Below are 57,671 nucleotides of genomic sequence, written 5' to 3'. Positions count from 1 at the left end.
GGATGGTGTTGGCGCAAGTGGCCCTTGTGCCTGCGATATGCGGTGCATTGACGCGATTGATGCCCGAACACCTGCGCCCCTTTGCTGTTGCGGGTATGTTGATCGCTCTTGGGTTTCTTTTAGCGGCAGTGCGTGCGCACTCAGTTGCGGGGCCCGTCCTTGATTATCGGTATTACGGCGCAATTGAGGGGCGGATTGTCGCGATTGATCGCAGCCAGTCAGACGCGCTGCGCCTCACGTTGGATCGCGTCGTATTGGACCGCGTGCGCCCTCACAAAACACCGCACCGCGTGCGTGTGTCGCTGCATGGTGATCGCTCAGTAGATATTCCGGTTGAGCCGGGGCTGCGCGTTATGGTGACGGGGCATTTATCTCCGCCCTCAGGGCCAGTCGAGCCTGGTGGGTTTGATTTTCAACGCCATGCTTGGTTTGTCCGATTGGGCGCGGTTGGGTATGCGCGCACACCGTTGATGGGCGTATCTGAAAACGGCAGCGGCTTGGGTGTTTTTCGCCTGCGCATGGCTGCGTCCGCGCGTATTCAGGCGGTTCTCGGCGGAGATATCGGCGGGTTTGCCGCAGCTATCACTACAGGTGATCGATCTGCGATCAGCCAATCCGCGTTGAATGATTTACGGGCTAGCAACCTTGCGCATCTTTTGGCGATATCAGGGCTGCATATGGGGTTGATGTCAGGCGTAGTGTTTGCCGCGTTGCGTCTGGCGTTTGCGTTGGTGCCGCCTTTGGTATTGCGCGTTCCAGCACGTAGTATTGCGGCCGCTGGGGCATTGATAGCGGCTGCAGGGTATTTGGCGTTGTCGGGGGGTAATGTGGCGACCCAGCGGGCCTTTGTGATGGTTGCTGTTGCCCTATGTGCTTTGATGATTGGCCGCCGCGCGATCAGCCTGCGCGGGGTGGCGATTGCAGCAACCATCGTATTAGTGATGCGTCCCGAGGCGCTGATGGGGCCGGGGTTCCAGATGTCTTTTGCCGCAACAACGGCGTTGGTTGCAGTGTTTGGGTGGATGCGGGACAGGCAGTTGGCGATTGGCCCAAAGTGGCTGCAGCCTGCGATCGCCGTTTTTATTTCGTCTGCCGTGGCGGGCGCGGCTACAGCGCCCATTGCCGCCGCCCATTTTAATACAATCGCGCAATACGGGCTGTTGGCGAATCTTAGTTCGGTGCCGTTGATGGGGGTTTTAGTGATCCCAGCAGCAGTTGCGGCAGCGGTGCTTGCGCCATTCGGGTTAGAGTCCATTGGCCTATGGGTGATGAGCCTCGGCGTGAAGTGGATTTTGAAGGTTGCGACATTTGTCGCCAATCTACCTGATGCGCGGGCCTATGTGGTCGGGCCAAGTGGCTGGGTGTTGCCGATGCTCGCATTGGGGTTTCTTACGTTGATCTTATGGCGCGGCCACGCCCGTTGGTGCGGGATGTTGGCGATGGTCGCGTCCTTTGCCCTGTGGTCGCAAACCGAAAGGCCGGATATTTTAGTATCAGACAAAGGAACATTGGTTGGTGTTCTGACTCCAACGGGGCGTGCCCTAAGCAAGCAGCGCGGCGCGGGGTTTGTTGCACGCAACTGGCTGGAAAATGACGGTGATGGCCATGATCAATACACAGCTGCCGGCCGGTGGGAGCAGGGCGCAAACGTCATCCATGTTTCGGGCAAACGTGCCGCTGCAAAATTTCAGGGCTGCACTAAGGGCCAGATTGTGGTCAGTTCAGTGCCATTTTTACAAGATGGATTGGCCTGCGCTGTTCATGACCCTGACAGCTTGCGCTATACAGGTGCACTATCATTCACAATTGGGCCGGATGGCCCTGTGATCAAACAGACCGCCCGGGCAGTTGCGGGGGAGCGCCTATGGACACATTGGCCAGATGAAAAACCGCTGCGCGCTTCACAACAACACGCGCAGCGTAGCAATAAATAGAGCGGTTTCAGTAAGAGCGGATCAACCCAACCAAGCGCCCCTGAACCTTGACCTGATCAGCAGGCAAGACGCGGGTTTCATAGGCGGGGTTCGCCGCTTCAAGCGCAATTGCCGAACCCTTGCGCTTAAAGCGCTTCAACGTTGCTTCGTGATCTTCGACCAAGGCCACAACAATATCGCCGTCATCCGCCACGGATGTCTCACGGATCACAACAACATCACCGTCGTTGATGCCTGCCTCAATCATCGAGTCGCCTTTGACTTCGAGCGCATAATGCACGCCAGCACCCGCAATCATCGCATTGGGCACTGTTACGCCATGAGAGCGTTGATTGATCGCCTCAATAGGCACACCAGCAGCGATTTTACCCATGACAGGAAGCTCGGTAGCTTCAATTGTTACAACGGGTTTGGCTGAGGCGGGTTGGGGCGTATCTGGCATATCGCCATCAATCACACGCGGCTTAAATCCAGCACCTGTCATACTGTCGGGCAGCTTTACCACTTCGATGGCGCGGGCACGGTGGGCGAGGCGGCGGATAAACCCACGCTCTTCCAATGCAGTGATCAAGCGGTGGATGCCGGACTTAGACCGAAGATCCAACTCATCCTTCATCTCATCAAAGCTGGGTGGTACCCCGTCACGCTGTACGCGTTTGTGGATGAAGGCCAGTAGATCGAGCTGTTTTTTTGTCAGCACAGTACATTCCTTGTCCCTATTATCTCTCTTTGTTCTAGAGACGTTCTTGTTTTGTGTCAACCGATTCAGATGTCGATCACTTGAACGAGGGTGCCTGCAGTATGCGCTGGATCATTTGGAGGGCGTACCAAAAGCGCATCTGCGCTGGCTAAAACGCTCAACAACGAACTGTCTTGCCGGGTTTCTGCAATGACTTGGCCGTCATCAATACGGGCGCGCATATAATGTTCACGCGGGCCGTTGGCAGGAATGTCTTGAGCGAGAGGGACAAGGCGGCGTGGTGCTGCATTTTGACCAAGACCCAACATCGCCGAAACCATGGGGGTGACAAAAATCGTACCACAAACCATGGCCGAAACCGGATTTCCAGGCAGACCAATCATAGCTGCACTGCCCAAACGGCCCGCCATCAAAGGTTTGCCGGGGCGCATGGCCACTTTGTAAAATGACTGCTCCATCCCCATAGCAGCGGCAACTGGCGCAACCAGATCATGGTCACCGACGGATGCACCACCAATGGTAACAATCAGGTCGGCATCCTGTGCTAGTTCAAAACTGCGGCGCAACGAGGCCTCGGTGTCAGCGGCAATCGGCATAAGGCGAGTATCTGCGCCCAATGCCTCTAGCTGGGCGGCAAGGCCATAGGTGTTTGATGCAATGATTTGATCGGGGCCGGGGACTTCGCCGGGTTGGACCAGCTCGTCTCCGGTGGCAAGGATCGCCACAACAGGTTTACGGTGCACTGGAACGTTTGCAATGTTCATTGAGGCAAGCAGGGCAATATCAGCAGGGCGCAGGCGGCGGGGCGCTGTGATGGACTGGCCTTTGGTGAAATCACCGCCAGCGGGGCGGATGTTGTCTTTTTTTCCAACCGAATGGCCAAGGGTGATTAGATTGCCGCGCCGCGTGACATCTTCTTGAATGACAATAAAATCGGCACCTTCGGGCACGGGGGCACCCGTGAAAATACGAATAGCTTGGCCTGCGCGCAATGTTCCTGTGTAGCGGTGTCCAGCAGCGGATTCGCCGACAACCTTAAACATCGCATCCGGCTCTACCTCGGCGCGGCGCAGGGCATAGCCATCCATGGATGAGGCCGCAAAAGGCGGCTGGGTACGTTGTGCAACAACATCACGCGCCAGAATACGGCCCGCCGCACTACGCAGCGGGATTTCTTCAACATCCATGACCTGCGTCAGGGAAAACAGATGCGCTAGGGCCTCATCAACAGGAATCATGGGGCGACGTGACGGCCTGATTTGCCACCATCTTTGAGCGTGACGCGCAGGCCGCCGATTTCCATCGTCTTATCCACGGCTTTGCTCATGTCGTAAACGGTGAGGGCGGTCACGGAGGCGGCAGTCAATGCTTCCATTTCAACACCAGTTTGGCCAGTGGTTTTGACGGTGGCAGTAATGCGAATACCGGGAAGGGCCGCATCAGGAACCAGATCAACGGAAACGGAGGTGATCGGCAGTGGATGACATAGGGGAATAAGGTCGGATGTCTTTTTGGCGGCCATAATACCAGCAAGGCGGGCAACACCCAAAACGTCACCCTTTTTGGCGCGTCCTTCAGTAATGATTTCAAAGGTTTCGCGGTTCATCTGAATGTAGTTTTCAGCTGTGGCAATTCGTGATGTTACGGCTTTGTCAGAGACATCAACCATATGCGCATGGCCCTCGCCATCAAAATGCGTAAGCGCCATTATTGACCACCTGCGCGCAATGGATTTGCCAACAAATGGCGGGTAGCGTTTGCCACATCTTCTTGCCGCATCAGGCTTTCTCCAATCAAAAAGCTGCGGGCACCGTAACGGGCCATATCAGCAAGGTCCTCAGGGCTGTTCAGCCCACTTTCACAGACAATCATCCGCTCTCCGGGAACGTGTTTGGACAGGGTGCGTGTCACATCCAGCGAGGTCTCAAACGTGTTGAGATTGCGGTTGTTGATCCCGATCATCCGCGACTTGAGCAAAAGCGCGCGCTCTAGCTCTTCGGCGTTGTGGGTTTCAATGAGCGCATCCATGCCGAAATGGGTCGCGGCATCCTCTAGCTCGGCTGCTTGGGCGTCGGAAACGCTGGCCATGATGATCAGAATACAGTCAGCGCCCATGCTGCGGGCTTCGGCCACTTGATAGGTGTCATACATGAAATCTTTGCGCAAAACGGGCAATGCGCAAGCCGCGCGCGCGTCGATCAGGAATTGTTTGGCACCTTGAAAACTAGGCGTGTCCGTTAGGACCGATAGACAGGTCGCGCCGCCGTCTTCATAGGCTTTTGCCAGTTCTGCAGGTTCAAAGTGTTCGCGGATCAAACCTTTGGATGGGCTGGCTTTTTTGATCTCGGCAATCAGGCCATAGTTCTCTTTAGTGGCATCAAACAGTGCATCCGCAAAGGGGCGTACTGGCGGGGCCGCAGCGGCGTGCGCCTCAACTTCGGCGAGTGGGGTTGCGGCCTTGTCGGCTGCAATTTCCTCAAGCTTATAGGCCTTGATTTTGTCTAGAATTGTCTGTGTCATGGTGCCTCCGGATCGCCCCAGTTTATGGACGCATGCCCTTGGTTGCGCAACCACACATTGGTGCGGCTAAAAGGTTGCGACCCAAAGAAGCCGCGATGAACCGATAAGGGTGAGGGATGCGGGGTTTCCAGTTTGAAATTTACGTCTGGATCAACCTTTTGCGCCGCCTTTTGGGCGGGACCGCCCCACAGCAGGTAAGCGCGTGGTTGATCAGCCAACCGCATAAGGATTTGATCGGTCAGAACCTGCCATCCCAGCTTTGCGTGGCCCTTGGGGGTGCCTTGTGGCACGGTCAGGATGGTGTTGAGTAGCAGAACACCCTGATCTGCCCAATCATCCAATTGGGTGCGATTACGCGTGATTTCCAAATCGGTCTGTAGCTCTTTGAAGATATTGCCAAGGCTATCCAGCCGGCCACCGAAATCGGCAGTGATTGAAAACGCAAGGCCATGCGCCTTTTTCGGGGTGTGGTAGGGGTCTTGCCCCAAGATCACGACGCGTACGTCATCGGGTTGAACCCGTTCTAACGCGTTGAAAACTAGGTCCGCTGGCGGCAGGACAATTCGCTGCTCAGCGGCCAATGCAACCTCAATTTGGGGAAGGGTTTGCGTGAAAAACGGCAAGTCGCCCCACGCCCTCAATCGGCTTAGATCAAACTTCACGCTTCTTGCGTGATGCGTGCCACGGCAGTGATCTTTTCGCGCGCAGCGCCTGAATCGATGCTGGCGCGGGCCATTTCTACACCTGTCTTTAGATCGGTTGCGGCATCTGCGATCACCAAAGCGGCGGCAGAATTGAGCAGCACGGCATCGCGGTAAGCCGAGGGGGTACCATCAAGCAGCGCGTTAAACGCCACTGCGTTCTCTTCCGGCGTGCCACCAACGATGGCCTCAAACGGGTGTACGGGCAGGCCTGCGTCTTCGGGGTGGATTTCGATGTCGTCAATCTGGCCACCAACACGCAAGGCACTGACCCAGCTGACGCCAGTGATGGTCAATTCATCCGTGCCATCCGAACCATGCACCAACCATGCGGCCTCAGACCCGAGCAGCTTGAGAGTTTCGGCCATCGGGCGCGTAAGCTCACGCACGTAGGTGCCAGTAAGCTGGCGTTTGACGCCAGCAGGGTTGGTCAATGGACCAAGGATGTTAAAGATCGTGCGCGTGCCCAATTCGGCGCGCGTGGGCATTACATGCGCAATAGCCGGATGGTGCATGGGCGCCATCATAAAGCCGATACCAGCCTCGTTTAGGGCCTTTTCTACCACCTTGGGACCAACCATGGTTTTCAGGCCCATCTGCGTCAACGCATCTGCAGCACCGGATTTTGAGCTGAGATTGCGGTTGCCGTGTTTGGCCACAATTACACCGGCGCCCGCCACAACAAAGGCTGTCGCAGTGGATATGTTGAGCGTCCCTTTGCCGTCTCCGCCTGTACCAACGATGTCCATGGCGCCCGCAGGGGCTACCACGGGATGGCATTTTGCGCGCATCACTGCTGCTGCTGCTGCGTATTCATCAACAGTTTCGCCGCGCGTACGCAGCGCCATCAGTAATCCACCGATCTGGCTAGGCGTTGCTTCACCTTCAAACAGGATTTCAAATGCTTCTTCGGCCTGTGCGCGGGTCATTGGCCCGTTTGCGGCGGCATCAATCAGGGGTTTGAGACGTTCACTCATGCGGGCTCTTTCACCTCCTTGAGGAAATTCTCCAACAGGGCATGGCCGTGCTCTGAGCGAATGGATTCGGGGTGGAATTGCACGCCGTGGATTGGCAGCTCACGGTGCTGTAGGCCCATGATGGTGCCATCCTCAAGATCGGCAGTGATTTCCAGACAGTCGGGCAGGGTGGCCCGTTCAACAGTCAATGAATGATAGCGGGTGGCTGCAAACGGAGTGGGTAGGCCCGCGAACAGGCCTTTGCCCGTGTGGTGCATCTGACCTAGTTTGCCGTGAACGATCTCATCGGCGCGAATAACGCGCCCGCCAAAAGCTTCGCCAATGCTTTGGTGGCCCAAACATACGCCCAATAGCGGAATGCCTTCGCGCGCAGCGGCGTGGGTTAAGTCCAAGCAAATGCCCGCTTGGGCAGGGGCGCAGGGCCCCGGCGATAGGACAATGCCAGAAGGGCGCATGGCGAGTGCTTCATCCACGCTGAGCGTGTCATTACGTTTGACCTCCATTTGCGCGCCAAGAGCGCCCAGATAATGGACCAAATTGTAGGTGAAGCTATCATAGTTATCGATCAACAGGAGCATCTTGGGAAATCTTCGTATTAGGACTAGAGAAGGCAGGCGTAGGACGTGTATAGATTGTGTGAGTAGATGGTCAGTCTTGGGCGTAATCGTCAAGGGGCTGGACCACCGCAAGGGGCATAAACCGGAGTATAATATCCGGGATGATCTATGCGATGCGTAACAGGACAAGGGTGCAATAGTTATGGCACGGGGCATTTTGAGTGGTATTGGGTTGGGCGCGGTCTTTAGCGTTGGGGTGGCATGTGTTGTATCTGTGCTGGTCCCGATAGAGCCGCAGCGCGCACCGGAGCTTGGCACAGCCGAGACGGTAGCAGTGCCAGAACCGACGGTTTCCGAGCCTGCGCTTGCTATCACCAGCGAGAGCGGTAGCGCGATTGTGCAGCCTCAGATCAGTTTGCGCGCGCCCTCAGGCGAAGATTTGCCGAAAGAACCCGTGGCGGCCGCGTTGGCCCCAGAAGTGACTTCAGAGTTGAGTAATTCAGTGGCCGAGGCACCAGCATCACCCGCGCCAGTTACGGCTCCCGCTGTTGAAACGGCGACACTTGCACCAAAGCCATCACCGCTTGCTTTGGTGGAGAGCGATGCTTCGGATGTGGTTTTGGAGTTGCCCGCACCTTTGCCATTGCAACCTGAAACTGGAGACGTCGCTGATCTCACTCAACCAAGGCCACTGCCCGAGAGTGTGATCATAAAAGTAGAAGAAGACGCGCCAGTTCTGCCAAACCCACAAGCGCTTGCGCCGATGATACCCGACGACAGTGCGGATGGCGAGATCGCGCAGCAATCCGCAGAACCACTTGCGCCTGCTGGCGAGACTGACGAGACATTGACTGTTGTCACGCCGGAACCTGAAGCAGAGGCTGAAACCGAAAATAATGAGGAAACTGTTGTTGCGGTTGCCCCTAAACCACGCGTTGTGCAAACGCCTGGATCGCAGGTTGGGAGCCTTGGAACAACAACACGACCTACTGTCGGTACGCCAGCAAGTACGCTGATCAATCGCTCAGATGCTGCTGAAGTTGCGCCTGTTGAAACGGTGACACAAGCAACCGACGATTCGGGTGAAACGTCACCGTTGCGCCGTTACGCGCAGCCCTTTGAAAACCCCGAAGGTAAGCCGCTGATGGCGATTGTTCTGATGGACAATGGCGTTGATCTGGATGCGACTGAGATTGGCTTGCCAGCCTTGTCGAGCTTTCCCTATCCAATTAGTTTCGCTGTGGATGTCCGACTGGTTGATGCCGCTGACCGGATGGCGCGTTACCGTGCCAAAGGGTTTGACGTGCTAGCGACGCTGGACTTGCCGCAGGGCGCGCAGCCCTCTGACGCAGAAGTATCCATGAGCGTGACCTTGAACGGGCTCCCAGAAATAGTGGGCGTTCTGGAAGGGACTGGCGAGGGGCTTCAGAATTCGCGTGCCGTTGCTGATCAGGTCACGGGTATCCTCAAGGCCAGTGGTCATGGGCTGGTGACACAGAATAAGGGCCTAAACTCGATGCCTAAACTGGCCGTCAAGGAGGGCGTGCACGCCGCACCCGTATTCCGTGATTTTGACGGTGTAGGCCAGAAACCTCGCGTTATTCGCCGTTTTCTGGATCAAGCGGCGTTTAAAGCAGGCCAAGAAGGCGGTGTCATTATGTTGGGTCGGTTGCGGCCCGAAACGATCGAAGCACTTCTTGTTTGGGGATTGGCCGATCGTGCCGGCTCGGTTGCGCTTGCGCCCGTTTCTGCGGTTTTACTGAACCAACGCTAAAATACAGCGCCTTACCAAAGGCCAAGAGATGCCATAGAAATGTTGGAATATTGAGGGATGTTAGACCATCAATCTTAGGATGGCCCGATGTTCCTTTATGTATACAGCCCCAGTGATTTTGTTTCCGGTCTGCCTGATGAAAACGGCGCAACAGCGGCTGGTGGTCCTACTTGGACCCTGACACTTGTTGCCGGAGCACAGCCAACACTGATCGAAGTCACAGATGATGATCTGGTCTTTGACGAAGTTGATGGATCGCAAGTTCTAACCAATGCGGTCAATATTGATGGTGTTGGGCAAGCGGCTGGCACCTCTATCAATACGGCCTATGATCTGATCAACACAACGACGGGGCACAAGCTGACCTCGTTCCACTTTGGTGGAGATGGCTACCAGCAGGGTGCGGTTGATGGAATGGTCTCCACCGAACCGTTGCTTCCGGGTACGACCTATACGTTTAATAGCGCCCGCACATCACACCAACAAAGCAATGAATATGACGACTATGTTGCATGTTTTTGTACAGGAACGAAAATTGAAACCGCGCGTGGCGAAGTAAGTGTTGAGGAACTGCGCGCAGGGGACCTTGTTCACACGCTTGATCGTGGACCACAGCCTGTGATGGCAGTCTTGTCGCGCGAATTTGATGCCAATGCTCTGCAAGAGCGGCCCAACCTTCGGCCTGTTCGCATTCTGGCAGGCGCGTTGGGGCAGGGTGTGCCAACACGGGATCTGTGGGTTTCCCCTCAACACCGTTTTTTGGCGCGCTCACCTATTATTCAACGCATGTTTGGTGTGGATGAAACGCTACTTTGTGCAGCGCAGTTAACCATGCTGCCAAAGATTTGTGTCGATGAGAAAATTACCGATGTTACTTACTATCACATCGTGATGGAACAGCACGAAATCATCATCGCCGAAGGCACACCTACCGAGAGTTTCTTTTGTGGGCCACTGGCAGTCAAATCACTGGCACCAGCGGCGCGCCTCGAAATCGAGGAGATTTTCCCCGAGTTGCAGGTCAAAGGACATGCACCTCTGCCCGCGCGATCAATCCCAAACACGAAACGTCAGAAGCGGCTGATCCGCCGCCTTAGGCGGAATGACAAACCGATACTTGGTGATCCGTTGATTTCAGCCGCCTAGCTGTTTCCGCTTCCATCAAACCGTGCTGCGTCCTCGGCTGCGCGGCGGATAGCACCTGATTTATGAACTGTTTCCATGTATTCAGCTTCTGGGTCGCTGTCATAGACAACGCCGCCGCCCGCTTGGATATAAAGCATCTCGTCTTTGATCACTGCCGTGCGTAGGGCGATGCACATATCCATGTCGCCGCCAGCGCTGAAATATCCAACACCACCACCGTAGACACCACGTTTTTCGGGCTCTAGCTCGTCGATGATCTCCATCGCGCGGACCTTTGGCGCACCAGAAACGGTGCCTGCAGGCATGCCCGCAAAGAACGCATCAAGGGCATCACAATCTTCGCGCAGCTCACCCACAACGTTGGAAACGATGTGCATGACGTGGCTATAGCGTTCAACGATGAATTCTTCCGTAGGGCGCACTGTGCCAATCTTGGCAACGCGGCCCACATCGTTGCGGCCTAGATCAAACAGCATCAGGTGCTCGGCCAGTTCCTTGGGATCGTTCATCAGATCGGCCTCAAGCGCGCGATCTTCCTCAGGGGTTTGACCACGGGGCCGTGTGCCTGCGATGGGGCGAATGGTGATTTCCTGGCCAAACACCCGCACGAGAATTTCAGGGGAGGCACCCACAACGTGGAAGCCGCCAAAGTTGAAATAGAACATAAACGGTGAGGGGTTTGTGCGGCGCAATGAGCGGTAGAGCGCGAAGGGCGGTTGGCGGAATTCCTGTGCCCACCGCTGGGACGGGACTACCTGAAAGATATCGCCTGCCTTGATGTATTCTTTGGCTTTTAGAACGGCGTCTTTGTAGCCGTCTTTTGTGAAGTTGCTGACCGGTTCGGGGGCTTGACTGGCATTGCCCAGATCGCGGGATGTGCCTGCTGGTGTGCGCTCAAGGTCGCGCACCGCGTCCATCACCCGTTCGGCGGCCTGCGCATAGGCTGCGCGCGCGGATTGGCCGTCTTTGACCCATGCGGGCGAAACAACGGTGACTTCACCTTTTACGCCGTCGAGCACGGCAATGACCGAAGGGCGCAGCATAACCGCATCAGGCAGGCCCAACGGATCATGGTTGATGTCAGGCAGATGTTCAACCAGACGGATCATGTCATACCCGAGATAGCCAAACAAGCCTGCGGCAGATTGCGGCAGATCGTCTGGCAGGTCAATTTTGCTCTCGGCGATCAGGTTGCGCAGGGCGTCCAGCGGGTCACCCTGCATGTCTGTATATGCATCCGGATCATAGCGCGCGGCGCGGTTCACCTCAGAACTGGTGCCGCGACAGCGCCAAATCAAATCCGGCTTCATGCCAATAATCGAATAGCGCCCGCGCACTTCACCGCCAGTGACGGATTCAAGCACAAAGGTGTTCTCCGCAGCGCCGCCCAGCTTGAGCATGAGCGACACAGGAGTATCCAGATCAGCCGCAAGACGGGTGTAAACGACCTGATGGTCGCCCGCGTTATAGTGGCTGGCAAAGGTGTCAAAATCGGGTGTCAGTGCCATGTTATTGGAAATTCACGTTAACGGCGCTGATAGCGCGTGGATCAATGTTTTGGCCGGCACGCAAAAGCGTATCGTCTGAGAAGATATCAAACAGGCCGCGGGCGAGGGCATCGTTTTGCTGCTCACGCAGACGGGCAACCAGCTCTTGGGCTTGGGCGTTATCATCCGCCTCGTTAATCGCGTCTAATCGAACCAGAACAACGGATTCAGCGCCATCGATGATGCGGATGTCGCCGACTTCCATTTCAAAGACGTTGCTCATGAAACCGGCAGGGGTAGCGGCGATGAAACTGCTGCGTGTTTGCTCGGATTCGACACGTTCGGTTAAGCCCAATTCTGGCAGAGTGGTGCCTGTTTCGGCCTCTGTCTTTGCGGCTTCGGCGTCGGCACGCAACTGCGTTACGATTTGCTCAGCACGCCAGCGCGCAGCAACTTCTTCGGTTACGTCTTCGTATGATGCTGGGCGCTCTGGCAGTGCTTCATCTAGGCGTAGGGCGAAAATACCACCATCATCGAGCTGATCAATCTTCGGGAAGTCGCCTTGGGAAACGGATGCAGCAGCGCTGCGGAACCCTTCATAGGCGGCGATTGTATCGCTGCTTTCGGCGGTCCAATCGATTTGCCCCAACACCATGTCTGTTTGCTCGGCCAATTCCTCTAGGGTCGAGCCACCTGCAAGGCGGTCGTCAAAATCTTCGGCTTGGGCTTCGACGATCCGGATGGCACGGTCTGCAGCAAGGGCATCGCGCAGCTGAGGTTCTGCCTGTTCAAAGGTAATGTTTTGGGCAGGCAGAACCGCGTTGACGCGGAATAGGGCCGGGCCCAAATTACTGGGGGCAGGGCCGACAACATCACCAACTTCAGCAGAAAAAACGGGCGCGCCAGCGGCACCCAGAGATGCCTCATCCACGTCACCCAAATCAATGTCTGACAGGGCCAGACCACGCTCAAGGACCAATGCTTCGAATGTGGTACCGCCAACTTCCAGTGCTGCAGCGGCCTGATCGGCGCTGGCCTGATCGCCAAATACCAAACGCTCGGTCAGGCGGCGCTCAGACTGGTTATACTGATCTGCGCGGGCATCGTATTCTTTGCGTAGGTCTTCTTCGGGCAATTCGACCTGGTCGATAATATCGGTTGGGTTGAGCCATGCGAAAGTGATTTTTTTGCTGGCAGGCAACACAAAATCATCTGCGTTGGCTTCAAAATAGGTTTTCAACGTCGCTTCATCAGCGTCTTGGATCGGTGTTTCCAACGTGGCCTCGTCAAACAACACCCAAGTGAAGGCGCGCTCTTGGCTCACGTAGGCCACAAGGGTTTCTGCATAGACTGCAGGCATTTCAACACCACTAAGCACGGCACCTTGCAGCAATTGGCGTGAGGATTCCTCACGCAGGTTTGTTTCAAACTCGGCTTCGTTCAGACCCGCCGAACGTAGGGATTGTGCGTATCCATCGCGGTCAAAGGAGCCATCGATACCTTGAAAGGCAGGAATTTGCAGGATGCGATCGCGCAGCAATTCATCACCGATGGACAGGCCCATTTGCGTCGCTTCATGGTCCAGCGCGCGATCACGCATGATGCGTTGCAGGACTGCACGGTCCAAACCCAACGCCTGAGCCTGTTGAAAGCTCATGGCAGAACCAGTTTGGCGGCTGATCGCGTTCAGTTCTTGTTGTATTTGACGAGCATAGGTATCCACGGCGATCGACTTGTCTCCGACCGTGCCGATGGTGCGGATGTTACCGCTAAGGTTGACGGCGCCAAAGCCACCCAAACCGATGAATAACAGGCCCATAAGGCCCCACATTGCGGTTTTGCCGACGTTTGATTTCTTGGCCATGGTGCATACCCTCCGAACGGTGTTTGCGTCTGTCTAAGGGCTTGACCGCAGAGGAGCAAGAGGGCGCTATCTGTGGGGCAGGTCCAGTGTGCTGAGACGTTCAAATAACGTGGCTATTCCGTCCACATCAAGATTGGCAAAAGCAATGCGTAACTGCTTTGCACCAGCTGAATTGTCTTCGGGATAGAACATCGTGCCGGGCAGACACAAAACGCCAGCTTCACGCACCATAACGGGTGCTAACTCAGCACTGCTCATGGCAAACGGGTGCTGCAAATAGGCAAAATAGCCGCCCAAGCCCATCAGCGACCAACCTTTAGCCTTGAGGGATGGCATGTTGTCTGTGATGGCTGCACGGCGTTTGAGAATTTCGTCCCGTTCCCCTGCAAGCCATTGATCAAGGTTCTGCATTCCCCAAAGTGCGGCATGCTGACCAACCTGATTGGGGCAAATAGCAACCGTATCGAGAAACTTTTCCACCTCCGCCAAACGCGCAGGCGAGGCGAGCATTGCCCCAACGCGGTGTCCGGTCAGGCGGTAAGCTTTGGAAAAGGAATAAAGATGGATCAGCGTGTCGTCCCAATCATCGCGTTTGAACAGGCTATGCGGCGCGTCTGTTGACGAATGAAAGTCGCGGTACGTCTCGTCAACGATCAAGGCAATGCCGCGTGCTTTTGCGATGTCATAAAACGCGGTGATCAGATCATCGGGGTATTCAACGCCAGTGGGGTTGTTGGGCGTGACCAGTACAATTGCGCGGGTGCGCGGCGTAATCAGTTTTGTCACGTCCCACGGATCAGGCATCATGTCGCTTTCGCATTTCAGCGGGACAGTTTTTACGCCAGACATGTCGAGCCACATCTTATGGTTAAAGTACCAAGGAACGGGGATGATAACTTCATCACCTTCACTACAAAGTGACGCAATGGCTGCAGCAAAGGCCTGATTACAACCCGAAGTTATTGAAGCCTGAGCGCCACTGACAGTGCCGCCGTATATCCGCGCAGTTCGGGCTGCCAGTTCATCGCGCAAAGCAGGCAAGCCAAGGACGGGACCGTAAAGATGCACATCATCATCATTTAGCACCGCATCCGCCATCGCCTGACGCATATCAGGGTGGGGCGCTTCCACTGGGGCGGCTTGGCTCACGTTGATGAGCGGGCGATCCGCGGGGAAGGTTACACCATCCAGCCAACGACGCGCCTCCATAACTGGGGGCGGGAAGGTGGCGGCGGTGCGTGAATGCGTCATGGGATGCGTCCGGATGAGGGTATGAAATGAAGTGTTAACGCAGCTTATCGCTGTTTGGCTGCGCGTTTAGTCTTTGCCGCGATATGGTTCGACATATTGCAGGGCCATATCCCACGGGAAGAAGATCCACGTGTCTTGGCTGACACCGGTGATAAAGGTATCCACCATCGGTTCGCCTTCTGGTTTTGCATAAACCGTTGCGAAGTGGGCCTTGGGGTATAGCGTGCGGACCAGCTCAAGGGTTTTGCCGCTGTCGACCAGATCATCAATAATAAGGATGCCTGTGCCGTCACCCATCATTTCTGCGTCTGGTGATTTAAGCACGCGGGCCTCGCGGCGATCATCTGCTTTGCCTCCGCCAGAGTGGTAGGACACCACGGAAATTGTATCCACGGTGCGAACGTCCAACTCGCGTGCGATGATCATTGCGGGGGCCATGCCTCCGCGGGTGATCGCAACGATTGCACGCCATGCACCGTCATCGGGGCCTTTTCCATCCAGACGCCATGCCAGCGCACGGCTGTCGCGGTGGATTTGATCCCAGCTGATGTGAAAACCTTTTTCGTGCGGCAGACGTGTGTCGGACATGAATGTTACCTTTGTAGAAGAAGTTTCAGACCAAGCCCGCCCAGCAAAATGGCGGCAGCACGATCAATGATTGGTTTGGCGCGCAAAAAGCGCGAGCGGGCAGCAGGTGCAGTCAATATGAACGCACAAACAGTATAAAACAGGATTTCAAGAACGAGATGGTTGAGCGTGACAAACGCGATCTCGGCTCCCGTCAGGTTAGGTGGGAACACCACAACCAGTACAGCGGCTGCAAAGAGCACGGATTTTGGATTGCCCAGATTAACCAAGAACCCGTCAATAAATGCACGCCCTTGCGCCTTTGGCGCGTCATTGAGCGGGGCAGCGGCACTGCGCCATGTCTTAATCGCAAGATAGATAAGGTAGACAGCACCACCAATTTTCAGCGCGGCAAAGGCCCAAGGGAACAATGCAAACAACGCGTCCATGCCCAAGAGCGCGGCCAATGTCCAAAGACAGGCCATCACGCCAAGGCCAAGGCCCGTCGCGATGCCTGCGCGCCGCCCATTAGAAACGGAACTGCGCACAGCCATCAAAAAGGCCGCGCCGGGACTGAGGATCGAAATAATCAGAACCGCGTTAAATGCGATGAGATGTTCAAACGTCATTCCTGTGCGCCTTTTTTATGTGTGGTTAGCCCTTGGCCATATCTGGCGCGTCGACGGCTTTCATGCCGACAACGTGGTATCCAGCATCAACGTGTAGGTTTTCACCTGTGGTGCCAGAGCCCAGATCAGACAGCAGATACAAAGCAGATTTGCCAACTTCGTCGATGGTGACATTGCGCCGCAGGGGAGAATTATATTCGTTCCATTTCATGATGTACCGAAAGTCACCAATTCCTGATGCCGCAAGTGTTTTGATTGGACCCGCTGAAATGGCGTTCACGCGAATACCATCTTTGCCTAAATCTTCGGCAAGGTACTGCACCGATGCCTCCAAAGCAGCCTTTGCGACACCCATTACATTATAGTGCGGCATTACTTTTTCCGCGCCGTAGTAGGTGAGCGTTAGGCAAGAGCCGCCGTTGTTCATCATCTTCTCGGCACGTTGAACAACTGCTGTGAAAGAATAGACCGAGATATCCATTGATAGGGCAAAATTGGAGCGGCTTGTATCTACGTAACGACCGCGCAGTTCGTTTTTGTCCGAAAAGCCAATAGCGTGTACGATGAAATCCAGATTGTCCCAACGCTCGGCTAGACCTGCGAAAAGGGCGTCAATGGACTCCTCGTCGCCAACATCACAAGGCAAAACGATATCTGATCCCAGTTGTGCAGCCAGCGGGTTAACGCGTTTTTTCAGCGCGTCGCCTTGGTACGAAAACGCTAGCTCTGCACCAGCGTCGCTTAGCTGTTTGGCAATGCCCCAGGCAATTGATTTGTCGTTGGCCAATCCCATGATTAACCCGCGCTTGCCTGCCATTAGATTGTTAGACATTGACGTAAACTCCGTTCATTAACGATTAGCGATTTGTCTACGCGATTGGCTGGCGACCATCAAGTCAAGGCGTGGGATATAGTGATTTTGGTTGCACAGGCCGCCAGTTTGGTAGAATTGAGTGGTAACGTAATAGTATGCCTACGCTGGGAAGCTAATTGTGATGCTTGAGTGGACTGTCAGATCCATTGAGTAACCTAAGTGCGGCGGCAATACAGTAGTGAGGAGCGTGTAATGACCAACCGAACTGGTATTTTTGCAGGAAATGACCCATTTGCTCTCGCGCGTGAATGGCTTGGCACAGCTGCCGAACAAGAAATAAATGACCCAGATGCAATGGCGCTTAGTACGGTCGATGCCGATGGCATGCCTAATGTGCGTGTCGTTCTTCTTAAGGCGATCGAAGACGACGCATTTGTCTTTTATACCAACTACGGTAGCGCAAAGGCCCAAGAGCTGGATCAATCAGGTAAGGCTGCATTTGTCATCCATTGGAAAACCTTGCGACGCCAAATCCGCGCGCGTGGTTTGATTACCCGTGAAGACGGACCAATTGCAGATGCATATTACGCTTCGCGCTCCCTCAAGAGTCGCCTAGGGGCTTGGGCGTCTGATCAGTCACAACCCCTTGAGGACCGCGCGGTCCTGGAAAAAAGGCTTGAGGATGCGACAGCGAAGTATGGAGATAATCCACCTCGTCCACCTTATTGGGGCGGCTTTCGTTTGCGGCCTCTCGAACTAGAGTTCTGGGGTGACGGAGATGCGCGGCTTCACAATCGATACCAGTGGCGCCGCAGTTCAGTTGATGCAGAATGGGATATTAAGTTACTGAACCCATAGGGATGTATAAGATCCGCCTATTATTTTGGCGGTGGGCCTGTTTGGCCTAAGAGTAGATTTGAAAGACGGTTAGACCAATATGACACATACGGACGAGAATGAGCCGGTGCAAAAGCGTGTTTTGGGAATCGTTAAATGGTTTGACCCGGTTAAGGGTTTTGGTTTTGTTGTATCCGAAGACGGTGGTGCCGATATACTACTGCACGTAAATGTGCTGAGAAATTACGGACAAAGCTCGGTTGCTGATGGATCACGAGTTGATTTGTTGGTGCAAGAGACTGACCGTGGCGTGCAAGCGTCAGAAGTGCTGTCCGTTGTGCCGCCCGAAGGGGCCTATACAACTTTGGACGACATCGCAGAGATGGATAAGGACGAGATCGCGCGCAGCCCGATGATGGCAGCGAGGATCAAGTGGTTCGATAAAGCCAAAGGGTTTGGATTTGCCAATGCCTTTGGTAAAAGCGAAGATATATTTGTGCATGTGGATGTGCTGCGTCAGTCAGGATTATCTGATCTGGCCCCTGGTGAAGCCATCGCAATGCGCGTGATCGAAGGCAAGCGGGGCCGCATGGCGGCAGAGGTGCAAGCGTGGGAAACAATAATTATAGCAGACGAAGATTCATCGCAGGACTAGCGGCCAGCACTGCTTTAGCGTCGCCAGCATTTGCACAGACATCTTTGCTGCCTTGTCAGTCAGACCGGGCAACGATTACAGGCGGATTTGGCAAGGCGATTTTTAGCGTAGATGTTGCTGCATCTGACGCCAGCCGGGCACAAGGGCTGATGAATGTCGCAAACATGCCTTTGAGCAAGGGCATGCTGTTTGTATATGACAAACCCCAGCGGATGAGCTTTTGGATGCGCAACACGCTGATCGAGCTGGATATGCTATTCTTGGATGGCTTTGGTGTGATCAGGCACATCCATCACCGTGCGCAGCCGCTTGATGAAACCGTCATTTCTCCGGGCGATATGCTTTTGATGGGCGCGCTTGAGATCAACGGTGGATTGGCGAAACGTATGGGTATTGGGGTAGGGGATGTGCTGCGTCATCCAGCATTTGCCAGCCGTGAAACACCGTGGAATTGCAGTGAATGAAATTAGATTCACAAAGAGGACTATTTAGTCTTTTCAATCCTGTGTGGCTTCGCTAAAGAAGCCTTAGTCGGGGCGTGGCGCAGCCTGGTAGCGCACCTGTTTTGGGTACAGGGGGTCGGAAGTTCGAATCTTCTCGCCCCGACCATTCTACAAAAACCCAACATCTTGTTTGGCTCTTCTGCATTAGCAGAAGGGCCACAAGGCGTTTTAAGGCCACCCAGTTTTTCATTTATTCGGGTTTCTCCATCACCACTTGATTGGGATTCGAACAATTGGGCGCCATCGCCGGATTTTCTTAATAACTACATATAGTGTTGGTTAACCAAAAGTTAACGCATTCTGCTACTACCAGTGGTGTTTTCCCCACAATTTGGTGTGGCCCAGAAACCCATTTTGAACGATCGGCGGGATTTGGTTATTTTTTTTCTGACGATCAAAAATGAGGCGAGCTGGCGGTATTCACAAACTGAATCATTTAAAAACAAACGGGATGGCTAGGCTAAGTTAGCTAAAAGTATTGGTTTTCTAGGTGCCAGTTTTTAAGACTGCTTCGCCTTGGTTTTGGTCGTGAATCACATCTGGCTGCAAGCGCGGTTTCCGATGGTGTCCGTCAACCCATTTTCTGGCTCACGGAAGGTAAAAAAATCGTTGACCTGTTAGGGTCATCTACGCCAAATTGCGGGTGCTGACGACGCAGCCACAACATGTAGTGATAAAACGCTCAATTGGCGGGTCGCGCAACAAAGTACAGGCAAACGGTCTTTATATGACGGTTCGATCGGTGCGCGTGTTAGGGGATCCTCCCTTGGCCGCGGCTATGGCTGACTTTGCTGTTTGGTGACGAGGTGGGCGGGCAAATGCGCGTCTAAAAATGAAGAAGCTGGAAATGGGGCAGCGCGATGAAAATTGAACGGAATTTCACTACTCAAGGAAAAGACGCCTACGCAGATTTGGATTTCGTGAGCACGGTCTCCGAAATTCGCAATCCTGATGGTTCGATAGTCTTTCATCTCGACAATGTCGAAGTGCCCAAATCCTGGAGCCAAGTGGCCTCCGATGTCATTGCTCAAAAATATTTCCGCAAGGCGGGCGTGCCTTCCAAAGTTAAACGCGTGAAAGAAAAGAACGTTCCAGAGTTCTTGTGGCGTTCTGTTCCTGATGAGGACGCCGAAATGGGCGGTGAGACGTCTTCCAAGCAGGTCTTTGATCGTCTTGCAGGCGCATGGGCGTACTGGGGCTGGAAGGGCGGCTATTTCAGCACAGAAGAAGACGCACGCAGCTACTATGACGAAATGCGTCACATGCTGGCCTCACAGCGCGCCGCACCGAATTCCCCACAATGGTTTAACACTGGTTTGCACTGGGCATATGGTATCGATGGTCCGGCACAGGGCCACTACTATGTGGATCATAAAACTGGCGTGCTGACCCGCTCAACCTCCAGCTATGAACATCCCCAGCCACACGCATGTTTTATCCAGTCAGTAGCGGATGATCTGGTGGGTGATGGCGGCATCATGGATCTCTGGGTGCGCGAAGCACGTCTGTTCAAATACGGTTCCGGCACAGGCACGAATTTCTCGTCCTTGCGCGGAGCAGGAGAGAGCCTGTCAGGCGGCGGCAAGTCTTCTGGTCTGATGGGGTTCCTGAAAATCGGTGACCGCGCTGCAGGTGCAATCAAATCAGGCGGCACAACGCGCCGCGCGGCCAAGATGGTCATCGTGGATGCCGATCACCCGGATGTTGAGGACTTCATCAACTGGAAAGTGCTTGAAGAGCAAAAGGTTGCCTCCATCGTCGCGGGCTCAAAAATGCACGAGCAAAAGCTGAACCTGATTTTTAAGGCGATTGCGGGCTGGGATGGTCTGGAAGCAGACGCCTATGACCCTGCTAAGAACGAGCAGTTAAAAGACGCGATCCGTGCGGCCAAAAAAGTTGCAATCCCAGAGACATACGTAAAGCGCGTGTTGGATTATGCAAAGCAGGGCCATACCTCAATTGAATTCCCGACCTACGACACGGATTGGGACTCCGAGGCGTATAGCTCGGTCTCTGGCCAAAACTCGAATAACTCGATCCGCGTAACTAACGGCTTTTTGACCGCTTGCGAAAAAGACGCTGATTGGGAGCTGCTAGACCGTACAACTGGCAAAGTCGCCAAAACAATCCGCGCACGTGATTTGTGGGATCAGGTTGGCCATGCCGCATGGGCCTGCGCCGATCCGGGCATCCAATACCACGACACAGTGAACGACTGGCACACTTGCCCCGAAGACGGCGCGATCCGCGGATCCAACCCGTGTTCGGAATACATGTTCCTTGATGATACAGCTTGTAACCTTGCCTCCATGAACCTGCTGACCTTCCTTAAGGATGGCGAGTTTCAGGTTGAAGATTACATGCACGCATCCCGTCTGTGGACTGTGACGCTGGAAATCTCGGTGATGATGGCGCAGTTCCCCTCCAAAGAGATTGCACAGCGGTCTTATGACTTCCGCACATTGGGCCTTGGCTATGCCAACATCGGTGGCTTGCTGATGAACATGGGCTTTAGCTATGACAGTGACGAAGGCCGCGCGTTGTGTGGTGCCTTGACTGCGATTATGACGGGCGTTGCCTATGCAACATCTGCCGAAATGGCACGTGAACTGGGCGCATTCCCGGGCTACAGCAAAAACAGCAAGCACATGCTGCGGGTCATTCGTAACCACCGTCATGCCGCCTACGGCGAAGCGACCGGATATGAAAACCTTGCGATCAAGCCTTTGCCGCTTGATCACGCCAACTGCCCACAGGCGGGTCTGGTTGATGTGGCGATGTCCACATGGGACGAGGCGCTGAAGCTGGGTGAACAGCACGGTTACCGCAACGCACAAACGTCCGTGATTGCGCCAACTGGCACCATCGGTCTGGTGATGGATTGCGACACAACAGGGATCGAGCCTGACTTTGCTCTGGTGAAGTTCAAGAAACTTGCAGGCGGCGGTTACTTTAAGATCATCAACCAATCCGTTCCAGCAGCACTAGAAAAGCAAGGTTACGGTTCGGCGCAGATCGAAGAAATCGTAGGTTACGCGGTTGGTCATGGGACCATCGGCAATGCACCGGGCATCAACCACACCACGTTGATGGGCCACGGATTTGGACCAAATGAACTGGCCAAGATTGACGGCGCGCTGGCCTCTGCATTCGACATCAGGTTTGTGTTCAACCAGTGGACGCTGGGCGAAGAATTCTGCACCCAAGTTTTGGGTATTCCCGCGGCGAAACTGAATGACCCCACGTTTGATCTGCTGAAATCCCTTGGATTCTCCAAGCAGGACGTAAGCGCAGCAAACGACCATGTTTGTGGCACAATGACGCTGGAAGGTGCGCCGCACCTGAAAGAAGAGCATTACAGTATCTTTGATTGCGCCAACCCCTGCGGCAAAAAGGGCAAACGTTACCTGTCCGTCAACAGCCACATCTACATGATGGCAGCGGCACAATCGTTTATCTCTGGGGCGATCTCGAAAACGATCAACATGCCAAACGATGCAACCATCGAGGACTGCCAAAAAGCCTATGAGCTGTCATGGTCCTTGGGTATTAAGGCAAACGCGCTGTACCGCGACGGCTCTAAATTGTCCCAACCACTAGCGGCGGCATTGGTTGAAGATGATGATGAAGCGGCAGAAACGCTGGAAAGCGGATCAAACCACGAGAAAGCAGTCGTGCTGGCGGAAAAGATCGTCGAGAAGGTGATCGTCAAAGAGATCATCAAATCACACCGCGAAAAGATGCCACAGCGCCGCAAAGGCTATACTCAGAAGGCCAACGTGGGCGGGCACAAAGTGTACCTGCGCACGGGGGAATATGAGGACGGCAACCTAGGTGAAATCTTTATCGATATGCACAAAGAGGGTGCTGGGTTCCGTGCGATGATGAACAATTTCGCCATCGCTGTCTCTGTAGGCCTGCAATACGGTGTGCCACTGGAGGAGTTCGTTGACGCGTTCACCTTCACCAAGTTTGAACCAGCGGGCATGGTGCAAGGCAACGACAGCATCAAATCAGCAACCTCGATCCTCGATTACATCTTCCGTGAGTTGGCAGTCAGCTATCTGGACCGTACGGACCTTGCGCATGTACAGCCGCAGGGAGCGACGTTCGACACCTTGGGCCGTGGTGATGAAGAAAGCGTCTCGAATGTCTCCAGTGTCTCCGAGAACGCGGCTTCTAAATCGCTCGAAGTACTGCGCCAGATTACCTCGCAAGGTTACTTGCGCAACCGTGTGCCGCAAAACCTGACAGTGCTACAAGGCGGGCAATCCGCTGCGATGGATGCAATTTCATCGCTGGTCCCTGAGGGCGACGGCGGTGTTGCCACTGCAACTGTTGTAGCAACCAACACCACTGCAATATCTTCGGGCCTCGTGTCGATGGACCTACGCAGCAAGGCCAAGATGCAAGGCTATGAGGGTGAAGCATGTGGCGAATGCGGCAACTATACACTGGTGCGCAACGGCACCTGCATGAAGTGCAACACCTGCGGCGGGACATCCGGCTGTAGCTGATACGAGATAGGGTGGGGGCGGTACTTAGTTCCTTCCCACCTTTACATGGGGCGGGTGCGCTCGCCCCTGACGCTGACCAAGCCGCAGGCATAAAATAATAACGAGCGGTAAACTAATGAGCCTGGTCATGCGAACCTCGGGGTGCCCTTGTGGCATCCCTTTTTCTTTGGCACATCTCTGAGACTACGATCGCTCGTCGTTTCAGGGATGCCGCGAGACTACAGAACACAGTTGCCCTTCATGCGGACGAGACTGCGGCGTCTTTTGCATCGCGTTTGACTGCGGTTAACGGGAGTCCAACTATGGCGGAACTCTTAATGGATGCCGAGCATTCGATGACGGGATTTCTGAAGGGTGATCAATAAACCTTCAATACGCTTGCCGCTCTCGGTGGCGTCACACTCGATGATCTGTCCCAGTATGCATTCATCCCGAAGGGAATTTCTACATATTGGTGCATGGGACAGGTACTTGGGATGCACAACCTTCTGAGGGGACGAAGCCGCATTTTGCCCAGCGTGCTTTCGCGAAGATACAGGCCCCGAGTTGCCCGCTTATACGGCACTTGGGGCGTGGTCGTATCCTGTGGGCGTTTGCGTCAGCGCGTGTATGTCACATTCACTAGCTGTTGCTGGTCTCGGCACCAGAAGACATTGTCCAGCATGAATTCTTCGATACGTGGTCGCTCTGGTTGCCCTAGATTGGCGAGGGGTCCCTTGATCAACTGATGGCTGACAGGGGCTTTACGAGGAACATGTCGAGCGCAGGCTGGCAGGTGATATGCCTGACGGATGGGTGAGCTGCCCTCCAATCGATGCTCTGGGGGCAACTTGCGAGATGCTGGGCATTTCGCAAATCTATGGAAAGGACGCGATACTCGGCGGGATGTCTGGGGTCGAGCTGGCCGTGGCGACATCAGTCGGATTTCGATTGCTGGATAGCGGTCCCACGGAAATCACAGCATACTCTCGATAATTGGCCCCTGGGTCCTGGGGATCAGGCGCTCGACTACGTTCTTACGACAAGGCGTCTGCACTCGATCAGGACAGCGGCGAAGACACACAACCTGCATCCGAAGCGATTTCGCCACATTCTAACTGACGCTGGGATCATCACCGAAACAGATTTACCAGATTTCGAGGTACTATTCAGCGCGGTCGATGCAGGAGGTACTTGAGCAAGCGAGTGGGGCGGTCACATTCTCGGCGGCACAGAAACGATTGGGAATGACGCGTTCGCAAATGGAGGCACTCATCCGCGCAGGCATTCTGAAACCGGGGGAGGGAGGCGAAAAGGGCCGACCAAGGTTCACGGAAGCAACGATCCAACACTGGTTGGCCTACTTTACGTCGTTCCCGCCGTCTCCAAATTGGGTGTCCCGGATCGGTATCGCTGAGGCCGCACAAAAATATGGAGCATCCACGGATCGTGTAATGGGCCTGATTTTGGATCGTAGTCTGACACAGGTCTATAGCCTGTCAGGTGTTGCTGGGTTTTCGGCAATTGTGATCGACAAATCGGAAGTTGGAAGGCTTCTGACCAAACCGTGACAGTCCTTGTCTCTGAGTGGGGCGCATAACAAATAGTCAGGGCACTTTGGGCGGATTGCTGACGTTCGCTACGCGGCACACAGATGCGACGGACATACCGCCGCATCCGTCGCACCGATGGATGCGGAGGCCCATCACGCACAAACTTTCAATCTGGACCACTCAAATGGGGGACGTCAGGATTGTGAAGGCCCGTTTCACTCTTTCGTCGATGCCCCCTTTGGATGGTTGGCTGCACCCTTGGGAATCCGCTATGCAGAGCCGTTAGAGGTCAAAATCACTGGCACTCATTGACGTTACACCAAGAAGCAGGATGTTCAGATCAGTGGCGCCATTGCCGTCCACATCCCCCAGAATATAGCCATCGATGCCGTTGGTCACAAACCGTAAATCCCCTGCATTTGCAAAGGCGGATGATCCGACAAAATTGAAGATTTGGTTTCCGCTCACACCAGTATTGGCGTCAATTGCGCTCAGATCGACAACGTCAGCGCCACCGACGCCAAAGTCCTTGATCGTATCGCGCAGCGTAAATGTGCTTTCGCTTGCCAGGTTGAACACAAAGCGATCACTGCCGCCGCCCCCCGTCAGTTCATCACTGCCTTGGCCGCCCACAAGTGTGTCATTTCCCTGCATGCCGATCAGGTCATCCTGCCCGTCAAAGCCAAATATCTGGTCCGCCCCGGCAAAGCCCAGAATGCGGTTATCTGCCGTGCTTCCGATCAGAATATCACCGCCGGAATTAGAGCCGTAGAGGTCCTCGAATTCGGTGAATACGTCAGTTCCAGACGATCCACCAACCGCTTGCTCGGTCCCCTGCAGCCGCAGATTGACCCTGACACCCGCCGCTGCGTTAAAGTAGCTCAGCACGTCCGCATCGCCTGCGCCACCGAGCATGGTGTCATTGCCGCCGGAGCCTTCGATTTGGTCATTCCCCGCACCACCGCGCAGAATGTCGCCGCCGCCAATGCCGTAGATTTCGTCGTCACCGGCGCCACCATCAATGACGTTGCCAACTGCGCTGCCGACCAACAGGTCATGCCCCGTTCCGCCCAGCAGCCCTTCGATCGAGACAAATGTATCCGCACCCAACGCAGCGGAAACAACCTGTGCGCCGCCAAAATTGATATTTACCGCCAGATCATCGCTTGCGGTGGAATAATCAGCCGTGTCAAAGCCACTGCCGCCATTCAACAGATCATTGCCGCTGCTACCAGTGAGCGTGTCGTTGCCCTCGTTGCCGAGCAAGATATCTGCGCCGAAGGTCCCCTCCAGGCTGTCGTTGCCTGTGCCCCCTGTCTGTGTTTCGGCCACATCCGTGATGTTCACCTGCACCGTGCTCAGGAGCACCTGATCTTCGGGGTCAAGAACCGAGATCGTCAGCGTTGCAGCACCATCGCCAAACACGTCTTGCGGGCCTGTGTACTGGATCGCGTCGCTGCTTTGCAGATACGCGTTCAGCGATGCGGTTGTGCCAAAGAGAGACAGCGTATCCGTGCCGGAGGTCAAAACAAAGACACCTGCGGATGACGCGGCAGTCAGAACACCAGTTGATGCAGAAATTGTCAGGATAAGCGGATCGGTTTCCGCATCTGACAAGGTGGTGCCCGACAGATCCAGATCCGAGGCGACTGCCTCATCCGCGACCAACACCGTCGGCAGGCCGCTTCCGGTTGGTGCGTCGTTCAGACCATAGATGGTGACCGTAACGGTGGCAGTATCGACCACGGGCGCAAAGGTCGCCCTGCCGAACACCACATAGCTTTCGCCCGCATTGGAGGTGCCGTTCAGATCGCCACCAGTTGCTGCGATGATCAAATCATCAAAGCCATCGCCATTCACATCACCCGCAGCGGAAACCGCCCCCCCGCTGAAGTCATACGCATCGATCCCGTCGACCCGGAAGCCATTTGTACCATCCAGCGCCGACAACGACAGGCTGGAGTTAAATCCACCCGTGCTGCCGAACACAACATAACTTTCGCCTCCAAAGGAGATGCCGTTCGGATCGCCGCCGTACGCCCCGACGATCAAGTCATCGATCCCGTCGCCATTCACATCCCCGGCAGAGGAAACAGACCATCCGCTGTTGTCATTCGCATCAATCCCGTCGATCCGGAACCCGTTGCTGCCATCCAGCGCAGACAGCGACAGGCTGGAGCCAAAGCTCCCCGAGCTGCCGAACACAACATAGCTTTCGCCCGCATCGGAGGTGCCGTTCGGATCAGCACGGGGAGCCCCGATGATCAGATCATCGATGCCGTCACCATTTACATCGCCCGCAGAGGTGACCGAGCGCCCGCTATTGTCATCCGCATCGATCCCGTCGATCCGGAACCCGTTTGTGCCATCCAGTGCCGACAGCGACAGGCTGGAGCCGAAGCCGCCTGTGTCGCCGAACACAACATAGCTTTCGCCCGCATCGGTGTCACCGTTCGGATCGCTGCTAACCCCCCCGATGATCAGGTCATCGATGCTGTCGCCATTCACATCCCCAGCAGAGGAAACCGACCATCCGCTGTAGTCACTCGCATCGATCCCATCAATCCGGAAGCCGTTGGTGCCGTCGAGTGCGGACAGCGATAGGCTGGAGCTAAAGCCCCCTGTGTCGCCGAACACAACATAGCTTTCGCCCCCGTAGGAAGCGCCGTTCGGATCGCCACCAGTTGCGCCGATGATCAGGTCATCGATGCCGTCGCCGTTCACATCCCCCGCAGATGAAACCGAGAGCCCGCTCTGGTCCGCCCCATCGATCCCGTCGATCCGGAAGCCGTTTGTGCCGTCCAGCGCAGACAGCGACAGGCTGGAGCTAAAGCCGCCCGTGTCGCCGAACACAACATAGCTTTCGCCTGCATTGGCGTTGCCGTTCGGATCGCCACCAATCGCCCCGATGATCAGGTCATCGATGCCGTCGCCATTCACATCTCCGGCAGAGGAAACCGACCCCCCGCTGTTGTCAATCGCATCGATCCCGTCGATCCGGAAGCCGTTTGATCCGTCCAGTGCCGACAACGACAGGCTGGAGCCAAAGCCCCCCGTGTCGCCGAACACAACATAGCTTTCGCCGCTCGGATCGCCACCAGCGGCCCCGATGATCAGGTCATCAATCCCGTCGCCGTTCACATCCCCCGCAGAGGAAACCGACGCCCCGCTGATGTCACTTGCATCGATCCCGTCAATCCGGAAGCCGTTTGTACCGTCCAGCGCCGACAACGACAGGACACCGTCAAAGAAGCCCGCGAACAGCGAGGAATCGTCATCGGTCACGGTATAGGTAAAGCTGTCGGTGCCATCCACACCCGTGCCTAAATATTCAAATGCGCCGTTCGGGTCATAGTCAAACGTCCCATCACCGTTCACTGTCAGCAACGCACCCGAAGCCAGCGTGATCTGGCTGCCCACATCGGTGAACGCGCCGTTCACTTCCACAATGGTCAGCGCATCACCATTCAGATCGCTGTCTGCGCCATTGCCGTTGTCGGCCACTAGATTACGCGTAGGCAAAGCTGTGTTTTCATCGGTGGCAAAGGTATCATCCTGCGCCACAGGCACTTCGTTCACCGCTGTCACCGTGATCGTCTGCGTCACCACCAAGCTGTCAGCGGTGCCGTCATTCACCGTCACCGAAAGCGTGCGATCGCCAGTGTCGGGCATGTTGGAGGTATTGGTATAACTCACTGCGCGCAGCGCCACCTGCCATTCGGCTGGCGTTGCTGTGGCACTGGCAGAGGTCAGCGTCAGGATGCCAGTGTTGCCGTCATAGACGCCCGCGATATTGCCCATGCCAGACGTGTTGGCAAAGGCCAGCACGTCTTCGGCAGTGACCAGCCCGCCAGTGATTGCAACCGTGGCCGAGGCCAGCGTGGTTGTGTCCACGTCGCTGACCGTCACATCCGGCAGGGCCACCAACGCGACCTGTTCGGTTGCCCCGACGGTGGCGCTCAGGCCGCCCAACTCAGGTGCGTCATTCACACCGGCGATGGTGACAGTGACTGTTGCGGTATCAACCACGGGGGTAAAGGTCGCCCGACCGAACACAACATAGCTTTCGCCCGCGTTGGAGGTGCCGTTCGGATCACCGCGATCCGCCCCGATGATCAGATCATCAAAACCGTCGCCGTTCACATCACCAGCAGCGGCGACCGAACGCCCGCTCCGGTCATCCGCATCAATCCCGTCGATCCGGAACCCGTTTGTGCCATCCAGCGCAGACAGCGATAGGCTAGACGTGAAGGCCGCCGTACTGCCAAAAACAACATAGCTTTCGCCCGCAAGGGAGGCGCCGTTCGGATCAGCAAAATATGCCCCGATGATCAGGTCATCGATCCCGTCACCATTCACATCGCCCGCAGAGGCGACCGAACGCCCGCTCCGGTCATCCGCATCAATCCCGTCGATGCGGAACCCGTTTGTACCGTCCAACGCAGACAGCGACAGGCTGGAGGTGAAGCCCCCCGTGCTGCCGAACACAACATAGCTTTCGCCCGCAACGGAGTTGCCGTTTGGATCAGCAAGTGGCGCCCCTATGATCAAATCATCAATGCCATCGCCATTTACATCACCCGCAGAGGCGACCGAACGCCCGCTGAGGTCAGTCGCATCGATCCCGTCGATGCGGAAGCCGTTTGTGCCATCCAGCGCTGACAGTGACAGGCTCGACGTGAAGCCGCCCGTGTCGCCGAACACAACATAGCTTTCGCCGGAGGATGTGCCGTTCGGATCGGCATAGCGTGCTCCGATGATCAGGTCATCGATCCCGTCGCCATTTATATCGCCCGCAGAGGCGACCGAGCTCCCGCTGTTGTCATTCGCATCTATCCCGTCGATCCGGAAGCCGTTTGTGCCATCCAGCGCCGACAGCGACAAGCTGGAGCCAAAGCCGCCCGTGTCGCCGAACACAACATAGCTTTCGCCCGCGCCAGAGGTGCCGTTCGGATCAGCACGATGTGCCCCGATGATCAGATCATCAACCCCGTCGCCATTCACATCTCCAGCTGAGGAAACCGAGCCCCCGCTGAGGTCAGTCGCATCGATCCCGTCGATCCGGAACCCGTTGGTGCCGTCCAGCGCCGACAACGACAGGCTGGAACTAAAGCCGCCCGTGTCGCCGAACACAACATAGCTTTCGCCTGCGTTGTAGGTGCCGTTCGGATCAGCACGTTCTGCCCCGATGATCAGGTCATCTACTCCGTCGCCATTCACATCACCGGCTGACGCAACCGATCGCCCGCTGTAATCATCCTCATCGATCCCGTGGATCTGGAAGCCGTTTGTGCCATCCAGCGCAGACAGCGACAGGCTAGAGGTAAAGCCGCCCGTGTTGCCGAACACAACATAGCTTTCGCCCGCGTAGTAGCGGTCGTTCGGCTTGCCTTTCTCTGCTCCGATGATCAGGTCATCTACTCCGTCGCCATTCACATCACCGGCAGAGGAAACCGACGCACCGCTGTAGTCAGCCGTAAACATCCCGTCGATCCGGAACCCGTTGGTGCCGTCGAGTGCAGACAGCGATAGGCTGGAGGCGAAGGGGTTTGTGAGCGCGAAACTGCCGTCCGTCACTGCATAGGTAAAGCTGTCGGTGCCATCGACACCAGCGGCCAGCGCCTCGAACGCGCCGTTTGGATCATAGTCAAATGTTCCGTCGGCGTTTACCGTCACCAGCGCGCCCGAGGCCAGCGTAATCTGGCTGCCCACATTCGCCGCCACACCGTTTACCGCAGCGATCGACATCAGGTTGTTGGGTGAATCGTCCCGATCGACACCGTTGCCATTGTCGGCCAACACATCGCCGGACAGCGGCGTATCCTCGTCCGTTGCCACGTCGTCATCCGCGGCCTCCACGGCGGCATTCTCGCCGAACACAATATAGCTTTCGCCTGCACCAGAGGTGCTGTTAGGATCGCCACCTTGCGCCCCGATGATCAAGTCATCGATCCCGTCGCCGTTCACATCCCCGGCAGAGGCGACCGAAAACCCGCTGTTGTCACCCGCATGGATCGCGTCGATGCGGAACCCGGTCGAGCCATCCAGCGCAGACAGCGACAGGCTGGAGCTAAAGCCCCCCGTGCTGCCGAACACAACATAGCTTTCGCCCGCACCGCTATTTGCATTGTAAGCCCCGATGATCAGGTCATCGATCCCGTCGCCATTCACATCACCAGCAGAGGAAACAGACCGCCCGCTTTGGTCATTAAAATCAGTCCCGTCGATCCGGAAGCCGTTTGTGCCGTCCAGCGCCGACAGCGACAGGCTGGAGCTAAAGCCCCCCGTGCTGCCGAACACAACATAGCTTTCGCCCGCGTAGTTGGCGCCGTTTGGATCGCCACCTCGCGCCCCAATGATCAGGTCATCCACTCCGTCGCCGTTCAAATCTCCAGCAGAGGAGACAGAAATCCCGCTGACGTCTCCCGTAACGATCCCGTCGATCCGAAAGCCGTTTGTGCCGTCAAGTGCGGACAACGACAGGCTGGAGGTGAAGCCCCCCGTGCTGCCGAACACAACATAGCTTTCGCCCGCAAGGGAGATGCCGTTCGGATCGCCACCAGTCGCCCCGATGATCAAATCATCAATGCCATCGCCGTTCAAGTCGCCCGCAGAGGAAACCGAGCGCCCGCTCTGGTCACTCGCATCAATCCCGTCGATGCGGAACCCGTTTGTGCCGTCAAGTGCTGACAGCGACAGGCTGGAGGTGAAGCCCCCCGTGTCGCCGAACACAACATAGCTTTCGCCCGCGTCGGAACTGCCGTTCGGATCGGCACCGAACGCCCCGATGATCAGATCATCGATCCCGTCGCCGTTCACATCCCCAGCAGAGGAGACCGAATAACCGCTGCGGTCATACGCATTGATCCCGTCGATGCGAAACCCGTTGGTGCCGTCTAGCGCAGACAGTGACAGGCTGGACCCAAAGCCCCCCGTGCTACCGAACACAACATAGCTTTCGCCCGCGCCAGAGGTGCCGTTCGGATCGCCACCTCGCGCCCCAATGATCAGGTCATCCACGCCGTCGCCATTCACATCGCCGGCAGAAGAAACCGAGTACCCGCTGAAGTCAAACGCATTGATCCCGTCGATGCGAAACCCGTTGGTGCCGTCGAGCGCTGACAGCGACAGACTGGAGCTAAAGCCGCCCGTGCTGCCGAACACCACATAGCTTTCGCCCGCAGAGGAGTCGCCGTTCGGATCGGCGATAGGCGCCCCGATGATCAGGTCAGCGATGCCGTCACCATTTACATCGCCCGCAGACGCGACCGATCGCCCGCTGTAGTCATTCGCATCGATCCCGTCGATCCGGAAGCCGTTAGTGCCGTCCAGCGACGAGAGAGAGAAAACAGTTTTGATCATGGAAAGGCATCCTTTACCCGCGGGCTTTGTTTGCGCCAGGGGTCAGGCTGGCAATTGGTCCGGGGCGCAAAGGCCCTACAGTGCTGTCGCTTTGGAGAGGAACGTCAGGCCCGTGGGCCAGCGGGTCAGAACCGCAAAAAATAACAAGCCGCTCAATCGTGCCACACAAATGGTATAGTGCGGACGCTTGTCGTTATCGTGACCGTAGCATCAAGAATAGCGATTGCTACTGCACAGTAGATAAAAGGAAAAACTAATCAAAAATCGAATTACATTAGTTAACAATGACATAATTCACTTTCAAACGATAGCATAAAAGGATGGAAGATCCGATACACGCATGACGTGTCTTAGTTCCTTTTTCACCGCCGAGGCTCTAGCCACATCAACCGATGATCTTGGTGTCGTCTATCGACACAACCCTGCGGATCTCGTCCGAGCGGAACCCGATCAGGCTTGGTTTGCGAGCCTCAGCAATCACCGCGATGTCGGGTTCCATTAAAGCGGCATGATTACGAGCAAGCGCAGCTAACTTCGGCTAACTGCCTGATGTGCCAAATAGGGGTGACTGCTTTGGGCTGGGAGCAGTCATTAGACGTATTTCGCACAAACGGCAGCTAAGAGCCGTTCGTGTGGATGTGCTTGAGAACTGGCGTTCAGGCATTCGACTATTACATTGCTCCAGAGATAGCTGAGTGGTTTCTGAACGGAGCCGAACGCAATCTCGAGGTTTGGTGGTGGCATAAAAAAAGGGGACGGGTTGAAGTGCTCTTACCCAACGGAAAATGGGTAACTGCCTACTGCAAAAAAACGAGCAGTGGGCAGACAAAACCTACGACAATCTTGCAATGTTCGTTGCAGCAGAAAACGTCGAGATCATTCGAGGACAGGAGGCGCGTGATCGTTATCGCGTGGATGCCGACGACCGCACCGCAGAACATGCTGGTTTGCGTGGCATCATGCTGTTTTCGCCGTCATCTGACGATCTGGTTGCCCGCACAAAAGAATTCACTCGGTACATGAATAATCCTGCTTCGGACCCGTTGCTAGGGCACGACTTGGTTGATGATAAAGTTACCTCTCTTTATGATGAAACCCCTTTGATCGAGAACGACGCTTGCAGTCCACCTTTGTCACCAGATCAATTTGATGATGGAGATATCATGGAATGACCGCACTCTCAAAACCTGAGCAACAAGGTGATCTGCGCACAACACCATCGTCACCTGCTGACAAAAGTGCCCCCGCGATCAAACTGGCTTGGTTGCGGGAACGCTATAGAAAGAATCCACGTGATGCGCTTTTCGATGAAGTCATCAAAAAAACATCTTGGTAAACCAACCGGTATGGGCAGATGATTGGATGATCAAACGATCGAACAGGGTGCGAAGGCATGGGAGATGTTAGGAGCCGTTTTATCCTAAGGTCATAAGTTCAGTAACAAAGGCATCTCAGAGGAAGAGTGGCGCCAAGCAGGTGCTGTCGGCTATGACATCGCCCGTAGTGGTCCAGAAGCAGTCTTAGACGCCCTTACCAGAATTGCGGGAATGTCGACAACAACGGCGGGGCAGGCGGGGCCCAAAGCAGTATATGGCAGCTTGTATAAATGGATCGTGTACGGTTCAAAAGCAGTCGAGTTTGGCCCCATCCGCGACCTACTTCATGAGAACGTCTTGAACACACTTGCCATAGAACCTGACGATGTATTGCTCGGAGTGAGGGTGACTGGCCGCCGCTTACATTCTGTTTACAGCCTTTCGGTGCAAGCTGGTCTTGCATCAGAAGCCAGCTGGGACCTTGCTGCTCACCGCCTGGTGTTTGATGCCGAGAGCGCCGAACTACTTTGCCGTGACATTATTGAAAGCGTGTCTCTGCATCTGGTCTCAGCCATTATTGGATCTTCGCGCACTCAGGCAGAAAGCCTATATCGCGAGAGAATAGTTGTGACGGTTTTCGAGATTGATGCGCAACGGAAGATTGGGAAACTTGCATTCGCTCGTCGCCATCCTTCCAGTTTATTGGACAGCATCAACCGTCTTCCCATCGCACCATCTATAGCACCAGATTTTGTCACTCTTATCAGCGGGACTAAAAGAACAAGTTTGACCACTGGCAGCATCATGTCGCGGGTGCTTGATGGCAGCCTTGTCGCTTACCGCCTTGGCGATGAAGCGACTTTCATCGGTATCAGATTTCATGCCAAAGACTTGGATCCAATCAAGACGCGGCAACCAAGCGGCAGGCATAAAGTAAAACGAGTGGTAAACTCATGAGCCTAGTCATGCGAACCTTGGGGGGCCTTTTTGGCGTCCCTTGTTCTTTGGCACATCCCTGAGGCTGCGATTACTTACCGTTTCAAGGATTCCGCTATGTGACTTCAGGACAGAGTTGCTCTTCTTACGGATGAAACTGCAATATCTTTCGCATCGCGTCTGGCCGCCGAGTATTCGATAGCAGGGTTTCTGAAGGGCGATCAGGAAACCTTCAAGACGCTTGCTGCCCTCAGTGGTGTCACTCTCGATAGCCTGACGTAAAAGGCATTCATACCAACGGGAATTTCAACATAGCAGCGCGTGAGGCAGGAATTCGGCAAGCAGAACCTTCGGAGAGGCCGAAGCCGCATTTGCCCTGTGTGCTTTCGCGAAGAGACGAGTTCCGATTTAACGCCTGATACAGCACTTGAGGCATGTGGTCGGGTCCTGCGGGCGCTCGCGTCAGCGCGAGTAGGGGCCGTGAATTTCAGATTCTTGGTTCAAAAGAACAGGCGAAATAAAGATCTGTCGGAAGCCTCGATCTCTGGTTTTTTTGTCGCAAAGGTTTAGAATATGGTTCTCTATGTCAACTTGCTTCAGGTAGCCTGGCGGTTGAAGAGATTGCTGCCAACGCACCGAATACAAATCTGCGAACCGTCACGCGCCTTATCTCTGGTATCAAGATTGTCGCGAATAGTCAGACGCCGCATTGGCGCGGGCTCCGCGGCAGCTGGACAGCGAACTTTCGTTACAATTGACGGGATGGTCTGCCATTTGGAACAAGTCACCCCCAATCATATTATGTCTTGAAGATCTGCCCTCTATAAATCTTCAATGAGGTGATCGCCCTGATGCGATCATAAGGTGATGCTGTTGATGATGCGCGCCGATTGTCATCAATCCGAAAAATCCAAGACCCAAAACTTGTTGCATGTCTTCCTCAGTGCCGACCGTAACGGTCATAACAGCACCATCTTCCATTTTCTGGGCGATGACAGTCCAGTCGGATGATCCTTGTAACATTGGACTATGTGCCATCACCATACGTTGGATGGATGCCGCGACTTCCTCATCTCCCTTGACCATGAACGTCATACCCAGCCCATCAAATGTTCGTTCAACCGACGCCTTTGTCGTCACGTTATCCATGTCTATCAGGTGATCACGCAGGGCTTTTATGTCGATTTTTTCCCAATCCGTCTTGGGATCGTCCCGTAGCAACGTGACAATCTCGGCTATCGCGGCGAATTGAGATTGTCCCGTTTCACTGGGAAGATGTAACTGATGTGCATGTTGTGCAATGGCACTTGATGCCATGAGCGTCATCGTTACTGAGATAAGACCGAATTTCATTGAACTCTCCTATTTTCTTTAAGCCTATCCAAAGTGAATGAGGTGACATATGATTTCGATCATATGATTGATGATCCATTCGCCCTTTTGCCGCCTTCAGCCCGTCGTACCGAGGATATGTCCGAAGGCGACGTGTTATTTCGGCAAGACCAATCAACCTCAGGGCTGTACCTGGTCGTCGAGGGGGGCGTATCCCTTCGCCGTACAAGCTTGGGTGGTGATATTCTGAACCTCCATAAAGCCGTTTCGGGTGGATACTTTGCCGAAGCCTCAATCTTTTCGGATCGGTATCATTGCGATGCGATCTGCACAGAGTCCGGGACCGTTATGAAGATCTCCAAAACAGCAGTCATCGACATGATGCAGTTGAACCGTTTGTTCAGTGAAGGGCTTACTGGATTGCTGGCTGTGCAGGTTCAACAGTACCGCGCCCAGATCGAAATATTGGCCATTCGCTCAGCCAAGGAGCGCGTCCTTGCCGCCGTGCAAGCAGGGTATCTGGACGCGAAAGTGACTGACTTAGCTTCGCGTATCAATCTTACGCACGAGGCTTGCTATAGAGCGTTAAGGGCCTTGTGTGATGACAAGCGGATGGCGCAAATCGGACGCGGCGAATACCGGTTATTATAAAGCCCAGATCAACCATAACCCTACGCCCACTATAACGTCTACAACAACGCAGGCAGGGATATACCACCGTGGCATAGCGACCTTGAACAGTGGTGTATGATGCAGAAAATCCCAAGCCGCATGTGCCAGATACCCCAGTGGGATAAGGTGCGGTGCAAGTATCAAAGCCCAAGATGCAATGCCGACAAAGGCACAGGCTGCGATGCTCTCGATAATGATCCGTCTCATCCGTCCGTCCATGACAGCAAAGCCGATGTAGACGCCTGCGATGAGTGTCAGGACGGTCGCTGCGAGTACATGAGAGACGGTGACGGGCAGCACCAAATGCAGAGCGAGTGAGCACAGGCTGATGACGCTCCAAACAGGGATCGTGTGGGTAGCCATGATATTTTACTCGCGCGGATGGTTTGTCAACGAGAGGCTCTTATTTGCATGATTGTATAACCGACAATTATCGACAACAGAATTTCTTGTGATGGTAATTCAACCCGAACCTCACCCCATCTCTATTGAAAGCGCATTACTCTAATGGTTGTGCCACCTTTTAGATTTTGGTGATCTGTCTCTTGGGCCGCAGTCCATGCCAAAAATACGCTATTCTTTCCCGACGTCATACGTGGAAAGCCAATGGATGGGCCATCGTTGCTCGTCGTCAGCGTTATAGGTTCGATACAGCCTTCCCCAGATTTGATTGTGCAGACCATAATAATTTCGGCGTCAGACCCGTGCTCTACCCATGTGACTACTGCTGACTGTGCGTCGCGCATCAAGATATCGACGCGGCCCTGAGGGTTGCCGAAATCCACCTGCAATGGTGCCTCGAAACTGACGCCGCCATCTGACGAAAACGCGACGTTTACTGCTGGCTTATTATTTGCTGCGGTGAACCAAGCAACAGCCACGGTCGTGTCGTGCGCATCAACAGCGGGACCGTTGACCGGACAGCCGTTTATCTCCCAGCCGTCTTTGGCAACTAGTGTGGGTGTCGACCAGACGCGATCATTCGTGCGGACAATGGCGATATCGCGAATTTCTGTCGGACTGCGATCGCGGTAGACGCTGATGATGTCACTACCCGCGACCAGCGCAGCCGAGGTCTGGCAACAGGTGCAGGTGCGGGCATCGATAAGCGTATCAGGGCCCAGCGTACCGTCAGGCGACAGAGTTCTGGCGCGCAGGTGCATTGCATTGCTCAGGTCTTCATCGGATGTTTGGTTGTCGTAGGACCCTGCATCCAGCCAGATTGCCATCATTTCCTGCTCAACAGGCTGAAAGGAAACAAAGCCATGTTCGCTTTGTGATCTGTCGTCGTGCAATATAAACGGTGCGTTCCAAGTTTTGCCCTCGTCGGACGAAAGGGCAACCATGACGTTATATTGATACGACGATATTCCGTTTTTCTGCAGCCAATGTGCTGCCCATGTGCCGTCAGCAAAGGCAGCGACGGAGGGGAAGTCGGCCCAATTGACGAAAAGGTCATCCGCCTGAACAACGGTCTGCGGCTCTGACCATACATTTCCGTCCAGAATGGATGTCTTTACCGCAAAGTCTGCGCCGACGGGCTCGGTCCAACTCAACAGAATGCGTCCATCTGGCAGGCGAGAAAGGTTTGGCTCGCGTGCGCCATCTGAAACCGGCGGCGGTAGATCGACCATTTTTGTTTGGGCAGAGACGGCGCCCGTCATCAACAGAGCCGTCAACACAAGCGCGATAAGTTTCTTGAACGTGAACGCATAGTTGAGCATCGTATCTGGCCCTCTTTGATATTGATCGCGCCTTCGCCTCGACTGCCTGTCCGCGCTTTTGAAAGGCTGGGGCCAGCAAACGCCGGCCACAGCCTAAGGTCATTTAAGCTCGGTAACTGTCAGCTTACCTTTGACACGATCCGCGATAAATTCAATGTCCTGACCTTCGGACATCTTGGCCATCATCTCTTCATTTGCGCGAAAGACCATTGTCATGGCGGGCATGTCGAGGTTGGTCAATTCTTCGTGGATGATGGTGACTTTGCCTGCATCGGCGTTGATTTTTTTGACCTTGCCTTTGGTATAGTCGCCGTCAGCCAGCGCAAAGCCTGCAGAAAGTGTCAGTGCTGCAACGGCAGCTGTGATGTACAATTTAACCATTTTAATCGTCCTTCGTTGGGTTGGGGTGTGGGGTTAATTTACCAAGATCGGGCCATGCATGCCGGCCTCGTAGTGGCCGGGGATTAGGCAGGCAAACTCAAAGCTGCCTGCGTTTGTGAAGGTCCAGACGATCTCGCCCGAGGCACCGGCGTCAAGGCGGACCGAGTTGGGATCGTCGTGCTCCATTTCTGGAAACCGCTCCATCATCGTTTTATGCTCGATGATTTCTTCGGGAATGTTCATGACGAACTCGTGCTCCAGTTCGCCTGCGTTGCTGATCTTGATGGTTTCACCGGCCTTGAACGTCAGCGCAGATGGCTCGAATACCATGCCATCGTTGGTCTCTTTCATCGACACCGTGACCATACGCGCGTCGTGGTCCTCTGCAGGTTTGCCGATAGCCATTTGCGCGTCGTGACCGTCACCGTGCCCGGTTGCTCCATGTCCTGTTTCCGAATGGGTTGTTTCTCCATGACCCGTCTCCGCGTGAGCTGCCTCAGCATGGTCTCCGCCATGTTGCATTCCGTGTTCGTCGCCGCTGACAAAGACGAACGCCAAACCGGCGAGTGCCACAGCACCAACGCCAAGAATGATGAGGGGTTTTCTGTTGTTCATTTTGTAGTTCCACTGATTAAGTTTGGCCTTGGGGCCTTCAGCCCTTTTGGGTTGGTTTTGGTGTCAGGATTGTTTTTGGGCTGTTGTTAGATGCGAACTCCGGCAATTCACCCGTCCACTCATACGCCTGCTCGCCCGGAGGGTTTTCGTACCAGCCCGGGTCAGAATAGTCGTCCGCATCGATGCCGTTTCGCACCTTCACGACCGAGAACATGCCGCCCATTTCGATGGGGCCATGTGGGCCCCAGCCTGTCATCATAGGCACAGTATTGTCGGGCAATTCCATTTCCATGACGCCCATATCGGCCATGCCTGCAGTACCCATTGGCATGTACTCAGGCTGGAATTTGCGGATCTTCTGCGCCAGTGGCCCCTTGTCTACACCGATAAACGTCGGCACATCGTGCCCCATCGCATTCATCGTATGGTGTGACTTGTGGCAATGGATTGCCCAATCGCCCAAATGCTCGGCCACAAACTCATAGGCGCGCATGGCTCCCACGGGGATGTCGATACTGACTTCAGGCCATTGCGCAGATTCAGGCACCCAGCCGCCATCGGTACAGGTAACTTTGAAGTCATAGCCGTGCATGTGGATCGGGTGATTTGTCATCGTGAGGTTGCCGACACGCACACGCACCTTGTCGCCCTTGTTGACCACAAGCGGGTCGATGTCAGGGAAAATTCGACTGTTCCATGTCCACAGATTAAAGTCCGTCATGGTCATGATCTTTGGCACATAGGTGCCGGGATCAATGTCAAAGGCGTTGAGCATGATCAGGAAGTCGCGGTCCACTGGCATGAATGTCGGGTCCTTGGGGTGGACCACAAACATGCCCATCATCCCCATTGCCATCTGCACCATTTCATCCGCATGCGGGTGATACATAAAGGTGCCTGATTTTGTCAGATCAAACTCATAGATAAAGGTTTTGCCGGGTGGAATGCCTGGATGGCTCAGCCCGCCTACGCCGTCCATGCCAGACGGCAGGATCAGCCCGTGCCAGTGAATGGTTGTATGTTCGGGCAGTTTGTTGGTCACGTAAAAGCGGACGCGGTCGCCTTCCACAGCTTCGATCGTCGGACCCGTGGATTGACCGTTGTAGCCCCATAAATTGGCGATCATACCGTCTGCCAGCTCGCGTTGAACTGGCTCTGCCACCAGATGGAATTCCTTCACACCGTTGTTCATACGGTGCGGCAGTGTCCAGCCGTTAATCGTGACCACGGGCGTGTAGTCGGGCCCCGACGATGGGCGCGGCGTTATGACCGTGCTGGCGTTTTCAACCAATGCGGCCTCTGGCAGACCCATATTGCTGGTCTTGCCCCACGCTTGCGAAGAGATCAGTGTTGCACCTGCAGCACCGGCTCCGAGTAATTGACGTCTGTTTAACATGTCAGTTCCTTTCAGTGTCCTGCGCCGCCACCAGCGGCAAGTGTTGCACCCTCTCCACCAGCACCGCCGCTACCTGCGCCACCGCCGTAAATGGCAGCTGTCAGGTTGGATTGTGCCATGAAGAAATCGCGTTTCGCATTTGCAGCTTCAAGCGATGCGGAAAGCGTTTCCCGCGTGTCCTGGAGCAACTCGAATGTATTGGTGATCATGCCGTTGTAGGACAGCAAACCTTCTTCCTCGACGGTCCTGCGCAAAGGCACCAGAACGTTGGCGTAGTGCTGCGCAATCTTGTGGGACGCGTGGTAAGAGGTCTCGGCACCTCGCGCCTCCGAGCGGACGTTGACCGCACGTTCAGCCAGCACATTTGCCGCTTGCAGATAGCTCAGCTCTGCCTTGCGCATCCGAGCCTTACCAGTGTCATAGATAGGGATCGCAAACTCCAACTCGATTTGTGGCGTGATCTCAGTGCTCGTCTCGCCATCCTCCGCTTCACGCTCCAGTTCTGCTCCAGAGATGATTTCGAGGTCTGTCACTAAACGTGTCTGGTCGGTCAGGCCGAAAGCCGCGGCCTGTGCTTCAAGCCCCAGCTTGGCCACACGCAGATCGACACGGTTACGCAGGGCTTTGGCTTCGATGCTTGTGACGTTGCCCACAGATCTTGGCAGTCGCGGCAACGCATCCGGGACAAAGTAATCAACCTGCGCGCCCCATAGGCCCATCAGCTTGGTCAGGTCCCCCTTGGCCATTGTCGCATTCAGGCGGGCACGTGCCAGTTGGCCTGCCAGTTCGGCGTTGAACGCTTGCTCGCGGGCTTGGCCTGCCTTGTTCAGCGCCCCTGTCTCACCCAGCTTGCGCGCAAGCTCGGAGCCAGCGTCAGACGTTGCCTTCGCGCGTCTGATATAACTCACGGTTTCGAACGCTGCGACGGCATTGATCCAAGCCATGCGCGTCTCGTTGGCCAGCGTCAGCGTGTCGTTGACAGCTTCAAGCTGTGCGGCGCGGAAGTTTATATCAGCCAGCGCCATGCGTTGCTTGCGTGTCTTGGCGTCGAGAATATTGACCGCAATCATGCTCTCAATGGCGCGGTAGAGACCCAGCTCTGCCGCCCCAATGCCAAGGATGCCAACGGACACTACTGGGTTTTCCGGCGTCGATTGTTGCCACGCCTCGGCGGCCGATAGACCGACATTTGCGTAGGACGCCTGCAAGCCTCGATTATTTAACAATGCGACTTGCACAGCAGTATCCGCAGAAATTGTCTTGAGATGCACCATGCTATGCACTTGGCTACGCAGGGCGTCATTCTCGGCCTGCGTTTCAGCGAACACTGCGCGCTTACCAATCGCTGCAGAGGTCTGGTTGGCCACATTGGCAAAACCCGCTTTTGGTTCAGTAAATGCCTGTGGAATTGCTGTTTCGCAGGCGGCCAGCGCCAACGGGAAAATCCCTATCAGGGCGCGTTTCATGATCCGCATCAATTGCCCTCCGTCTGTTCTTCATTGACCTTAAGCCAGTCACGCGGGCCGGTTGGTGCGCGGTAAATGTATCCCGCCAACGGGTCTTGGTAACGCACAGGGGATGCCACTGAGCTGTTCGCCGCAGCGTTCTGGAACGTCACGTCCGGCAATGGCGTCGGCTCGTATGTACATGCGCCAAGAGCGAGGGCGCTGGCCCCCGTGAGTAAAATGATTTTCATAAGAATAGCCTGAGTATAGAGAGCGGTAGACGCACAAGATTATGGGCGACGCGAAAACCCGGATTTGGGGCTTTAAATCAGACGGTTGTTCGAGGGGGACGCAGTGCGCCGCTTTTCAGCACAGACCTTGCTTGCGTTTGTACAAGCGCAAAAGAAGCGGTCACAGGCTGTAGAGCGCAAACCGTCTTGTCTTCCATTAACGCCACAGAAACACATATACCGTTGCAACATCCAAAGGATGAGGCGTCAGCCTGGACGTTGTCTGTGCTTTGTGCATCACCCGCATTTGATAGATCCACATCGGCTTGGCCATGGCCCATCGATGCATGACCCATCATTGCGTGACCTGATTGGGTCATTGCAGCGTGATCAGCGTGGGAAGACGACGGCGGCAACATCACGAGCGAAAAGACAAACGCAACGCAAGCGAGCATTTTGACGATTGTGTTGATGTTGATTGACGAGGTCATGCTAGAGGAGTGATTGATCAGAACTTAACTGTCAACGCGTCCAGCGCTGGAAGGTTTGCAGATTTTCATCACAGTGATGTGAATAGAACCGCAATGTACCTCCGTATGCAAAAGGAACAATAGCCGAATGCCCAGAGGTTCAGCCTAGAAAATCAATGATCGGGCAGTCGGGTCGGTCATCCCCACGGCAGGCTTTCACAAGATGGGCAAGATCATCGCGAAGGGCCTGCAGCTCCCTTTGCTTGATCTCGATTTCCTCCAGACGTTTTGAAGCGATTTTCTTCACTTCCGCGCTGGTTCGACCTTGGTCTTGGTAGAGATCCAGCAACTCGCGGCACTCCGCTACGCTGAAGTCGAAGGTCCGCGCACGCCGGATAAACGAAAGCCTGCGCACAGCGGCATCGTTATAGATGCGGTAACCGGCTTGGGACCGTGATGCGGCCTCTACCAACCCGATGTCCGCATAATACCGCACGGTTTTTACTGGCAGTCCGGATGCTTTTGCCGCCTCAGAGATATTCATAGAATCTACCCTTGACCTTCCAGTTAGTGGAAAGTCTATGTATAGATTTACCCCACTTCAAGTGGCAATTAGAAGGACGCGTTGTTATGCCTAAAGATGTTCCTGCCAAGACCGCCATCCTGCACAGGATGGTCATGACGGATCACATGTGCCCCTACGGGCTCAAATCCAAAGACCTGCTGGAGCGGCACGGATATGAGGTGGACGACCGCCACCTGACAAGCCGCGCGCAAGTGGATGCCTTCAAGGAAGAGCACAGCGTCAAAACGACACCGCAATTGTTTATCGACGGGGAGCGGATCGGCGGGTTTGACGATCTGAGCGCCCATCTGGGCAAACCAGTAGCCGAGAAGGGGGGGACAACCTATGCCCCTGTCATCGCGTTGTTCAGCGTCGCGGCCGCTATGGCAGTTGCAGTGACCTGGGTGAGCATGGGCACCTTTTTTGCTGGCCGCACAGTGGAGTGGTTCATCTCGATCTCTATGGTGCTATTGGGTTTGCAAAAGCTGCAGGATGTCGAACGGTTTGCAACGATGTTCCTGAATTACGACCTGCTGGCGCAACGTTGGGTGCGCTATGGTTATGTATATCCATTTGTCGAAACGGGCGCGGGTCTATTAATGATGGCAGGCCTGCTGACGTGGCTCTCTGCCCCAGCGGCATTGGTCGTGGCCAGCATTGGTGCGGTCAGTGTGTTCAAGGCGGTATACATCGATAAACGTGAGCTCAAATGCGCTTGCGTAGGGGGCGACAGCAAGGTCCCGCTGGGTTTTGTATCACTAACCGAGAACCTGATGATGATCGGGATGGCACTGTGGATGCTCACGAAGTTGTGAGAAATGAGTGTTTGACCCTCCACCTGCTGGAACCTGTAGCGGTGATGAAAAAGAATGAGAAGCAGGAGCGCCCATGAGAAAAGTAGCCGCACTTATTGCCGTACTTGTCGCGGCCAGTGTCGCATACACCTACTGGCCAACAGCTGAACAAAGCACCGCTATCCCTGCCCAGTCAGGGGCGCCAGGCGCTGCAATTGTAGATGTGATGGTTCCTGAAACACTGTCTCAGAATGCTCAGATTGGACAAAAGGCGTTTGAGGGGAATTGCGCCGCATGTCACGGTATAAATGCGGTCGGTCAAGATGGCGTTGCACCTCCGTTGGTGCATAAAATCTACGAGCCAAGTCACCACGGCGATGAGAGCTTTCAACGCGCCGCAGCGCAGGGGGTGCAAGCGCATCACTGGCGGTTCGGGAATATGCCAGCGGTCGAAGGCATCACACGCGGCGAAGTCACACTGATCATCGCCTACATCAGAGAATTACAACGCGCCAACGGCATTAATTGATCGTTCCAACGCGCAATAACAAAGGAAAAGAAGATGAAAAACATCCTATTGGCAGGCACTATGGTTTTCTTGGCAAACGGTGCAATGGCGCATTCGCCTTTGAATACAACAACTCCCGCAGATGAGGCCACAATCGCTGCTGCCCCAAGCGAGCTGTTACTTGATTTCAAAGGTGAAGTTCGTTTGACGAAGGTGTCCATGACACACGCAGCTGAGCACAGCGTTGATCTGGATTTGAGCGGCAACAAAGGGTTCATCTCGGATTACGCCGTGCCAATGGAAAGCATGGGCAACGGTGAGTATGTCATTGATTGGCGTGGCCTGGGCAAAGACGGCCACCCGATGAAGGGCAGCTTTACCTTTAATGTCCAAGACTGATGCCGGATATTTGGGGGCTGACGGCGATTGTCACCAAGTTTGGTCTTTATCTTGGAGTTTTGGCAGCGGCGGGATCAGTCTTTGCCGCTCTCCTTTTTAAACTAGATCGCTACCGTACGCCTGCAATCGGCTTTGCCATCCTCGGTGGATTTGCAACGGTATTGGCCTTTACGCTCAGCGGGGCGAACCTGACTGGTGACGCAAGCGGTATGACAGACCCTGAAATGTTGGGTCTCTTATGGACAACACCGCTTGGGTCTGCGCTTGCATGGCGTCTTGCGGGCTTGGGTCTTTTGGTGGTTGGTCTATTTATCAGACGACCGGGACTGTGGGTGTCAGCCACAGGCGGCGCGATTGCTGTGTGGTCGTTTGATATGGTCGGGCATGTTGCCGATAAAGACAGATTTCTCATGGACGGCGCGCTGACTTTCCACCTTTTGGCCGTTGCCCTTTGGATCGGTATCTTGAGCCCCCTGAGACGTCTGGCTGCCGCGCCTGCAACATGGGGCAGGGCCGCTGATGTGGGACACTGGTTCGGTGTCGTCGCTTCCATCACAGTGCCCACACTGATCGTCGCGGGAGGATATATAGCTTATGTGCTTGTCGGGTCGTTCGGGGCATTGATCAGCACTGGTTACGGGCAGGCCTTAATCCTGAAGATTGTCTTGGTGGCATCATTGCTTGGCTTGGCCGCCGCGAACAAATTGCGTTTCATTCCCGGCCTTAAAAACGGAGATCCTGCCGCCGCGCATCACCTCGTGCGGTCTATTACTGTTGAGTGGGGTGTCATTCTCGTTATCCTTGCTTTGACTGCGGTGCTCACATCCAATCTGACATTACCAATGTAAAAGGCCGTCTATGCGAATATGGTATTTCATCCCACTTCTATTGATAGCCTCTATCGCTTCGGCAGATCACACATGGGCAAACCGCGATCTCGACGTTGGTCGCAACTTGTACGCCGACAGCTGCGCCGCGTGTCATGGCGTAAACCTCGAAGGGCAACCGGATTGGCAAACCCCCGATGAAGATGGGGTTTTGCCTGCGCCACCGCACGACGTTTCGGGTCACACTTGGCACCATGACGATGCATTGTTATTTGAATATACCAAAAGTGGTGGTGCCGCAGCATTGGCCGTACGGAACGTAACGGGGTTCAATAGCGGGATGCCGGGGTTTGCTGATACCCTGACGGACGACCAAATTTGGGACATCCTCACCTATATCAGATCAACCTGGCCCAAGCGCGCCCAAGAGGCGCAAGCCAGTCGAAACCCACCGCATTGAAGTGGGGCCATCGCAGTGGTTGTGACCGGAAATGTGAAAATAGCTGCTACCCCACCCCTGCTAGATGCATGATGCGGCAACAAACCAGTCCGGCGAAGACGAGCCAATCAATGCTTCGGTTAAGTGATGAGAAATACGATATCCGGCATCGGAAATTGCTGAGCAAAAGTCTTCGGGGTGGCAACGCTAAAACTGCATTTCGGCCCTAACAAGACTGCGAAGAAGCCGTATTTCAATCGATCTGGGAACATGGATACAAGTGCCCCGATTGCTCGTATCAGTACTCCGCTAGGTCTCGGACACCATTACGTCGCAAACGCGTATCCTTTCTGAGCTGTTTCAAATCCTCGAAAGAAACGCATTCGAATTACATGCGAACGGTGAAGTTATGTCCGGCACTATGAAGAAGAGTTCCAAAACGCGTCTGTCTCTTAAAACGACCTGCATTGATGGGGATAACCTCAGCTTGGTCCAGGTTTTTCAGGCAAATTAGGGGAAGCCCTTGCAAGACCGTGCTTTCGTCGAATGCTATTTTGCGACGCTTGCGAATGATCTTCTGCAGCGCGAGGTGTCCAAATGTAAGGCACGCTGAACGAGCTGAGTGCGATCGCAACAAAATTCGTAAAAAGAGAGAAAGCCGCGAAAGAAAAACCTAAGCGTCGAGCATGAATTGAGATCAGACCTATCGATGGTGTGAGAGCGTATGAGGGGCTCCATAGCCCTCTGTCTCGTAGCAATACATCGTACAAATCCGGCATGGTGCTGCGGACAAAAGCCAATGACTAAGCGCCTGGTGTTGCCCTCTACGACTCCGAGGCGGAAGAAGCGGTCAAGATAGAAGCGACCCTGCAGCCGAATGTCTACGTCGTCCAATGCCAGCCTGTGAATATCAAGTTGCCGGGTGGCAAGGGCGAGCCGAAAAGCCATATCCTTGATGTGGGTATTCAGTACGATTGTGGCCGCATAAAGCTCCTCCATGTCCGCGGGCAGATCAGTCTAGACAGCAGTACCAGCAAAGGTCGCATTGCGAACATCGTGCGCCATACACCGAAGGACGCCGCAAACGAGAATGTTGTGATCTCGGACGCATCCTTTTCGCGTGTCCATCGTGACAACAATCGTCGTATCTTGATGTGGCAGATGATGCCAAATGCGAGCGTCGACGAAGGTGTTGTTGATTTGATCGAACATGCCCGACCCGGCACGCGCCTCGAATATATCGTTGCAGGTTCCGGTCTCCCGGAATTTGTCGCCTACCGCGCCATCATGCGGATGATCGGTGCCAGTCGTATCGGCGCTGAACGCGATACTGTCATTGATTACCCCTTTCAAATCTAGAGCACGAAGCTAAGGGCAAAATGAATCCCCTGAATTTCCAATCGGATGCCTGTTTGTGCAAGACACAAAGGCATCTCGCCTTGTCGCCATGGTTAACGGCCTCGCGGCCCTTCGCCCAAGGGGTTCGGATACAAACGACAATCAAGATTTCACGATGACGAGGCAAAACAGAAAATCCTGTTCTGTCTCTGCTCCTGTATGGCGCTGGCGGAATTGGAGCGGGAAGGGGTGATTAAGATCACCGTGTCGTCAATCGACGCAAGCCATCATGTCGTTGAAAAGCGTGTTGAGGAGCACTGTCGAAAAGTCTCTGTCTCTCCGAGACGAGCAAACGTAAAACGAAACGGCTACGTGGTACCAGCTGGCGAGACCTTGTTGAAGCAGTACAGAACCTATTTGTTTGATAGCTTCGATCCCGTAAATCTGGATACGAAGCACAGCAATGCCGGACACCCCGCGAAGGAACTCGCGCAATGGGTAATCGATCTCATGACGAAAGCTATGGAGGACTTCCTCGATGGACGAGAGAAGCATCTGATCCGTTGCTATGAAATGCTGCAAGGCATGATGCTGGTGGCCAATCGGGAACGATCTCTTTCTGTGCCAGGACATACTGATGTCGTGGTCACTGAGCGCAAATTTCGCGCCTTTGCGAAGAGTATGGATCCATCAGCAGTAATGATCGGACGAAAAGGTTGGAACGAGGTCTTAAAGGCAATGCGCTCTGGGTTCGGTGAGCTTAAAGCGCGCATGATCGCTGAGGTCATCGGAATTGATGAGTGTGAGATGCCATTGTAGACATTTCCAGAGGACAGGGGCCTCGATAAAGTAGTTGGCGACAAAACTATGCGCCAACTGAAACAGGAAGCAAAAACAGCAAGGTCGGAAAAGTGTGGATCCTCGTCGCTGTTGATGTCGCGACCGGTATGCCGTTGGCATTCCATTTGGCAAAAACACCGAATTAGGACGATGCGGTTGAACTGTTGCTGCTCTTCGTTTTAGACAAGACGCAATTGGCTGGTGAAGCTGGGTGTGAAAATCCACCGCTGCCTGCTGTGCACCCATTCATAATCATGATGGATACTGGCCCCGGTCTTTGGAACAATACAGTTCCGTATGGAATCCTATCACTTGGCGCCATGTTCCGGTTTGGTTGGACAAAGTCACCATCAGACAAGCTATTCATCGAGCGTTACTTTGCTACTCTTAGTGCTGATATCATGAAGGCGCTTCATGGCTATAACGGTCAGGGACCAGGCAAGCAGACTGAGTACGAGGGCAAGGTTTTGACGGTCATGACGATTGCGCAGCTCGAAAAGTACCTTTGGTGGTATTTCGTAAGTTGCCTACCTTTCAAAATGACACAGGGCAAAGGATCGTGGGGCGGCATCCGTCACGTCATTTTTGACCAAGCTAAACGTATGTACAGCATGCTCCCGTTTTTTTCCCATCGTGAGGTCCGCCGGGCAGTTGGGCTGTTGGTGACACGTAAAGTGACGAAGGTGGGCATCGAAGCGTTTCGGATACCGTATCAAGGCAACGAAGAATTCCGTCGGTAGGCGCTGCGCAACATTGGTGTGACAGTGACAATCTGTGTCGATCCCAATCGCATCGAAGAGGTTACTTTGATCAGGCGGGATGATGATCCCTTTCATGCTGAAAGCATGTCTGTCCCAGTTCCAGCATTTCAGCTTGTGGGAATGACGGCATTTTCTCGAAGAATGGCGTTACTCTGACCCTGTTACGCAAGAGATCGCTGTGGAAGCCCAATATCGCTTTTACAATCGCGTGAGCGCCGAAATGGATGGGCTTTTGGCATTTTGCGGCAAAGAGCACAAAGTTATCAAGCGGGCCGAAGCACAGGACTTGGCAGACACGCTTGCTGGCTCTGACATGGCGATCCTCCACGGTGAGGACTCCAGTTCCTCAGCTTCTTTGTCTGCCCTTGCGGAACCCGTCGGTACTGGGGAGGGGATATATCCCCCTGTTGGCGAAGTTCTTGCTGAGTGGGTTGAAGCGAACGACGACGCAGACGTACCGAATGTCGAGACCAGTGACAGCGGCAAGTCCACTGCAACAATAAACCAGAAATTCACTGGCGCGCCGGAAGGCAAAAGTTCACTGAAATGAATGATATTGATATCCACGAAAACAACCTTAAGCCCTCGGTGGCGGTGTAGACGAAGCTCAAATCGCGGGACTACGAATTCCCGCCACGTGAGAAGCTGGGGACGGTTTTTGATCAGTTTCTCTCAGCCAATCTTGCAGATCAGCATATTGAGGTCCGGGGCCTCTTGGTCACAGGAGAGACACGGACTGGCAAAAGCCACGACATCAAGCACCTTCTACGAGAGTTCGCTGCCTCTGATGTGTCCTTAGATGGTGGTTTTCATCGGAACTATCTGTGGGGGCCACGGCAAATTGGAGAGGTCTGGGATTGGCCTTTTTGGAAGCGCTGGAGTACCCTTTTAAGCTGGATCACCCGAGCACAACTACCATTTGGTCGCATGCTGAATCCCAGCTTATGCACGATAAGCATCTGGTCATGAATATCGATAAAGCACAGCACTTGTTTTATGCGATCAACTTGAGAGAGGTAGACACGATCTTGGTGACGTTGTCGGATTGGACGCGAGCGAGGTTTATAACTCAGATGTCTACAATCGATTGTTGCATGCTTCAGCTTGACGGCGGGGCAGATTAATCGAATTCATCAACCATGAGCTGGCAAATGTTTGTGTTGAAAATCCCGATCGGAAGGCGCTTCTCATCACAGATTTTCAAAAGTTTTTCAGAGCTGGACCAGTGTATCGGATGCGGCAAATGTCTTTCTCGTTGAGAACCCCTATCGGGTCGAGACTGGAGGTTCTCTACAAAGAATAATGCAGTCCAAATATTCTTAAAACGGAAGACCCCGTAGCTGCTCCAGCTGCGAGGTGTTTCGTTATCCTATTGAAAACATGTATAGTTATGAAGTTTAAGGGCAGGATTTTGAAATTCGAAACACGTAAGTATTTGAAAATGATTGACTATACTCATTTAGACTAAGTGTTCCCGACGAAATTACTGCTTCTCACAGACGGGTGAGTTTTCGTTCCAATAAAACCTCTGTTTTAAGAGAATTGTGAGTTCAAAAATACAGCGACACGATCATGCGCCGCCTCGGCATCGTCCGCAAGTCCGAGATAGTTAAAGAAGGCGTGGATCATGCCAGCGTATTCTACGTACTCGGTTGAAGTGCCCGCGGCTGTTAACAATTCCGCATAGGCAACACCATCATCGCGCAAGACGTCACATTCTGCGGTGATGATCAGCGCTGGCGGGAGGTCAGCGTGGGATTCAGCGTTCTTTGGGCTGGCGCGCCAATCGTCACGTGTTTTGGGGTCAGGCAGGTAATGATCCATGAACCATGCGACAGTATCGGCCTCAAGTGCGCCGTATCCTTTGGCATAGCGCGCAAATGAAGCTGTTTCGCATCTTACGTCAACGGTGGGATAAACAAGGACTTGGGCCGCAATGGGGAGGTCCGCGTCCCGTGCCATAAGCGCTATTACCGCTGCGAGGTTACCACCAGCGCTGTCACCACAGACTGCCAATTTGCTCGGATCGATATTGAGGGTTTCTGCATTCGCAAGAACCCAACGAACGGCGTCAAAACAATCCTGTCCTGCGGCAGGAAATACATGTTCGGGGGCCATTCGATAATCAACGGAAACAACTGTCGCATTGCATTTCAACGCCAATGATCGCGCCACGGTATCGTAGCTTTCGAGGCTGCCAATCACAAAGCCACCGCCATGAAAAAAGACGAGGACGGGGGACAATGCAACTGGGTTGGGGCGGTAAATGCGCACGGGAACATGCCCAAAACCGGGGCCAGTGGTTGTGTTGGTCACTTGGGTCACTGGTGGGGGCGGTAGACGTTCGCGGCCAGCAGCTGCCATCCCTTCTGTCAGGGCACGTGCTGCAGCGACAGAACCATCTTGTATTTTTGGCAGGTTAAGCGCTGCCATCGTATCGAGAACAGCCTGAATTTGCGGATGAACGTCGTCTGGCATAATGATATTCCTCAATATACTTGAAAAAAATGGACCTTCTAGTTTTTGTCGGCCTTACCGCGATAGACAAACTCTGCTCCACTCAGATCAATCGCTGGAAACGCGTTCTTGTCTGACCAATAATCTTGGGAGTGTTGCCATTCCGGCTTTGCGCCACTTTTTGGCAACAAATGCAATTTGCGCTTCACGTAGTTGGGGTTAAAGTCATCATCTGCGATAAAGCCATTGGTCTCCATTCCGATATCTTCTGGCTTTGGAGTAACTGTTACTGCCCGGGCTTTTGCGGTGTCCATGTGATCCAGCAGGCGGCAGGTGAAATCCGCCACCAGATCGGCGCGTAATGTCCAGCTTGCACGTAAATAACCGAAGACAAACACAAGGTTTGGCATGCCTGTCAACATCATCCCGCGATAGGTCAGCGTGTCATGCGCATCAACCAGTTGGCCATCCACTGTGAACGCAATATCCCCCAGCACGTTCAGGTTGAACCCTGTTGCTGCAACAATCAAATCAGCCTCTAATTCTTGACCTGATTTCAACAAAACGCCGTTCTGTGTAAACCTCTCGATTTCGTCTGTCACAACCGTAGCGTCACCGGATGCGATAGTTTTAAACAGATCAGATTCTGGCACAAACGCGATGCGCTGTCGCCATGGGCGGTAGTTCGGCGTGAAGTGGGTGTCGACGTCATAGTCATCCCCCAATACAGCGCGCAACGCACCGATCAGTTCCTGTTTCACGACTTCGGGTTCGGCTAAGCAGCGTTTTGCAAACTCCGCGCCATTTAACAATTGTTGCTTGCGGGTAACCTCGTGGATCCAAGTCTCATCAATCTCTAACGCACGAAGTTGATCCGCAATTTCGATGGCATTGCGCCCCGTGAGGAAAAATGTCGGCGAGCGCTGTAACATGGTTACATGGGCCGCTTTTTCGCTCATGTTTGGTACCAACGTTGCAGCACTTGCACCCGATCCAATCACCAGCACATTCTTGTCGGTGTAATCGAGATCATCTGGCCATTCCTCGGAATGGGTCAACTGCCCTTTGTAGCTGTCCATATCCTGCCAATCGGGCCAAAAGCCTTCTTTGTGGCGGTAGTACCCTTGGCCCATATACAGAAAGTTCGTCGTAAAATGGATTTCGTCGCCTGTTTCCAACTTGGTCGCAGTGATTGTCCAAAGGTTCTGTTCACTAGACCAAGACGCAGCACTTATGCTGTGACGATAACGGATGTGTTGATCCAGCCCGTTCTCTTCGATCACCTCGCCCATATAGGCCCGGATCTCTTCTGCTGTGGCAATCGGCGGTCCAACCCAAGGCTTAAACTGGTACCCGAATGTATAAAGATCGCTGTCAGACCGGATGCCGGGATATTTGTGTGACCACCAGGTACCGCCAAAGGTTTCAAACGTTTCAAGAACAAGAAGACTGTTATTGGGCCGTTGCTTTGCCAAATGATAGGCCGCATTGATCCCCGTAATGCCTGCGCCAACGACAATCACATCAAAATGCTCTTGTTGGCTTTCCGCTTCTGATCTGTTCATAGCATGCCTTTTCGGTGAGTATTTACCCATCCAGCAGCATTGCTTGGTCAAATACAATCAATTTGTCAATTTATGCAAAGGTTTGAGCAAGCTCTTTTCGCATCGCAGCCCATTACTGGCACAGCGTGGTTTAGTAGATTTTCTACTGACAGGTGTCGTAGTCCGAAGAAAACAGTTGGTCTATGTTTGAACTAAAAAATCTGGAATATGTACGAACAACCGCTTTGATGAAGCCGGATCGCACCGACAAACATCCACTACGGGCCATTCGTGAAAGTTGTTGTAGGCACATGTGTGCTTTCGATGTCTACACATTGCCTTGGTAACGCTAGCGTATTGCTGACAAGGTCTATTAGTGATTTGGTTTGGATAGGCTCGGCCATAAAACAGGGAGTGAGATAATGGATGAACACGAAGCACAGATTGATGGTCGCCTGCATGGTGAACAGATTGAGCCTGAGAAACCGGACAATATGCTTCAGCGGTTCATTTACATGCTGCTGATCGCTGTCATGATCTCTCTTGCACAAACGGTGCTGGGGGTGGCGACGGTTGTTCAGTTTGTTATCATGCTGGTTAACAATAAGCAGCCTAATGAACGGTTGGCCGATTTTGGAACCGATTTGGGTATATGGATAGCCAAAGCAGCAAGATTCCAAATGGCGGCCAGCAACGTAAAACCTTGGCCGTGGACTGAGCTGGACTAGGTCCGGGCCTGAGTACTTTGTACCGTTTCTTGTAGGTCGATTTTGTTAGTAATACCGCGCAGTAACCCGATGGCAGCTATGTGGAAGTCACGCTGCGGCAAAAGGCTGACGGGTCAATGTACGTGCAAGCCAAGCTGGCTCAATAGATCGGCGGCTTGTCGTTTCGATATGACAGCGCCTTTAAACCGCTTGGCATCACCCAACGTGACACCACCAAGATCCGCCCCACGTAAATCAGCATCCTCAAAGCGACAATCGGATAAATTTGCATCCCGCAAAGAACAGTCCTCGAATACGGTTTCTCGAAAGTCGCAGGACCGAAGATCGGCCTCGCCAAAATCAACCTGTCTGAGTGTCATTTTTCGGAAAGATAGCTTTGGAAGAAGTGCCAGGCCGAACAAGCAATCCTGTACCTCAAAGTCAGTTGTGCGCGTGTCACTTAGATCCGCACCAATCATTTTGCAGCCAGTGACCTTCATTGCAGCAAGTGTTGCCCCTCGAAAATGGCAGTTACTGTAATCTCCGCCTTCAATATGCGCTTCTGTGAGCAACGCGCTCAAGAAGCTGGCACCCGGCGCGCGACACCCCAAGAAAGTAGTGTTTTCCAAATTTGCACCATTGAAGGATGTACGCGTCAGATTACACTTTTCAAAGTTCCAACCGGACATGTCGGATTGTGACAAGTCCAACCCCTGAAGGTCACAATTGCTTAGGGTGGCAGTTGCGCCGCCGCTGGTTAGATTGGTGATATCTGATAGCGTTATCTTTTGATCTGAAAGATGATGTTGCGGTTCGTTTTGCATAGATATTGGTTTGCCACCAGAGGCTCACCGTTTCAAGTGTGATGTGTTGCCCGTGTGAAACTGGTCTGCTGCGCTCAGCAGGAATATCGGCTTCGGCAGGCTGCATCGCAGCATCTTCAAGTCGCGGTCAAACTCCGCACTGCGGACAAAATCAACTTACATCGCATCCGCGCGAACGACCGCATTATGAATGCGATCAGGAACAACCTCCTTAACTGGCGACCCAAACGTTGCTTTTTGATGGGATTGCCAGACAGTACAGTTATCCAGTTTCAAGCCTATATTTTTTGAAGACTTCACCGCCGTATTCAACATTTTCAACGAATTCAGCACCACCACGAGAAAGGGCCCCTAGTTTTTTGCGAGAAAGAGGTAGGAGAAATGTGATGGTTTCAATGCGGGGATCAGCCTTTGCGAACTCAATCGCCGATCGCGAAATGCGCATCCCTAAACCGAAGCTGTCAGGTTTGAGAACAAGGCCGAAATCCCAATCCTCGCCTTCTTTCTGAAACCCTCCCCAGCCAACATAAGCTTCATCGCTCAAGATAGCCCAATGCCCCAGACCATCTTGTTGCCAAGTTTTCTCCTTTGTCGTCACGAATTCTTGAGCCTCCTTAGGCGTCCATTCAGAAGTTAGGAGGGGCATATGCTCAGCGACACGCGGATCATTCATATGCAAAACGATATCTATCAATGAGACTTCGGATAACCGCACAAATCTGATCTTTGTCAAGATTTTCAAGTCTATCTTCCTTGTTGCTCCTACGTAATATACGGTGCCGTATAATTTGATCTATTTCATTTGTAAATACGGCACCGTATATAGATGAAATGAACAAAATTAAATTTTCTGAAGAAGCCTGGTTGGCAGCAGGTTTTCGTGCCCTGACAACGGACGGCCCGACCGCAATCAGGGCTGAGGCTCTTGCGCGAAATCTAGGTGCAACCAAGGGGTCGTTCTATTGGAACTTTGCCGATCTTTCATCCTTTAAGAACGCGATGTTGGGCCTTTGGCGCGATCGTGTTGTTGACGACATTGAACATTGCATCCTAGCTGAACCAGACAAATTCAAACGTCTTGAAGAACTGGTGGCGTATGCCGCACATCCTGCGCCAGACGAATTTGGGGGGCGTCGAGTTGAACCCGCAATGCGCTCATGGGCCTTAACTGACCCTGCGGCCCTAGCTGTTGTAAATGAAGTCGATAAGATCAGACTGTCGTTGGTCGCAAAATTACTGAGCGATATTGGAAAGAACGACCCAGTGCTCGTCCAGTTGATTTATGGTGCATTTATTGGTTTGGACGATTTGACATCAAAGGGAAGTGCAGACGTGGCGTCTGCACTTGATGTCTTACTAAAGATGGTTTTGGAATCCTAATGTGATTGGGGGTTAACTAAGAGCACAAGTAAAAGAGAAGGTTCAGAATGCGCATCCAACTTATTCGCAACGCAACGCAACATTGCGATTGTCTTTTGGACAGCAGACTTTTTTGATTGATCCGTGGTTCGCTGAAAAGGGGCAGGGCCCATGTTACGCGTGCCAGGTTACGTCGCCTTTGGTAGACCTGCCGTTGCCCCTCGCGCAAATTTTGGACGGCGTGGATGCTGTGATCATCTCGCACTTGCATACCGATCATTTTGACGACGCAGCTCGAGCTGCCTTGCCCCCTGACATCCCGATTTTCTGTGCTGCGGTTTTTGCCAAGAAGATAACAAAATATGGGTTTTCCAATGTGAAACCCATAACACATACCACCACTTTTGGTGGTATCAGCCTTAGCGTTACGCAAGGACGGCATGGACCAGAAGAAATATTGCAAGAGATGGGCCCAGTCTCAGGATTTATGTTTCGGGCTCCAGACGAGCCAACCCTTTATTGGGCAGGGGACACGATCTTATGTGATGAGGTCCGCGAGATTATCGAAACTGTGCATCCTGACGTAATTGTCGTACATGCCTGTGGCGCGGTGTGGGATGGCATTGAACCGTTGGTTATGGACGCAGACATGACCCTCGAAACGCTGCGATTGTCTGGCTCAGCGAAGGTCGTTGCTACACATCTGGATGCTGTCGATCACGCAACAGTCTCAAGGCAAGACCTTAGGAACGCGGCTGGCAAATGGCCCACGGTTTTCGAACGTTTGTCGATACCGGAAGACGGCGACGTTCTGGTTTATGACACCTTGAGTCAAAATAAATCCCCATAGGACAACAATTGATAAACTGGCTGGTTTCTTTCATTCAGCTCAACAAGGCGAGTGCTCATGGCGGTAAGCGCCCTGCCAAGATCAGGCGTATTTTGGCAAGAACGCGCTCTCCGACGGTCGTGGAAAGTGCTGTATAATTCAGATTGGGCGAAATCTAGCCACTCGGTGCGGCGTGCTCCAAGGTTTGCAATGCACAGATAGTGACCTTTGCAAAGTCAGTGCTTTTGAGCGTGCAAGGTTAACGCGAATGGCCTTTAGCGGACCTTCAGCGAGGTCGCGGCGTGATGCGATGGAGCTAGCCGCTGTTCGGCAGCCATCTTGGATACTGCACAGCGGCACGTTGAAGAAGACAGTCACCTTTGCAAAATCACGTGATCGGCACACAGATGCGACGGACATACCGCCGCATCCGTCGCACCGATGGATGCGGAGGCCCATCACGCACAAATTTTCAATCTGGACCACTCAAATGGGGGGCGTCAGGATAGTGAAGTCCCGTTTCACTCTTTCGTCGATGCCCCTTTGGATGGTTGGCTGCACCCTTGGGGATCCGCTATGCTGAGCCGTTAGAGGTCAAAATCACTGGCACTCATTGACGTTACACCAAGGAGCAGG

General features: G+C 54.1%; 51 protein-coding genes and 1 tRNA gene (1 of these 52 running past the window's edge). 25 read left to right on the top strand and 27 right to left on the bottom strand.

From position 1 onward, the window contains the following. Nucleotides 1–1,934: the 3' portion of a ComEC/Rec2 family competence protein gene (locus V7775_RS12910; RefSeq protein WP_335752315.1), read on the top strand. 124 nt of this gene lie to the left of the window's left edge; 1,934 of the gene's 2,058 nt are visible here — the last part of the coding sequence; its start codon lies beyond the left edge, outside the window; its stop codon occupies nucleotides 1,932–1,934. 7 nt (nucleotides 1,935–1,941) lie between these two features. Here the strand turns inward: V7775_RS12910 and lexA are convergent, their stop codons facing one another. From lexA to V7775_RS12875, 7 genes are all read right to left on the bottom strand, one after another. Then, the gene (gene lexA, locus V7775_RS12905) at nucleotides 1,942–2,634 is read right to left on the bottom strand and encodes a transcriptional repressor LexA (protein ID WP_335752314.1); all 693 of its coding nucleotides are present in this window, start codon (nucleotides 2,632–2,634) and stop codon (nucleotides 1,942–1,944) included. Between the two features lie 65 nt (nucleotides 2,635–2,699). After that, on the bottom strand, nucleotides 2,700–3,872 hold the full coding sequence (locus V7775_RS12900; RefSeq protein ID WP_335752313.1) for a molybdopterin molybdotransferase MoeA: 1,173 nt from the start codon (nucleotides 3,870–3,872) through the stop codon (nucleotides 2,700–2,702). Further along, nucleotides 3,869–4,342, bottom strand: a complete 474-nt coding sequence (moaC, locus tag V7775_RS12895; protein ID WP_335752312.1) for a cyclic pyranopterin monophosphate synthase MoaC — start codon at nucleotides 4,340–4,342, stop codon at nucleotides 3,869–3,871. The genes V7775_RS12900 and moaC overlap by 4 nt, the downstream gene beginning before the upstream one ends. Continuing rightward, a complete protein-coding gene (gene trpC, locus V7775_RS12890; protein ID WP_335752311.1) occupies nucleotides 4,342–5,154 on the bottom strand; it encodes an indole-3-glycerol phosphate synthase TrpC in 813 nt (270 codons plus the stop codon). The genes moaC and trpC overlap by 1 nt, the downstream gene beginning before the upstream one ends. Next, nucleotides 5,151–5,816, bottom strand: a complete 666-nt coding sequence (locus tag V7775_RS12885; protein ID WP_335752310.1) for a uracil-DNA glycosylase — start codon at nucleotides 5,814–5,816, stop codon at nucleotides 5,151–5,153. Before V7775_RS12885 ends, trpC begins: the two co-directional genes overlap by 4 nt. Beyond that, nucleotides 5,813–6,832, bottom strand: coding sequence for an anthranilate phosphoribosyltransferase (gene trpD, locus V7775_RS12880; protein WP_335752309.1), 1,020 nt, complete (start codon nucleotides 6,830–6,832; stop codon nucleotides 5,813–5,815). The genes V7775_RS12885 and trpD overlap by 4 nt, the downstream gene beginning before the upstream one ends. Beyond that, complete coding sequence (locus V7775_RS12875; RefSeq protein WP_335752308.1) at nucleotides 6,829–7,410, bottom strand: anthranilate synthase component II; 582 nt, start codon at nucleotides 7,408–7,410, stop codon at nucleotides 6,829–6,831. Before V7775_RS12875 ends, trpD begins: the two co-directional genes overlap by 4 nt. A gap of 181 nt (nucleotides 7,411–7,591) precedes the next feature. Between V7775_RS12875 and V7775_RS12870 the strand changes: the two genes are divergently transcribed. Both V7775_RS12870 and V7775_RS12865 read left to right on the top strand, forming a co-directional pair. Then, the gene (locus V7775_RS12870) at nucleotides 7,592–9,163 is read left to right on the top strand and encodes a divergent polysaccharide deacetylase family protein (RefSeq protein ID WP_335752307.1); all 1,572 of its coding nucleotides are present in this window, start codon (nucleotides 7,592–7,594) and stop codon (nucleotides 9,161–9,163) included. An 87-nt stretch (nucleotides 9,164–9,250) separates the two neighbouring features. Further along, complete coding sequence (locus tag V7775_RS12865) at nucleotides 9,251–10,309, top strand: Hint domain-containing protein (RefSeq protein WP_335752306.1); 1,059 nt, start codon at nucleotides 9,251–9,253, stop codon at nucleotides 10,307–10,309. Here the strand turns inward: V7775_RS12865 and trpE are convergent. From trpE to fabI, 6 genes are all read right to left on the bottom strand, one after another. After that, complete coding sequence (gene trpE, locus V7775_RS12860) at nucleotides 10,306–11,817, bottom strand: anthranilate synthase component I (RefSeq protein WP_335752305.1); 1,512 nt, start codon at nucleotides 11,815–11,817, stop codon at nucleotides 10,306–10,308. The genes V7775_RS12865 and trpE overlap by 4 nt on opposite strands. Before the next feature lies 1 nt (nucleotide 11,818). Continuing rightward, nucleotides 11,819–13,660, bottom strand: coding sequence for a peptidylprolyl isomerase (locus V7775_RS12855; RefSeq protein WP_335752304.1), 1,842 nt, complete (start codon nucleotides 13,658–13,660; stop codon nucleotides 11,819–11,821). 66 nt (nucleotides 13,661–13,726) lie between these two features. Beyond that, a complete protein-coding gene (locus V7775_RS12850) occupies nucleotides 13,727–14,911 on the bottom strand; it encodes an aminotransferase (RefSeq protein ID WP_335752303.1) in 1,185 nt (394 codons plus the stop codon). Nucleotides 14,912–14,977: 66 nt separating this feature from the next. Further along, nucleotides 14,978–15,499, bottom strand: coding sequence for a xanthine phosphoribosyltransferase (gene gpt / locus V7775_RS12845; protein WP_335752302.1), 522 nt, complete (start codon nucleotides 15,497–15,499; stop codon nucleotides 14,978–14,980). Between the two features lie 5 nt (nucleotides 15,500–15,504). Beyond that, a complete protein-coding gene (locus V7775_RS12840; RefSeq protein WP_335752301.1) occupies nucleotides 15,505–16,107 on the bottom strand; it encodes a LysE family translocator in 603 nt (200 codons plus the stop codon). Nucleotides 16,108–16,132: 25 nt separating this feature from the next. Continuing rightward, on the bottom strand, nucleotides 16,133–16,939 hold the full coding sequence (gene fabI, locus V7775_RS12835; RefSeq protein WP_335752300.1) for an enoyl-ACP reductase FabI: 807 nt from the start codon (nucleotides 16,937–16,939) through the stop codon (nucleotides 16,133–16,135). Nucleotides 16,940–17,173: 234 nt separating this feature from the next. On the opposite strand from fabI, the gene pdxH reads away from it, so the two are divergent. The 6 genes from pdxH (at nucleotide 17,174) to V7775_RS12805 (ending at nucleotide 24,983) form a co-directional block, all read left to right on the top strand. Continuing rightward, nucleotides 17,174–17,779, top strand: coding sequence for a pyridoxamine 5'-phosphate oxidase (pdxH, locus tag V7775_RS12830; protein WP_335752299.1), 606 nt, complete (start codon nucleotides 17,174–17,176; stop codon nucleotides 17,777–17,779). Nucleotides 17,780–17,858: 79 nt separating this feature from the next. After that, a complete protein-coding gene (locus V7775_RS12825; protein WP_335752298.1) occupies nucleotides 17,859–18,413 on the top strand; it encodes a cold-shock protein in 555 nt (184 codons plus the stop codon). After that, nucleotides 18,368–18,877 carry a DUF192 domain-containing protein gene (locus V7775_RS12820; RefSeq protein WP_335752297.1) on the top strand — a complete coding sequence of 170 codons (510 nt, stop codon included), beginning with the start codon at nucleotides 18,368–18,370 and terminating at the stop codon, nucleotides 18,875–18,877. Before V7775_RS12825 ends, V7775_RS12820 begins: the two co-directional genes overlap by 46 nt. A gap of 68 nt (nucleotides 18,878–18,945) precedes the next feature. Further along, nucleotides 18,946–19,022 (top strand) — tRNA-Pro (locus tag V7775_RS12815). 754 nt (nucleotides 19,023–19,776) lie between these two features. Continuing rightward, nucleotides 19,777–23,433 carry a vitamin B12-dependent ribonucleotide reductase gene (locus V7775_RS12810; protein WP_335752296.1) on the top strand — a complete coding sequence of 1,219 codons (3,657 nt, stop codon included), beginning with the start codon at nucleotides 19,777–19,779 and terminating at the stop codon, nucleotides 23,431–23,433. Nucleotides 23,434–24,593: 1,160 nt separating this feature from the next. Beyond that, on the top strand, nucleotides 24,594–24,983 hold the full coding sequence (locus V7775_RS12805) for a hypothetical protein (RefSeq protein ID WP_335752295.1): 390 nt from the start codon (nucleotides 24,594–24,596) through the stop codon (nucleotides 24,981–24,983). A 264-nt stretch (nucleotides 24,984–25,247) separates the two neighbouring features. On the opposite strand, the gene V7775_RS12800 is transcribed toward V7775_RS12805, so the two are convergent. Further along, nucleotides 25,248–32,327, bottom strand: coding sequence for a beta strand repeat-containing protein (locus V7775_RS12800; protein ID WP_335752294.1), 7,080 nt, complete (start codon nucleotides 32,325–32,327; stop codon nucleotides 25,248–25,250). Nucleotides 32,328–33,112: 785 nt separating this feature from the next. On the opposite strand from V7775_RS12800, the gene V7775_RS12795 reads away from it, so the two are divergent. The 3 genes from V7775_RS12795 to V7775_RS12785 all read left to right on the top strand — a co-directional run bounded on the left by V7775_RS12795 (nucleotide 33,113) and on the right by V7775_RS12785 (nucleotide 34,600). Further along, nucleotides 33,113–33,499: a hypothetical protein gene (locus V7775_RS12795; RefSeq protein WP_335752293.1), complete on the top strand. Its 387-nt coding sequence runs from the start codon at nucleotides 33,113–33,115 to the stop codon at nucleotides 33,497–33,499. Next, entirely contained in the window at nucleotides 33,496–33,663 is a 168-nt protein-coding gene (locus V7775_RS12790) for a hypothetical protein (RefSeq protein WP_335752292.1), read from the top strand. The genes V7775_RS12795 and V7775_RS12790 overlap by 4 nt, the downstream gene beginning before the upstream one ends. Before the next feature lie 211 nt (nucleotides 33,664–33,874). Next, nucleotides 33,875–34,600, top strand: a complete 726-nt coding sequence (locus tag V7775_RS12785) for a hypothetical protein (protein WP_335752291.1) — start codon at nucleotides 33,875–33,877, stop codon at nucleotides 34,598–34,600. Between the two features lie 810 nt (nucleotides 34,601–35,410). Here the strand turns inward: V7775_RS12785 and V7775_RS12780 are convergent. Beyond that, the gene (locus tag V7775_RS12780) at nucleotides 35,411–35,932 is read right to left on the bottom strand and encodes a hypothetical protein (RefSeq protein WP_335752290.1); all 522 of its coding nucleotides are present in this window, start codon (nucleotides 35,930–35,932) and stop codon (nucleotides 35,411–35,413) included. A gap of 42 nt (nucleotides 35,933–35,974) precedes the next feature. On the opposite strand from V7775_RS12780, the gene V7775_RS12775 reads away from it, so the two are divergent. Beyond that, entirely contained in the window at nucleotides 35,975–36,562 is a 588-nt protein-coding gene (locus V7775_RS12775; protein WP_335752289.1) for a Crp/Fnr family transcriptional regulator, read from the top strand. On the opposite strand, the gene V7775_RS12770 is transcribed toward V7775_RS12775, so the two are convergent. From V7775_RS12770 to cueR, 8 genes are all read right to left on the bottom strand, one after another. Beyond that, the gene (locus V7775_RS12770) at nucleotides 36,557–36,946 is read right to left on the bottom strand and encodes a hypothetical protein (RefSeq protein WP_335752288.1); all 390 of its coding nucleotides are present in this window, start codon (nucleotides 36,944–36,946) and stop codon (nucleotides 36,557–36,559) included. The genes V7775_RS12775 and V7775_RS12770 overlap by 6 nt on opposite strands. A gap of 122 nt (nucleotides 36,947–37,068) precedes the next feature. Then, on the bottom strand, nucleotides 37,069–38,307 hold the full coding sequence (locus tag V7775_RS12765) for an exo-alpha-sialidase (protein WP_335752287.1): 1,239 nt from the start codon (nucleotides 38,305–38,307) through the stop codon (nucleotides 37,069–37,071). A 99-nt stretch (nucleotides 38,308–38,406) separates the two neighbouring features. Continuing rightward, on the bottom strand, nucleotides 38,407–38,688 hold the full coding sequence (locus tag V7775_RS12760; RefSeq protein WP_335752286.1) for a copper-binding protein: 282 nt from the start codon (nucleotides 38,686–38,688) through the stop codon (nucleotides 38,407–38,409). A gap of 33 nt (nucleotides 38,689–38,721) precedes the next feature. Beyond that, a complete protein-coding gene (locus V7775_RS12755; protein ID WP_335752285.1) occupies nucleotides 38,722–39,303 on the bottom strand; it encodes a cupredoxin domain-containing protein in 582 nt (193 codons plus the stop codon). A gap of 37 nt (nucleotides 39,304–39,340) precedes the next feature. Next, nucleotides 39,341–40,699, bottom strand: coding sequence for a multicopper oxidase family protein (locus V7775_RS12750; protein ID WP_335752284.1), 1,359 nt, complete (start codon nucleotides 40,697–40,699; stop codon nucleotides 39,341–39,343). A gap of 11 nt (nucleotides 40,700–40,710) precedes the next feature. After that, nucleotides 40,711–42,174, bottom strand: coding sequence for a TolC family protein (locus V7775_RS12745; protein ID WP_335752283.1), 1,464 nt, complete (start codon nucleotides 42,172–42,174; stop codon nucleotides 40,711–40,713). Beyond that, on the bottom strand, nucleotides 42,174–42,395 hold the full coding sequence (locus tag V7775_RS12740; RefSeq protein WP_335752282.1) for a hypothetical protein: 222 nt from the start codon (nucleotides 42,393–42,395) through the stop codon (nucleotides 42,174–42,176). Before V7775_RS12740 ends, V7775_RS12745 begins: the two co-directional genes overlap by 1 nt. Before the next feature lie 609 nt (nucleotides 42,396–43,004). After that, the gene (cueR, locus tag V7775_RS12735; protein ID WP_335752281.1) at nucleotides 43,005–43,388 is read right to left on the bottom strand and encodes a Cu(I)-responsive transcriptional regulator; all 384 of its coding nucleotides are present in this window, start codon (nucleotides 43,386–43,388) and stop codon (nucleotides 43,005–43,007) included. A gap of 86 nt (nucleotides 43,389–43,474) precedes the next feature. Between cueR and V7775_RS12730 the strand changes: the two genes are divergently transcribed. The 9 genes from V7775_RS12730 to V7775_RS12690 all read left to right on the top strand — a co-directional run bounded on the left by V7775_RS12730 (nucleotide 43,475) and on the right by V7775_RS12690 (nucleotide 49,865). Next, nucleotides 43,475–44,224, top strand: coding sequence for a glutaredoxin family protein (locus V7775_RS12730; protein WP_335752280.1), 750 nt, complete (start codon nucleotides 43,475–43,477; stop codon nucleotides 44,222–44,224). Between the two features lie 73 nt (nucleotides 44,225–44,297). Continuing rightward, complete coding sequence (locus V7775_RS12725) at nucleotides 44,298–44,732, top strand: c-type cytochrome (protein ID WP_335752279.1); 435 nt, start codon at nucleotides 44,298–44,300, stop codon at nucleotides 44,730–44,732. 33 nt (nucleotides 44,733–44,765) lie between these two features. Further along, entirely contained in the window at nucleotides 44,766–45,110 is a 345-nt protein-coding gene (locus tag V7775_RS12720; RefSeq protein WP_335752278.1) for a copper resistance CopC family protein, read from the top strand. After that, nucleotides 45,110–45,958 (top strand): copper resistance D family protein, encoded by an 849-nt coding sequence (locus tag V7775_RS12715; RefSeq protein WP_335752277.1) that lies wholly within the window; start codon nucleotides 45,110–45,112, stop codon nucleotides 45,956–45,958. Before V7775_RS12720 ends, V7775_RS12715 begins: the two co-directional genes overlap by 1 nt. 10 nt (nucleotides 45,959–45,968) lie before the next feature. Continuing rightward, complete coding sequence (locus tag V7775_RS12710; protein ID WP_335752276.1) at nucleotides 45,969–46,397, top strand: c-type cytochrome; 429 nt, start codon at nucleotides 45,969–45,971, stop codon at nucleotides 46,395–46,397. 882 nt (nucleotides 46,398–47,279) lie between these two features. Continuing rightward, nucleotides 47,280–47,735: a hypothetical protein gene (locus V7775_RS12705; protein ID WP_335752275.1), complete on the top strand. Its 456-nt coding sequence runs from the start codon at nucleotides 47,280–47,282 to the stop codon at nucleotides 47,733–47,735. A gap of 228 nt (nucleotides 47,736–47,963) precedes the next feature. Then, entirely contained in the window at nucleotides 47,964–48,533 is a 570-nt protein-coding gene (locus V7775_RS12700) for a hypothetical protein (RefSeq protein WP_335752274.1), read from the top strand. Between the two features lie 185 nt (nucleotides 48,534–48,718). Continuing rightward, a complete protein-coding gene (locus V7775_RS12695; protein ID WP_335752273.1) occupies nucleotides 48,719–49,294 on the top strand; it encodes a hypothetical protein in 576 nt (191 codons plus the stop codon). A 199-nt stretch (nucleotides 49,295–49,493) separates the two neighbouring features. Further along, nucleotides 49,494–49,865 (top strand): hypothetical protein, encoded by a 372-nt coding sequence (locus tag V7775_RS12690; protein ID WP_335752272.1) that lies wholly within the window; start codon nucleotides 49,494–49,496, stop codon nucleotides 49,863–49,865. A 983-nt stretch (nucleotides 49,866–50,848) separates the two neighbouring features. Here V7775_RS12690 and V7775_RS12685 read toward each other — a convergent pair. Then, the gene (locus tag V7775_RS12685) at nucleotides 50,849–51,793 is read right to left on the bottom strand and encodes an alpha/beta hydrolase (protein ID WP_335752271.1); all 945 of its coding nucleotides are present in this window, start codon (nucleotides 51,791–51,793) and stop codon (nucleotides 50,849–50,851) included. A 38-nt stretch (nucleotides 51,794–51,831) separates the two neighbouring features. Next, nucleotides 51,832–53,337 (bottom strand): flavin-containing monooxygenase, encoded by a 1,506-nt coding sequence (locus V7775_RS12680; RefSeq protein WP_335752270.1) that lies wholly within the window; start codon nucleotides 53,335–53,337, stop codon nucleotides 51,832–51,834. A gap of 401 nt (nucleotides 53,338–53,738) precedes the next feature. Between V7775_RS12680 and V7775_RS12675 the strand changes: the two genes are divergently transcribed. Next, nucleotides 53,739–54,044 carry a DUF4389 domain-containing protein gene (locus V7775_RS12675; RefSeq protein WP_335752269.1) on the top strand — a complete coding sequence of 102 codons (306 nt, stop codon included), beginning with the start codon at nucleotides 53,739–53,741 and terminating at the stop codon, nucleotides 54,042–54,044. Nucleotides 54,045–54,157: 113 nt separating this feature from the next. On the opposite strand, the gene V7775_RS12670 is transcribed toward V7775_RS12675, so the two are convergent. Next, nucleotides 54,158–54,847, bottom strand: a complete 690-nt coding sequence (locus tag V7775_RS12670; RefSeq protein WP_335752268.1) for a pentapeptide repeat-containing protein — start codon at nucleotides 54,845–54,847, stop codon at nucleotides 54,158–54,160. A gap of 262 nt (nucleotides 54,848–55,109) precedes the next feature. Next, on the bottom strand, nucleotides 55,110–55,589 hold the full coding sequence (locus V7775_RS12665; RefSeq protein ID WP_335752267.1) for a GNAT family N-acetyltransferase: 480 nt from the start codon (nucleotides 55,587–55,589) through the stop codon (nucleotides 55,110–55,112). A gap of 89 nt (nucleotides 55,590–55,678) precedes the next feature. Between V7775_RS12665 and V7775_RS12660 the strand changes: the two genes are divergently transcribed. Both V7775_RS12660 and V7775_RS12655 read left to right on the top strand, forming a co-directional pair. After that, on the top strand, nucleotides 55,679–56,227 hold the full coding sequence (locus tag V7775_RS12660) for a TetR/AcrR family transcriptional regulator (RefSeq protein WP_335752266.1): 549 nt from the start codon (nucleotides 55,679–55,681) through the stop codon (nucleotides 56,225–56,227). Between the two features lie 82 nt (nucleotides 56,228–56,309). After that, nucleotides 56,310–57,056 (top strand): MBL fold metallo-hydrolase, encoded by a 747-nt coding sequence (locus V7775_RS12655; protein ID WP_335752265.1) that lies wholly within the window; start codon nucleotides 56,310–56,312, stop codon nucleotides 57,054–57,056. The last annotated feature ends 615 nt before the right edge of the window (nucleotides 57,057–57,671 follow it).

Source organism: Sulfitobacter sp. (genome assembly GCF_036960155.1).
In the GTDB taxonomy this organism is placed as follows: domain Bacteria; phylum Pseudomonadota; class Alphaproteobacteria; order Rhodobacterales; family Rhodobacteraceae; genus Sulfitobacter.
Note: the sequence above shows the minus strand (reverse complement) of the source record. Positions and strands in the feature narration are given on the sequence as shown.

Coding starts and splice junctions, on each gene's coding strand:
- V7775_RS12900 (WP_335752313.1), bottom strand. CDS start 3,872: ATGATTCCTGTTGATGAGGCCCTAGCGCATCTGTTTTCCCTGACGCAG.
- moaC (WP_335752312.1), bottom strand. CDS start 4,342: ATGGCGCTTACGCATTTTGATGGCGAGGGCCATGCGCATATGGTTGAT.
- trpC (WP_335752311.1), bottom strand. CDS start 5,154: ATGACACAGACAATTCTAGACAAAATCAAGGCCTATAAGCTTGAGGAA.
- trpD (WP_335752309.1), bottom strand. CDS start 6,832: ATGAGTGAACGTCTCAAACCCCTGATTGATGCCGCCGCAAACGGGCCA.
- V7775_RS12875 (WP_335752308.1), bottom strand. CDS start 7,410: ATGCTCCTGTTGATCGATAACTATGATAGCTTCACCTACAATTTGGTC.
- V7775_RS12870 (WP_335752307.1), top strand. CDS start 7,592: ATGGCACGGGGCATTTTGAGTGGTATTGGGTTGGGCGCGGTCTTTAGC.
- V7775_RS12865 (WP_335752306.1), top strand. CDS start 9,251: ATGTTCCTTTATGTATACAGCCCCAGTGATTTTGTTTCCGGTCTGCCT.
- trpE (WP_335752305.1), bottom strand. CDS start 11,817: ATGGCACTGACACCCGATTTTGACACCTTTGCCAGCCACTATAACGCG.
- V7775_RS12855 (WP_335752304.1), bottom strand. CDS start 13,660: ATGGCCAAGAAATCAAACGTCGGCAAAACCGCAATGTGGGGCCTTATG.
- V7775_RS12850 (WP_335752303.1), bottom strand. CDS start 14,911: ATGACGCATTCACGCACCGCCGCCACCTTCCCGCCCCCAGTTATGGAG.
- gpt (WP_335752302.1), bottom strand. CDS start 15,499: ATGTCCGACACACGTCTGCCGCACGAAAAAGGTTTTCACATCAGCTGG.
- V7775_RS12840 (WP_335752301.1), bottom strand. CDS start 16,107: ATGACGTTTGAACATCTCATCGCATTTAACGCGGTTCTGATTATTTCG.
- fabI (WP_335752300.1), bottom strand. CDS start 16,939: ATGTCTAACAATCTAATGGCAGGCAAGCGCGGGTTAATCATGGGATTG.
- pdxH (WP_335752299.1), top strand. CDS start 17,174: ATGACCAACCGAACTGGTATTTTTGCAGGAAATGACCCATTTGCTCTC.
- V7775_RS12825 (WP_335752298.1), top strand. CDS start 17,859: ATGACACATACGGACGAGAATGAGCCGGTGCAAAAGCGTGTTTTGGGA.
- V7775_RS12810 (WP_335752296.1), top strand. CDS start 19,777: ATGAAAATTGAACGGAATTTCACTACTCAAGGAAAAGACGCCTACGCA.
- V7775_RS12805 (WP_335752295.1), top strand. CDS start 24,594: ATGCAGGAGGTACTTGAGCAAGCGAGTGGGGCGGTCACATTCTCGGCG.
- V7775_RS12800 (WP_335752294.1), bottom strand. CDS start 32,327: ATGATCAAAACTGTTTTCTCTCTCTCGTCGCTGGACGGCACTAACGGC.
- V7775_RS12795 (WP_335752293.1), top strand. CDS start 33,113: ATGGGTAACTGCCTACTGCAAAAAAACGAGCAGTGGGCAGACAAAACC.
- V7775_RS12790 (WP_335752292.1), top strand. CDS start 33,496: ATGACCGCACTCTCAAAACCTGAGCAACAAGGTGATCTGCGCACAACA.
- V7775_RS12785 (WP_335752291.1), top strand. CDS start 33,875: ATGTCGACAACAACGGCGGGGCAGGCGGGGCCCAAAGCAGTATATGGC.
- V7775_RS12780 (WP_335752290.1), bottom strand. CDS start 35,932: ATGAAATTCGGTCTTATCTCAGTAACGATGACGCTCATGGCATCAAGT.
- V7775_RS12770 (WP_335752288.1), bottom strand. CDS start 36,946: ATGGCTACCCACACGATCCCTGTTTGGAGCGTCATCAGCCTGTGCTCA.
- V7775_RS12765 (WP_335752287.1), bottom strand. CDS start 38,307: ATGCTCAACTATGCGTTCACGTTCAAGAAACTTATCGCGCTTGTGTTG.
- V7775_RS12760 (WP_335752286.1), bottom strand. CDS start 38,688: ATGGTTAAATTGTACATCACAGCTGCCGTTGCAGCACTGACACTTTCT.
- V7775_RS12755 (WP_335752285.1), bottom strand. CDS start 39,303: ATGAACAACAGAAAACCCCTCATCATTCTTGGCGTTGGTGCTGTGGCA.
- V7775_RS12750 (WP_335752284.1), bottom strand. CDS start 40,699: ATGTTAAACAGACGTCAATTACTCGGAGCCGGTGCTGCAGGTGCAACA.
- V7775_RS12745 (WP_335752283.1), bottom strand. CDS start 42,174: ATGCGGATCATGAAACGCGCCCTGATAGGGATTTTCCCGTTGGCGCTG.
- V7775_RS12740 (WP_335752282.1), bottom strand. CDS start 42,395: ATGAAAATCATTTTACTCACGGGGGCCAGCGCCCTCGCTCTTGGCGCA.
- cueR (WP_335752281.1), bottom strand. CDS start 43,388: ATGAATATCTCTGAGGCGGCAAAAGCATCCGGACTGCCAGTAAAAACC.
- V7775_RS12730 (WP_335752280.1), top strand. CDS start 43,475: ATGCCTAAAGATGTTCCTGCCAAGACCGCCATCCTGCACAGGATGGTC.
- V7775_RS12725 (WP_335752279.1), top strand. CDS start 44,298: ATGAGAAAAGTAGCCGCACTTATTGCCGTACTTGTCGCGGCCAGTGTC.
- V7775_RS12720 (WP_335752278.1), top strand. CDS start 44,766: ATGAAAAACATCCTATTGGCAGGCACTATGGTTTTCTTGGCAAACGGT.
- V7775_RS12715 (WP_335752277.1), top strand. CDS start 45,110: ATGCCGGATATTTGGGGGCTGACGGCGATTGTCACCAAGTTTGGTCTT.
- V7775_RS12710 (WP_335752276.1), top strand. CDS start 45,969: ATGCGAATATGGTATTTCATCCCACTTCTATTGATAGCCTCTATCGCT.
- V7775_RS12685 (WP_335752271.1), bottom strand. CDS start 51,793: ATGCCAGACGACGTTCATCCGCAAATTCAGGCTGTTCTCGATACGATG.
- V7775_RS12680 (WP_335752270.1), bottom strand. CDS start 53,337: ATGAACAGATCAGAAGCGGAAAGCCAACAAGAGCATTTTGATGTGATT.
- V7775_RS12675 (WP_335752269.1), top strand. CDS start 53,739: ATGGATGAACACGAAGCACAGATTGATGGTCGCCTGCATGGTGAACAG.
- V7775_RS12670 (WP_335752268.1), bottom strand. CDS start 54,847: ATGCAAAACGAACCGCAACATCATCTTTCAGATCAAAAGATAACGCTA.
- V7775_RS12660 (WP_335752266.1), top strand. CDS start 55,679: ATGAACAAAATTAAATTTTCTGAAGAAGCCTGGTTGGCAGCAGGTTTT.